Genomic DNA, 56630 nt, shown 5'->3' with positions numbered 1-56630 from the left:
CCGCGGCGCCGTGCGCGGTGAACGCCGCGGTGGCCGCCGCCAGCAGCCGTTCGCGATTGCGGCGCGCGTCCGACCTTCCCACCAAAGCGGAGGCTCCTCCGGTTCTGTTACGCTATGAATGCGGAGGCCCCTCCGCTTTCACCAGTGTGTCACCCGATCTCTTCAGGAGCACCATGACAGACCAACCCCGGCCCGGCGGCATCGGCACTCTGGGCGTGACCCCCGTCGCCCGCATGGGCTACGGCGCCATGCAACTGTTCGAGGCGACGACCGCCGACGACGCGGCCGCGGTGCTGCGTCGCGCGATCGAACTGGGCGTCAACCACATCGACACCGCGTCGTTCTACGGACCCGGCGAGGTGAACCGCCGGATCCACGCGGCACTGGCCCCCTACCCCGACGACCTCGTCATCGTCAGCAAGGTCGGACGCGCGCCGCAATCGCGAACGGCTGCTGGCGGCGGCCACCGCGGCGTTCACCGCGCACGGCGCGGCGGTCTCGCTCGAGTCGATCGCCCGCGACGCGGGGGTGGGGATCGGCACGTTGTACCGCCATTTCCCCAACCGGGAGGCGCTCGTCGAGGCCATTTACCGCGCCGAGCTCGCCGAGGTGGCCGCGGCCGCCGAGCACCTGCTCGAGCGCCATCCGCCCAAGACGGCGCTGCGCCGCTGGATGGACCGCTACGCGAGCTTCGTCGCCGCCAAGCGCGGCATGGCCGAGTCCCTGCAGGCGATCTTCGACTCGGGTGCGCTTGCGCCCAGCCAGACTCGCGACAGCATCGTGGGTGCCGTCGAGTCGCTGTTGCGGGCCGGCGCCGACGACGCGAGCCTGCGCGCCGACGTGCAGGCCGACGACGTGGTGTCCAGCCTGATCGGCATCTTCTTGGTCAGCGGTTCACCGGAGCAGACCGGGCGCATGCTCGACCTGCTGGTCGCGGGGGTGAGTCGCTGACTCGTTACGTTTGGACGCGAGCGTGAAGCTACTTGCACGTTCGGACGCGAGTGTGAAGTTAGTTTCACGCTCGCCGCTATCGCCTAGCCCACCGAGCGGGCCGCGCCCTCCCAGAACTGCGCGCGCACGGCCTTCTTGTCCGGCTTGCCCAGCCCGGTCAGCGGCAGCGAGTCGGCGAGCACCACCCGCTTGGGCGACTGCACCGAGCCCTTGCGGTCCTTGACCGCGGCCTGGATCTCGGCGGTCATCTTCTCGATCGACGCGTCGTCGCGGGGCGCGTCGGAACGCAACACCACCACCGCGGTGACGGCCTCGCCCCACTTCTCGTCGGGCGCGCCGACCACGCACACCTGGGCGATGGCCGGGTGCTCGGCGACGACATCCTCGACCTCGCGCGGGAACACGTTGAAGCCGCCGGTGACGATCATGTCCTTGACCCGGTCGACGATGAAGTAGAAGCCGTCCTCGTCCTCGCGGGCCATGTCGCCGGTGTGCAGCCAGCCGTCCTTGAACGTCTCGGCCGTCGCCTCGGGCAGATTCCAGTACCCGCCCGCCAAAAGCGGCCCGCTGACACAGATTTCGCCCGGCTCGCCTTGCGGGACCGGCTTGCCGTCCTCGCCCAGCAGCGCGACGCGGGCGAAAAGCGTTGGGCGCCCACAGGAGGTGAGCCGCTTCTCGTCGTGCTCGTTCTTGGCCAGGTAGGTGATGGCCATCGGCGCCTCGGACTGCCCGTAGTTCTGGGCGAAGATCTTGCCGAACCGGCGAATCGCCTCGGCCAGGCGCACCGGGTTGATCGCCGAGGCGCCATAGTAGACGGTCTGCAGCGACGACAGGTCGCGGGTGTGCGAGTCCGGGTGGTCCATCAGCGCATACAGCATCGACGGCACCAGGAAAGTGGCCGTAATGCGTTTCTCCTCAATGGTTTTCAGCACATCAGCCGGGTCGAACTTGGGCAGCACGTGCATCTCGCCGCCCTTGATCAGCGTGGGCAGGAAATACGCCGCGCCGGCGTGCGACAGCGGGGTGATCATCAGGAACCGCGGCTCCTCCGGCCACTCCCATTCCGAGAGCTGGATCTGGGTCATCGAGGAGATCGACTGCGCGGTGCCCATCACGCCCTTGGGTTTGCCGGTGGTGCCGCCGGTGTAGGTCAGGCCGATGACCTGATCCGGCGGCAGGTCCGCGGCCACCAGCGGCTGCGGGTCGTACTTGGCCGCCTCGGCCGCCAGGTCGACCGCCACCCCACTGAGCGCCTCGGGCACCGGCCCGATGGTCAGGATCTGCTTGAGCCCGGGCACCTTCTCCAGCAGGGCCAGCGCCCGCTCGACGAACATCGGGTTGGGGTCGATGATCAGCGAGCTGATGCCGGCGTCGTTCAGCACGTAGGCGTGGTCGTCCAGCGAGCCCAGCGGGTGCAGCGCGGTGCGCCGGTAGCCGCGGGTCTGGCCGGCGCCGATGATCAGCAGCACCTCGGGCCTGTTGAGCGAGAGCAGGCCGACGGCGACGCCGGTGCCCGCGCCCAACGCCTCGAACGCCTGGATGTACTGGCTGATCCGCTCGGCCATCTGACCACCGGTCAGCGTGGTGTCGCCGAGGAACAGCACCGGCTTGGTCTTGTGGCGCTTTAGCGCGCCCACGAGCAGGTGGCCGTTGTGGGTCGGGTTGCGCAACAGGTCGGCTGTCATGGCGCCGCTCCTCCTCATCACATCGCTGAAGCATCGTCGCCGACGCGACTCATGAGCAAGACTAGAACGTGTTGCAATTTGGGTCAGCCGCGCCCTGTTGGACGCCGGCAGCCACTACGATCCCTCCCCATGGGGCAGGCAGATCTCGTCGTCACCGGAACCATCCTGACCGTCGACGAGCAGCGGCGCCCCGCCGAGGCGCTCGCGATCGCCGACGGCAGGATCATCGCCGTCGGAACCCGGGCCGAGGTCGCCGACCTCGCCGGCCCCGGCACCCGGACCGTCGATTCCGGTGACGGCTGCGTCATGCCGGGTTTCGTTGAGGCGCACGGACATCCGTTGATGGAGGCGGTCGCGCTGTCGGACCGCATCGTCGACATCCGCCCGGTCACCATGCGCGACGCCGACGACGTCGTCGCGGCGATCCACTCCGAGGTCGCCCGCCGCGGGTCCGACGGCGCCTTCCTCAACGGCTGGGATCCGCTGCTGCAGAACGGCCTTCCGGAACCCACGCTCGGCTGGCTCGACGAGATCGCGCCCGACAGCCCGCTGGTGATCATGCACAACTCCGGGCACAAGGCCTTTTTCAACTCGCATGCCGCCAAGCTGCACGGGCTGACCCGCGACACCCCCGACCCCAAGGGCGCGAAATACGGCCGCGACGCCGACGGCGAGCTCGACGGCACCGCCGAAGAAACCGGCGCGGTGTTCCCGCTGCTGGGCGGGGCCATCGACTTCGCCGACTATCCGCGGATGCTGCTCGCCGAGTGCGCCCGGCTCAACCGCGCCGGCCTGACCACCTGTTCGGAGATGGCGTTCGACCCGAACTTCCGCCCGGTGCTCGACCAGCTGCGCGAGCGGCTGACGGTGCGGTTGCGCACCTACGAGATCTCCAACCCACAGATGTCGACGGCCGCCACCCCCGGGCAGGGCGACGACATGGCCCGCCAGGTCGGCATCAAGATCTGGGTCGACGGCTCGCCCTGGATCGGCAACATCGACCTGTCCTTTCCCTACCTGGACACCGAAGCCACCCGGATCATCGGCGTCGTGCCGGGGTCGTGCGGCTGCGCCAACTACACCAAAGAGCAGCTGCACGAGATCGTCGGCTCCTACTTCCCGCTCGGCTGGCCGATGGCCTGCCACGTGCAGGGCGACGCCGGTGTGGACACCATTCTCGACGTCTACGAGGAGGCCCTGAAACGCCACCCGCGCGACGACCACCGGCTGCGCCTCGAGCACGTCGGCGCCATCCGGCCCGAGCAGCTGCAGCGCGCCCACGACCTCGGCGTCACCTGCAGCATCTTCGTCGACCAGATCCACTACTGGGGCGACGTGATCGTCGACGGCCTGTTCGGCGAGGAGCGCGGAAGTCGTTGGATGCCCGCGGGATCCGCGGTCGCCACCGGGATGCGCATCTCGCTGCACAACGATCCGCCCGTCACGCCCGAGGAGCCGCTGCGCAACATCAGCGTCGCGGTGACCCGCACGGCGCCGAGCGGCCGGGTGCTCGGGCCCGAGGAACGCCTGACGGTCGAGCAGGCGATCCGCGCGCAGACCATCGACGCGGCCTGGCAGCTGTTCTCCGACGACGTGATCGGCTCGCTGGAGGTCGGCAAGTACGCCGACCTGGTGGTGCTCTCGGCCGATCCGCGCGCCGTCGCGCCCGAGCGGATCGCCGACCTCGAGGTGCGGGCGACATATCTGGCGGGCCGCCGGGTCTACAGCGCGTGACGCCGACGCTGGAGGACCTGCTGGACCGCCTGCACGTGGTGGCGCTTCGGATGCGGGTCCGGTTTCGCGGCATCACCACCCGCGAGGTCGCGCTGATCGACGGCCCGGCCGGGTGGGGCGAATTCGGGGCCTTCGTCGAATACGAGCCGCGCGAGGCCGCGCACTGGCTGGCCGCGGGTATCGAAGCCGCCTACCGAACGCCGCCGCCCACCCGCCGCGAGCGCGTGCCGATCAACGCGACCGTGCCGGCCGTGGCCGCCGCCGACGTGCCGGAGGTGCTGGCCCGCTTCCCCGGGGCCGGCACGGCCAAGGTCAAGGTCGCCGAGCCGGGACAGACCCTCGCCGACGATGTCGCCCGGGTCAACGCCGTGCGTGAACTGGTGCCGACGGTGCGGGTGGACGCCAACGGTGGCTGGAGCGTCGAGGAGGCGGTCGCCGCGGCCGCCGCGTTGACCGCCGACGGCCCGCTGGAATACCTCGAACAACCCTGCGCGACGGTCGCCGAACTCGCGGCGCTGCGCCGCCGCGTCGAGGTGCCGATCGCCGCCGACGAAAGCATCCGCAAGGCCGACGACCCGCTGGCCGTGGTCCGTGCCGCCGCCGCCGACATCGCGGTGCTCAAAGTTGCTCCGCTGGGCGGGATTTCGGCCATGCTGGCGATCGCCGCGCAGATCGACATCCCGGTGGTGGTCTCCAGCGCGCTGGATTCGGCGGTGGGCATCGCCGCGGGCCTGACCGCCGCCGCGGCCCTGCCGCAGCTTCGGCACGCCTGCGGGCTGGGCACCGGCGGGCTGTTTCTGCAGGACGTCGCCGACGCCCTCGAGCCCGTCGACGGGACCCTGCCGGTGGGGCCGGTCAGGCCCGATCCGGAGCGGCTGCGCGCGCTGCGGGCGGCGCCGGAGCGGCGGCAGTGGTGGATCGACCGGGTCAAGGCCTGCCATCAGTTGCTTGTACCGTCGTCCGGGTGATCAACCTGGCTTACGACGACCGCGGCTCCGGTGAGCCCGTGGTCTTTATCGCCGGCCACGGCGGCGCCGGACGCACCTGGCACCCCTATCAAGTCCCCGCGTTCCTGTCGGCCGGCTACCGCGTCATCACCTTCGACAATCGCGGGATCGGCGCCACCGAGAACGCGGAGGGCTTCTCGACGCAGACCATGGTCGATGACACCGCGGCGCTGATCGAAGGCCTGAACGCGGCCCCGGCCCGCGTCGTCGGGATGTCGATGGGCGCGTTCATCACCCAGGAGCTCATGCTGGCCCGGCCCGAGCTGGTCAGCTCGGCGGTGCTGATGGGCACCCGCGGCCGCATGGACCGGGCCCGGCAGTTCTTCCGCGACGCCGAGGCCGAGCTGTCCGACGCCGGCGTCGCGTTGCCGGCCGCATACGAGGCGAAAATCCGCCTGCTGGAAAACTTTTCCCGCAAGACGCTCAACGACGACACCGCCGTCGCCGACTGGATCGCGATGTTCTCCACCTGGCCCGTCAAGCCCACCCCGGGCATGCGCGCCCAGCTCGACGTCGCGCCGTACACCAGCCGGCTGACCGCCTACCGCAGCATCGCGACGCCGGTGCTGGTGATCGGCTTCTCCGATGACGTGCTCACGCCGCCGTACCTGGGCCGCGAGGTCGCCGACGCCCTGCCCAACGGCCGCTACGTGCAGATCCCCGACACCGGCCATCTGGGCTTCTTCGAGCGGCCCGACGCCGTCAACGCCGCCATGCTCAAGTTCTTCGCCGAGCACAAGTAGCCGCCTCGCGCTGGGCGCATGACACAGGGCCTATGTTGATCGCCCGCTTCCTCCTCCCGCCCCAGCGCGGCGGGCATCGTCAGCGGGCTATGACACCCTGTAGGAGTGAACCCCTCGACGACACAGGCTCGCGTCGTCGTTGACGAGCTGATTCGCGGCGGCGTCCGCGACGTGGTGCTCTGCCCCGGTTCGCGCAACGCCCCGCTGGCCTTCGCGCTGCAGGACGCCGACCGCGCCGGCCGGGTCCGCCTGCACGTCCGCATCGACGAGCGCACCGCCGGCTACCTGGCCATCGGCCTGGCCATCGCCGCCGGCGCGCCGGTGTGCGTCGCCATGACGTCCGGCACCGCCGTCGCCAACCTCGGCCCGGCGGTGATCGAGGCCAACTACGCCCGGGTGCCGCTGATCGTGCTGTCGGCCAACCGGCCCTACGAACTGCTGGGCACCGGGGCCAACCAGACCATGGAGCAGCTGGGCTACTTCGGCACCCAGGTGCGGGCCACCATCAGCCTGGGGCTGGCCGAGGACGCCCCCGAGCGGCTGGATGCGCTCAATGCCACCTGGCGATCGGCCACCTGCCGGGTGCTGACGGCCGCCACCGGATCCCGCACCGCCAACGCCGGGCCCGTGCAGTTCGACATCCCGCTGCGCGAACCTCTGGTCCCCGGTCCCGAGCCCCAGGCGGTGACCCCGCCGGGCCGCCCGGGCGGGCGGCCGTGGACCTACACCCCGCCGGTCACCTTCGACCAACCGCTGGACATCGACCTGACACCCGACACGGTCGTCATCGCCGGGCACGGCGCGGGCGCACAGCCCAACCTGGCCCAGCTGCCGACGGTCGCGGAGCCGACTTCATTTTCTGGCCAGCCCGTGCCTAACCCGCTGCACCCGCTCGCGCTGCCGTTGCTGCGGCCCAAGCAGGTGATCATGCTCGGCCGTCCCACCCTGCACCGGCCGGTGTCGGCGCTGCTGGCCGACCCGCAGGTACCGGTGTTCGCGCTGACCACCGGGCCGCGCTGGCCGGACGTCTCGGGCAACTCGCAGGCCACCGGGACGCGGGCGGTCACCACCGGCTCGCCCAACCCGGCCTGGTTGGACCGCTGCGCGCAGACCAACCGGCACGCCCTGGCCGCCGTCCGCGGCCAGCTCGCGGCGCACCCGCTGACCACCGGCCTGCACGTCGCGGCGGCGGTGGCCGACGCGCTGGTGCCCGGCGACCAACTGGTGCTCGGGGCGTCCAACCCGGTCCGCGACGCCGCGCTGGTCGGCCTGGACACCCACGGCATCCGGGTGCGGTCCAACCGCGGCGTCGCCGGCATCGACGGCACGGTATCGACCGCGATCGGCGCGGCCCTCGCCCACGAACGCCACGGCGGGCCGGACACCCCGGCACGCACGGTCGCGCTGATCGGCGACCTGACCTTCGTGCACGACAGCTCCGGGTTGCTGATCGGGCCCACCGAGCCCACGCCGCGCCGGCTGACGATCGTGGTCTCCAACGACAACGGCGGCGGCATCTTCGAACTGCTCGAGCAGGGCGACCCGCGGTTCTCCGACGTGTCGTCACGGGTTTTCGGCACCCCGCACGACGTCGACGTGGGCGCGCTGTGCCGCGCCTACCACGTCGAGAGCCGCCAGATCGAGGTCGGCGAACTGGCGGCGGCCCTCGACGAACCCGGGGCCGGGATGCGGGTGCTGGAGGTCAAGGCCGACCGGTCGTCGCTGCGCCAACTGCACGCCGCCATCAAGGCCGCGCTGTGAGGCGCGCCTAGATGGCAATATCGCCAAAGGTGCTGCTGCACATACTGATTCATGGTCGCAGTGACGCGCCGCCGAAAACTCGCGTTCGGATCGTGTTGCGGTGGGCCCGGATTGCGGTGCTGATCGTCATCGGCCTGGTCACCTTGCAGTCGCTGTTGCTGGTGGCCGGCGCCTGGCGCGACGACATCGCGATCACCCACAACATGGGCGTCGCGCAGGCCGAGGTGCTCAGCGCCGGGCCGCGCCGCTCCACCATCGAATTCGTCACCCCCGAACGGGTCACCTATCGTCCCGAGCTCGGTGTGCTCTATCCGTCCCATCTGGCCACTGGGATGCGGATTTACGTCGAGTACAACAAGAACGATCCGAACCTGGTTCGCGTGCAACACCGCAACGCCGGGTTGGCGATCATCCCGGCCGGCTCGATCGCGGTGGTGGGCTGGCTGGGCGCGGCGGCGATCCTGATCGTGCTGGCGCTGCTGGACAAGTGGCTGGACCGCCGCGACGCGCCCCGAGACGGACCGCCGAGCCCGGCCGCAGACGGTGCCGGACCTGCAAATTTCGCGTGACGTATGCCGGCAGGCAACCTTGTCGACAGTCGATGCTGACACGGTAGTGATGTGCGCGTTGCCATCGTCGCGGAATCCTTCCTCCCCGAAGTCAACGGTGTCAGCAACTCGGTGATCCGGGTGCTCGAGCATCTGCGCCGGACGGGTCACGAAGCCCTCGTCATCGCCCCCGACGCGCCCCCGGGCCAGCCCCGGGCGGACCGCATCTACGACGGCATCCGCGTGCACCGGGTGCCGTCGCGGATGTTCCCGAAGGTGACCAGCCTGCCGCTCGGGGTGCCCACCCCCCGGCTGGTGAAGGTGTTGCGTGGATTTGATCCCCATGTGGTGCACCTGGCCTCGCCGGCGCTGTTGGGCTACGGCGGGCTGCGCGCGGCGCGGTGGTTGGGGGTGCCGACGGTGGCGGTGTATCAGACCGACGTACCGGGCTTCGCGGCGAGCTACGGCATCCCGATGACGGCGCGGGCCGCCTGGGCCTGGTTCCGTCACCTGCACGGGCTCGCCGACCGTACCCTGGCACCGTCCAGCGTCACGATGGAAGCTCTTGTCGCGCACCGCTTTCCGCGCGTGCACCGGTGGGCGCGCGGTGTCGACGTGCTGCGGTTCGCGCCGTCGGCGCGCAGCGAGGCGCTCCGGCGGCAGTGGTCGCCGTTGGGCAAGCCCATCGTCGGATTTGTGGGCCGGCTTGCGCCCGAGAAGCACGTCGAGCGCCTGGCCGGCCTGGCCGCCAGCGACGCGGTTCAGCTCGTCATCGTGGGTGACGGCGTCGACCGCGCCAAGCTGCAATCAGCAATGCCGGCAGCGGTTTTCACGGGCGCGCTCTACGGCGACGAACTCGCCGCGGCGTACGCCAGCATGGACGTGTTCGTGCATCCCGGTGAGCACGAGACGTTTTGTCAGGTCGTGCAAGAAGCGCTGGCGTCGGGGCTGCCGGTGATCGCCCCCGACGCCGGCGGCCCACGTGACCTCGTCACCCCGTGGCGTACCGGTCTGTTGTTGGCCGTCAACGAGTTCGAGCCCCGGCTGCCCGACGCGGTCGCACACCTGATCGCCGAACGGCCGCGCTACGCGCTGGCCGCCCGGCGCAGCGTGGTCGGGCGCAGCTGGCCGGTCATCTGCGACGAGCTGCTCGGCCACTACGAGGCGGTGCTCTCGCCGTTTGCCCGGCGACAACTCAGCGCGACGCGTCACGCCCAAGGCGAATGAGCTAGGGCCCCGTTCACCCAACGGGGCCGAATTCGATTGGGAGCGTGAGTGGTCCGCTCAGTCCGGTGAGGGGCTTCCATGGGGCGGGGCCGGTGCGGTGAGCGTTGGGCATGCGTTGTGCCATCACCGTCAGGGCCTCGGCGAGCTCGAGCCGAGCCAGATTGGCACCCAGGCAGTAGTGCATGCCGGCGCCGAACGTCTGCATCGGCGCCGCCGCCACGCGGGTGATGTCCAGCCGGTCGGGGTCGTCGTAGGCGGCGGGGTCACGGTTGGCCGCAGCGGTGTTGGCGATCACCAGCGTGCCGGCCGGGACCGTGAACCCCGCGATCTCGACGTCCTCGAGGGCGGTGCGCAGGGTGGCGCCCGCGATCGGCGAATGCCGCATCGTCTCCTCGACCGCGTCGGCCGCCAGCTCGGGATGCTCGGCCAGCATCGTCCACTGGTCGGGGTGGTCGCACAGCACCTGCACCGAGGCGGCCAGCTGGTTGCGGGTGGTGTCGGTGCCGGCCACCAGCAGGCCCGCCGCCAGCATCCGCAGCTCGTCGATGCTGAGGCGGTCCCCGTCGTCCTCGGCCCGGATCAGTTCGGAGATCAGGTCGTCGGTCAGCCGGTCGCGGCGCTGAGCGACCATGTCGTCGATGTAGGCGTCGAGTTCGTCCCAGGCCGCCAAGATCGTCTCTTGGTGGCCGGCGACCTCCCAGCTGAAGGCCTTGAAGATGTCGTCGGTCCATTCCGAGAACAGCCTCCAATCCTCGGCCGGGGCGCCCAACAGCGCGCAGATGATCGGGATCGGATACTGGCGGGCGATGTCGGCGACCACCTCGCAGCGCCCGGTCGCGGTGTGGCGGTCAACGAGTTGGTTGATCACCTCGACGATGGTCGTGCCCAGCCGCGCGGTGGCTCGCGGCGTGAAGGCATGGGAGACCAGTCGGCGTAGCCGGTGGTGCTCGGGCCCGTCGAGACTGATCAGGTTCGTCGCGACGCGGTCCCACAGCGGTCCGCTGGTAATCCCTTGGGAGGCAAGGAACATACCTTGCGGTATACGGAACCGCGGGTCGCGCAGCACGGTCCGCACCAGTTCATAGGTCAGGAACTCCGGCCCGTGCGGGCCGATGGCGATCGGCGCCAGGCGGCGCGCCTCGCTGATGATCGCATGGGCCTCCTCGAGGCTTCCGCAGAGCTCATAATCGATCGCCGGCAGGCCGGCATCGAAGACATTGGGGCAAACCGGCGGGTCAATCGTGGTGGTCATGGTGAGGCCTCAGTCGTCGGCGATGTGCTTCCATACCGAGTCTCGGCCGCACCCCCGCGCGGCACATGCGTAGCCGACTACCTGTCTTGCCGGCCTGGAATCAACACTCCCGAGCGGGGTGTTCAGCGGCCTATCCTTTCGGAGAACCACTGCAGACGTGGGGGCCGGATCAGCGGAGGGGCGGATGACGGCCATAGCAGCGTGCCGGACATGTGGCACCGAAACTCTTGATAACGCCCGGTTTTGTCATCACTGCGGCGCACCGGTACGCGACGATGCTAGCCGCGCCGAGTACAAACAGGTCACGGTCCTGTTTGCCGACGTGGTCCGCTCGATGGACATCGCCGCAACCGTCGGGACGGAGCGGTTGCGCGAGATCATGGTCGACCTGGCCAACCGCTGCGCGGCCGTCGTCCGGCGGTACGGCGGCACGGTGGACAAGTTCACCGGCGACGGCATCATGGCGGTGTTCGGCGCGCCGGCGGCAATGGAGGACCACGCCCTGCGCGCATGCCTCGCGGCGCTGAGCATTCAGGAAGAAGCCAAGGCGCTGGGCAGCGAGGTGCAGGGCCGAGACGGTGCGACGTTGCTCGTGCGGGTGGGGCTGAACTCCGGTCAGGTGATCGCCGGTGAGCTCGGTTCTGGATCCTTCGGCTACACCGCGATGGGTGATCAGGTGGGCCTGGCCCAGCGGATGGAATCGGTCGCACCGCCGGGCGGGGTGATGCTCAGCGTCTCCACCGCGCGACTGGTTGACGAGGCGGCGGCGCTAAGCGAACCGGAGTTGGTCCGCATCAAGGGCGTCAACGAACCAGTCACCGCCCACCGGTTACTGGGCATCGGAGACCGGCACCGCGCCGCCGGTCGCGCCGACTCGAATCTGGTTGGTCGTCGGTGGGAGATGTCCGCCGTCGAGGGCTTGTTGGAGCGCGCCCTCGCCGGTCACGGCGCTGTAGTTGTGGTGGTGGGCGAACCCGGCATCGGCAAGAGCCGCCTGGCGCGCGAGGTGGCCGCGATGGCAGCGGTTCGGGGTGCGGAGGTGTTGACCGCCTGTTGTGAGTCACACACCAGCCAGGTCCCATTCCATGCCGTGGCGCGGCTGCTGCGGGCGGTCACGGGCATCGAAGGTCTTGGGGGACAGGCGGCCCGCGCGCGAGTACGGGACCGATTTCCGGACGCAGATCCCGAGGACGTGCTGCTGCTCGACGACATGCTGGGCATCGCCGACCCGACCACCGCCGTGCCCGCGGTTGATCCCAATGCGCGTCGCAGGCGGTTGACCGCGTTGGTGCACGCCGCCAGACTGGCCCGCCAGCGCCCGGCGGTCTTTGTCGTCGAGGACGCCCACTGGATCGACGAGATCAGCGAGTCGATGCTGACCGATTTCCTCGAGGTGGTCCCGCGAACGCCCACGCTGGTGTTGGTCACCCACCGGCCGGAGTACCGGGGTGCGTTGACCCGGGTGTCCGATGCGCGCGCCATAGCCCTTGCACCGCTGAGTAATTCAGAAACGGCAGCACTGGTCACACATCTGCTCGGGCCGGACCCGTCGGTCGGTGCCCTGGGTCGCAGAGTCGCCGAGCGCGCCGCCGGTAATCCATTCTTCGCCGAGGAGTTGGTGCGTGAACTGGCCGATCGCGGTGTGCTACGAGGCGAGCCCGGTGCTTACACGTCGGCAACGGAGGTCGGCGAAGTGAGCGTGCCGGCCACATTGCAGGCGACCATCGCCGCGCGCATCGACCGCCTCTATCCGAAAGCCAAGCGCACGCTAGGCGCGCCGGCGGTCATCGGCTCGCGGTTCGGGCTGGACCTACTCACCGTGTTGGATGTTGAGCCCGAGATCGACGAACTACTGGCGGCCCAGCTCATCGATGTCGTCGGCCTCACTCGGCGCCCGGAGTATGTGTTCCACCATCCGCTCATTCACTCGGTGGCCTATGGCGCACAACTCAGATCGGATCGCTCGGAGCTGCATCGGCGGGTGGCCGCCGCAATCGAAGCCCGCGATCCGCAATCGGGGGACGAAAACGCGGCGTTGATCGCCGAACATGTGCAGGCCGCCGGTGATCTGCCCGCCGCCTACGACTGGCACATGCGCGCCGCCACCTGGGCGACCAACCGGGACATCAGCGCCGCGCGAGCGAGCTGGGGGCGCGCGGCAGACATCGCCGACACCCTGCCCGCCGATCACCCGCGCCGGCCGGCCATGCGCATAGCGCCACGCACCATGTTGTGCGGGACGGGCTGGCGAGTCCACGCCAGCCTTGCCGGTGACCGCTTCGATGAATTGCGGGAGTTGTGCAGCGCCGCGGAAGATAAGGCGTCACTTGGGATCGCAACGGCGGGGATGGTGGTTGGCTACGCGCATCAGGATCGGGTGCGCGAGGCGTCGCAGCTGGCCTCGGCTGCCTGGGCCCTGGCTGAGTCGGTCGCAGACCCGAACCTGACGGTGGGTCTGTCCTTCCCGGTGATCTACGGCAAGATCGAAAACGCCGAATGGTGTGACGTGCTGCAATGGTCACAAGCCACTATCGACCTGGCCGACGGTGATCCATCCAAAGGCAACTTCCTAGTGGGATGCCCGTTGGCGCTCGCCTTTGTGTCGCGGGGTATGGCGCGATATTCGCTGGGTCGTCGCGGATGGTCAGCAGACCTGCGCCACGGCTTGGCTATGGCCCGCCGCGCTGACGCCGCGTCCTACGCCGGGGTGGTCGGCTACATCTATCTGCTGGGAATACCGTTCGGCGTGCGCAGGCCCGATGACGTTGCGCTGCACGAGATCAAGAACGCGCTACGAGTCGCCGAGCGATCCAGCGATGACGTGGTGGTGGGATTCATCAAGGCGACGCTGGGCGTTGCGCTGGTGCACCGCGACAGCCATGACGAGCGCAGTCGGGGCCGGCAGGTGTTGGTTGAGACCGGGGAAGTGTTCTCGGGCCAAGGACACAATCTGAGCGATTTGCCGATTGTCGAGGTCTACGCGGCCCGTGAGTCGGCGAGGCAGGGAGATCACGACGCTTGCCTACCGGCGATTCGCGCCGCCGTCGACCATCTATTTCGTTGCGAACGCCTTCTGCTATGGGGCATTCCGGCCACGGCGGTTCTGGTGGAGACGCTGCTGCCTCGCGCGACCGACCATGATGTGGCTGAAGCCGAGGTCGCGATCGACCGGTTGGCGACCGCTCCGGCCGATGAGGGTTTGGCGATGCGTGACATCTGGACGTCGCGGATGCGGGCGCTGCTGGCCCGCGCCCAGGGTGACGCCTTTGCTTACACGCGATTTCGGGATGAGTATCGCGATATGGCCAAAACAGTCGGCTACGAAGGGCATATCGGCTGGGCCGAGATGCTGCCATGACGGGGTACTACGTTGTCGCGCCGGACACGCGTTGCGGACTCAATGGGCCGCAACGGATTCCGAATCGCTCCCGGACCGTGTCGAGGACGCGGCGCTGGCGCTCCCGTTCGCGGCGGTGCGTGAGCATGAACCGCGCCACAGCCGGCAGGCGGCGCGCCAGCGGATACCACTTGTCGAAATCGAGGCCGTTCTCGGCGAACACGCGGCTGGGCACGTTGTCGTAGATGAGGCTGAGGTTGTGGCCGACGAGTGCGAAGAGCACGTACGGGAACGCCAGCGGCGCCTTTTGCCGCAGATGCATCCAGTCGATTTCGTAGAGCGGGATCTCTCCGAGCTTGCCCAAGAACATCAGGTGGCCCAGGAAATACCCCATGAACGCGGGCAAGTGCAGCGTGGCCGACCGCACGTTGATGGAAACCACTGCGCCACTGGGTGATACGTAGGGCTCGTATGGGTACTCGTCGGGGAATTTGACGTAGCCCGTGCAGTTGACGATCCAGCTGCCCGGTTCGATCGTCTTCGTCGATCCGCTCCGCAACACCAGATCGGTGCTGCCATTGCGGTCGACCGCATCCTCGAAATAGTCCATGACAAGATCGTTCAGGCCGGCGGAGATCGTGCGGTTCTCGGCCTGCGACAAGACGCCCAACACGAAGTTGTCCGACTGTGGGGTCAGGAACGTGCCATGGGTGGCGCGGTACCAGTCTTGGACTTCCGATTCGTTCGTGCCGTCGTACCGACGACTCAGCTGGGTCGCGACGGCGCTCGGCGGTGTGCCCGTCCACCAGCGGCGGGCGCCGCTCGGCAACAGGGTGTCGCGGCAGGAGAAGAACGTTCCGCGGCCGGCGACCATGTTGACCTGTCGACCGGGGTAGGTCGTGATCAGTGCGTGTGCGGTGTCCATCGCGGTTTTTCCGCCGCCGATGATCCACACAGGTGCATCGCTTTGCCGGATGTCGCCCGTCCGGACGTCGCAGTAGTCGGGCGACACCGAATGGACGCGCGCGCTGGAGATCTCGAGCGGTTCGTTCGGCGTGATCCCCAGGCCATACGCCTTGATCAACCGCTTGGCCTCGACCACGAGCCTGCGGCCGTCGGCGGCGCTACAGGTGGCCCGCACGATTCCGTTCTGCTCTACCTCGGACTCCAAATTCCAGCCGAAGTACTCGTCGACCTGCACTCGCTGCCGTATGACCTCGACGCAGTGTTCGAAATGGTCGAGCACCTCGCCTTTGGTCGCCAGGTAGCTGCGGTCCTTGCCGAGCGTCCACGCGATGTTGCCCGCCGTGAACATCGGGTGCGGTTGGTGCAGGCGGACGTAGGGGTAGACGTCGACCCACATGCCCCCGACGCGTGGCCGCCGGTCGATGAGGATCACCTTTTGCTCGCGGGACAGGTATCGGCTGGCCGCGAACAGGGCGTTCAACCCGGCGATGCCGGCTCCGACGATGCAAACGTCGCAGCTCTCCACTGGCGGGAACTGGGGTGCGGACATCGGACCGCCTTTCCTCGCAGACGTCCACAATTATCTGTCCGCTGCGTGGTGGCGGGGTGAGTAATCGACTACTCCATTGCTGCCGACTGTCGCGTCGCAGCGGTGGGCTCGTCGGCTAGACCTGTCGGCGCCGACGAGGCCGGAATGCGTCTTTGACCTTTTCACCGGCGTCCCTCAAATGGGCCGCCCGCTGGTCCGCTCTGCCCTCAGCTGCCAACGTCGGATCGTTGGTGGCGCGGCCGGTTGCCGCCTTGAGCTTGCCCGTGATCAGCCGCACCTTGTTTCGGGCCTTATCCGCGCCGCTCATAACGTGTCCCTCGATTCCGTTCCAGGTGGTACCACAGCGCTTACCCGTTTTCGGGTTCGCCGCAACTCTCTTTTCGCGTGCTATTTGTCCGCAATCGAGGACCAAATCGAGCAGGCGAGCCGACCTGGATAGGCCGTTACGACACGAATCGACGGCCGATCAGCCCTGCGCGAGCTCAGCGACGGGCTGCCATTCCTCCCAGTTGCGCAGCCGGCTCTCGTAGTCGGCCTTGGCGGTTTCCAGCGGGGAAGCGCCGAAAAACACTCGCAGCGGCGGCTTTTCGGCGTCGACTACCTTGAGCAGGGCGGCCGCGGACGCCGACGGGTCACCCGGGCTGGCCCACCGGCGGCTGCGCTCGGCCTGCACGGCGGCGCGAACGTCGTCGTAGGCCGGCAGCGGATCGGCGTGCTTGGCCGAGTCGCCGGCCCAGTCGGTGTCGAAACCGCCCGGCTCGATCAGCGTGACGTGCACCCCGAACGGAGCGACCTCCTGGGCCAGCGCCTGCGAGAAGCCCTCCAGCGCCCACTTCGACGCGTGGTAGATGCCGACCAACGGGAACGCGGTGATGCCCCCGATCGAGGACACCTGGATGATGTGGCCGCTGCCCTGCTCGCGCAGGTACGGCAGCGCGGCCTGGGTGATCCACAGTGCCCCAAAGACATTGGTCTCGATCTGATCGCGTGCGTCCCGCTCGGAGAGTTCCTCGACGAACCCGAATTGGCCGTAGCCGGCATTGTTCACCACGATGTCGAGCCGGCCGAAGTGGTCGTGCGCTTCCTTGACCGCCGCGAAGTCGGCCGCCCGGTCGGTCACGTCCAGTCGGATCGGCAGCAGCGCGTCGCCGTACTTGCCCACGAGGTCGTCCAGCGCGGCGGTGTTGCGCGCCGTGGCCGCGACCTTGTCGCCGCGCTCCAGCGCCGCGATCGTCCACGCCCGTCCAAAACCTCGCGATGTCCCGGTGATAAACCAAACTTTTTCCGTCACGCCCCCATACAACGCCGACCGCGCCACCTCATTCCCCGAACAGGTAGCGTTTGCCTGGTGAGTCGCGCGGAGCTGGACAAGGATCCCCGGGACGTCGCGTCGATGTTCGACGGCGTCGCCCGCCGGTACGACCTGACCAACACCGTGTTGTCGATGGGTCAGGACCGGTACTGGCGCAAGGCGACCCGGACGGCGCTGGCCATCGGTGCCGGTCAGAAGGTGCTGGACCTCGCCGCGGGCACCGCGGTGTCCACCGTGGAACTGAGGAAATCCGGGGCGTGGTGCGTGGCCGCCGATTTCTCGGTCGGCATGCTGGCGGCCGGTGCCGCGCGCAACGTTCCCAAGGTCGCCGGCGACGCCACCAGGCTGCCGTTCGGTGACGACGTATTCGACGCCGTGACAATCAGTTTCGGGCTGCGCAACGTCGTCGACACCCAGGCCGCGCTGAGCGAGATGGCCCGCGTCACGCGGCCGGGTGGCCGGCTGGTGGTGTGCGAGTTCTCCACGCCCACCAACACGCTGTTCGCCACCGTGTACAAGGAGTACTTGATGCGGGCGCTGCCGCGGGTCGCCCGGGCGGTGTCCAGCAACCCCGACGCGTACGTGTACCTCGCGGAATCGGTTCGGGCGTGGCCCGATCAGGCGGGGTTAGCGCAGCAGATCACCCGGACCGGTTGGTCGGGGGTGCGCTGGCGCAACCTGACCGGCGGCATCGTCGCCTTACACGCCGGGTACAAACCGTTGCGCTGAGAAAGCTTTAGTGATTGCCGGCGGCCTGCACGAAGCCGACCTTGTCGGGGCAGTAATGGTCCACCGCCGCGCCGAGGAACTGGAACGCCTGGCCCTGAGTGGTGCCGCGCGGCAGGTTGCGCTGGATGAAGGTGGCCGACTTGTACGCGTCGCCGTCCACGCCCCTACCGATCCGCTCGCAGGTGATCTTGCCCAGCCACGCCAGCTGGTCCTGCGGCTGGTAGATGCCGAAGCCGTTGACGGTGTTCTTGAATGGGGCGTCGTAGTCGCTCGGGGGCGACGGGGTGCGCGGCGTCGGGTATGGCGCCGTCGGTGGCGGGTCGGCCTGCGCGGGCGCGGAAAGCTGCGCCGGCCCGGCCAGCGCGATAGCAGCAGCAGCGGCGGCGGCAGCGGCTCCGATAGTAGCCAGCCTCGTTCCCTTCATTAGCTGGACTATACACGCCTCGCCGCGGGTGCGCGGACGAAAGTAGATCGACGATCGCCGGCCCCGTGGGACCGCGGCCGGCCCGCCGACCAGCGGTGATACGCACGCTCGGTCAGCTGAACGGCGTGCGGCGGTCGAGCAGCCGCGACAGCCGCCCGCCGCCGCGCCAGGCGCGGGCCACCCAGTCCGCGTCGTCGTCGGTGACCAGGTTGGCCATCACCCGCACGGCGATGGTCATCAGCGCCGTCGAGCGCATGGCGATCGGTCCGGTCGACGGCAAGAACCGCTGAAAAGTCAGCAGCAACGCCAGCCGCCGGGCGACCGAGAAGCCCCGACCGTAGTGCTCCTGCAACAGCGACGGCCACACCTGCGACAGGTCGGGGTGGTCCAGCAGCGCCGCCGCCAGCCGCCCGGTCTCGAGCCCGTAGTCGATGCCTTCGCCGTTGAGCGGGTTGACGCAGGCCGCGGCGTCACCGATGAGCATCCAGTTGGCACCGGCCACCCCCGACACCGCGCCGCCCATCGGCAGCAGCGCCGAGGCCACCGCGCGGGGCCGGCCGGAGAATCCCCACTCGTCGCGGCGCAGGTCGGTGTAGTAGTCGATCAACGGCCGCAGCGCCAAATCGGCGGGCCGCTTGGACGTCGACAACGCCCCGACGCCGATGTTCACCTCGCCGTTGCCGAGCGGGAAGATCCAGCCATACCCCGGCAACACGGCCCCCTCGGGTCCGCGCAGCTCCAGATGCGACGTCAGCCAGGGGTCGTCGGCGCGCGCGGTGGCCAGATAGCCGCGGGCGGCGACGCCGTACACCGTTTCCTGGTGCCAGCGCCGGCCCAGCTTGCGGCCCAGCGTCGACCGGGCCCCGTCGGCGACGATCAGCTGGGCGCAGCTCACCTCGGTGCCGTCGGCCAACGTCACCGACCTCACCCGGCCCGACGAATCATGTTGTGCGGCAACAGCCTTGGTCCCCAGCAACATCCGTGCCCCGGAATCTTCGGCGACCTTGCGAATCCGGTCGTCCAGCTCGAAGCGGGCCACCGCGCTGCCGGTGGACGGGAACGAGGGGCCCGGCCAGTCGACCTCCACCTCGCCGCCGAACCCGCTCATCCGCAGCCCCCGATGCCGGATGCGGGTGTCCAGCCAGTCCCGCAGCCCCAGGCGCTCCAGCTCGGCGACCGCGCGGGGAGTCAGCCCGTCGCCGCAGGCCTTGTCGCGGGGAAAGCTCGCCGAGTCGACGACCAGCACCTCATAGCCCGCGCGGGCGGCCCAGGCCGCCGCCGCCGAACCGGCGGGTCCGGCGCCCACGACCACCACTTGGGCCTCGAGGGCTCGGGTCGCTCCCGTCTTCATGCACACCAGTATGTTTGGTCCCGTGAGTACTCCGGCGACGGTGGTGGCGGGCGTTGACTTCGGCGACCCGGCTTTCGCGGCGACCGTACGCGACGGCGTCGGACGGATCGAGCAGCTCATGGACACCGAGCTGCGCAGCGCCGACGACATCATGACCGAGTCGCTGACCCACCTGTTCAAGGCCGGCGGCAAGCGGTTCCGGCCGCTGTTCACCGTGTTGTCGGCGCAGATCGGGCCCAACCCGGACAGCGCGGACGTGACCATCGCCGGCGCCGTCATCGAGCTGGTGCACCTGGCCACGCTGTACCACGACGACGTGATGGACGAGGCGGAAGTTCGCCGCGGCACCCCCACCGCCAACGTGCGCTGGGGCAACAACGTGGCGATCCTGGCCGGCGACTACCTGTTCGCGACGGCATCCCGGTTGGTGTCGCGGCTGGGCCCGGAGGCGGTGCGGCTGATCGCCGAGACGTTCGCCCAACTGGTGACGGGCCAGATGCGTGAGACCCGCGGGTTCGTCGAGGGATCCGACCCGATCGAGCACTACTTGAAGGTGGTGTACGAGAAGACCGCCTGCCTGATCGCCGCGGCGGGCCGGTTCGGGGCGATGTTCTCCGGCGCCGACCCCGATCAGGTGGAGCGGCTGAGCCGCCTCGGCGGCATCGTGGGCACCGCGTTCCAGATCTCCGACGACATCATCGACATCGACAGCGACTCCCACGAGTCCGGCAAGCTGCCCGGCACCGACGTGCGCGAGGGCGTGCACACCCTGCCGATGGTCTACGCGCTGCGCGAACCCGGGCCCGAAGCTGCGCGGCTGCGCGAGCTGCTGGTCGGGCCCATCGACGACGACGAGGCGGTGGCCGAGGCGCTGGGATTGTTGCGGGCATCGCCGGGCATGGCGAAGGCCAAGCAGTCGCTGCAGGAATACGCGGACCAGGCGCATCAGGAGCTGTCCCTGCTGCCCGACGTCCCGGGCCGGCATGCGCTGCAGACGCTGGTCGACTACACCATCAGCCGGCACGGCTAGCGGTGATCGCGAGCGCCTGTGGAACCAACGGGGCCGTCTCGGGCGTTCTATGAGCTGTAATCGGCAGTAACGCGCGACCCGAGTGTTCCGAGGAGACACCGATGACCTGGCATCCGCATCACAACACGTTCAAGACGTTCGCGTTGTTGGTTGGCATGTCCGCGTTGATCGTGTTCGTCGGCTCGCTCTTCGGCAAGACCGCGATGTTCCTCGCGGTGCTGTTCGCCATCGGGATGAACGTCTACACGTACTACAACAGCGACAAGCTGGCGCTGCGGGCGATGCACGCGCAGCCGGTGTCGGAGGTGCAGGCGCCGGCCATGTACCGGATCGTGCGTGAGCTGGCCACCGCCGCGCACCAGCCGATGCCCCGGCTGTACATCAGCGACACCAACGCGCCCAACGCATTCGCGACCGGGCGCAACCCCCGCAACGCGGCGGTGTGCTGCACCACCGGCATTCTGGGCATCCTCACCGAGCGCGAGCTGCGTGCCGTACTGGGACACGAGCTTTCGCACGTCTACAACCGCGACATCCTGATCTCGTGCATCGCCGGGGCGCTGGCGTCGGTGATCACCGCGCTGGCCAACATGGCCATGTTCGCCGGCATGTTCGGCGGTAACGACCGCGACGGCGAGAATCCCTTTGCGCTGCTGCTGGTTTCGTTGCTGGGCCCGATCGCGGCGACGGTGGTCCGGTTGGCGGTGTCGCGATCACGCGAATACCAGGCGGACGAATCGGGCGCGGTGCTGACCGGTGACCCGCTGGCCCTGGCGTCGGCCCTGCGCAAGATCTCCGGCGGGGTGCAGGCGGCCCCGTTGCCGCCCGAGCCCCAGCTGGCCAGCCAGGCGCACCTGATGATCGCCAATCCGTTCCGCGCGGGCGAGCGGATCGGGTCGCTGTTTTCGACGCACCCGCCGATCGAGGACCGCATCCGCCGGCTGGAACAAATGGCCGGGCGGTAGCCCCGACCCACGTACCATCGGAGTTGGACGGTGATTGGCGGTGACTGAACCCAACTCGATGGACATTCACGAAGCCGGGCTGGCATTGGATCTGCCCGACTTGATCTTCGAAACGCGCGCCGGTGCGGGGATGAACCAGGCCCAGCTGGCCGAGTCGCTGGGCACCACCCAGGCCGAGGTCGCCGCCTCGGAGGACGGGACCGAGGTGCCCCGGGTCGACGTGCTGCAACGGCTGGCGCAGGTGTGCGGCAAGCGGCTACACATCCGCATCGACGTGGACTGACCGGCCGGGCACCCACGGCGCCTCGTCCCCGAACCGGCTCAACACGAGGGCCAATTATGCTGCGGCACCCGGGCTTTGGGCCTCGACCAGCGGTTGGTGCACGTCGCGGCGGCCCGTGTCGGTCCCGCCCCGGATGTGCACCGTCCCGCCCGTCGCCTCGTGCTGTTGCTGCCAGTCGGTGATCGTTTGATGGGCGGCGTGATCGAGGTAGTGGACCGCAAGGGTCACCGTCGCCGTCGCGCCCTGCGGAATCGACGCCAGCAGCCGCGTCAGCCTCGGCAGCGCCAGGAAGGTGCATGCCGCGCCCTCGATGCTCACCCGCCACTCGTCGTCGCCCACCGGCGTTGCCTCGATCTTGGCCCGGATCACCCGCCATCCGGTCAGGGCGATGGCCAGCGCGAGCCCGATCATGACGCCGTGCAGCAGGTTGAGGAAGATGACGCTGACGGCGGTCACGACGTAAACCGCCAGATCGCCGTGCTTCATTGCGGTTTCGATGTGGGCCGGCTTGAGCAGCTGAATGCCGATGACGATGAGTAGTCCGGCCAACGCGGCGGTGGGGATCTCTTCGACCAGCCCGGCGAACGGGATGGTGAACAGCAGGATCCAGACGCCGTGCATGATCGCCGAGGCGCGAGACTTGGCGCCCGCGTTGACATTTGTCGAGCTACGGACGATGACCCCGGTCACCGGCAGCCCGCCGATGGTGCCCGACACGATGTTGGCGGCTCCCTGCCCCACCAACTCGCGGTTGAAATCGGTGCGCGGACCGTTGTGCATCCGATCGACCGACACCGCCGACAGCAGGCTCTCGACGCTGGCGATGAGCGCCACCGTGATCACCCCGATCGCGACCGCACCGAAGTTGCCGTGGGGAAGATCCGGCAATCGCAGCGCGTCCAGCGGGGAGCCCTCGAGGTTGATCCGTCGCACGTGGAACGGGAAGACCACCGAGATCACCGTCACCGCGACTATGGCAACCAGGGGACCCGGAATGCGGCGCAGTTTGGCGGGAACCCAGCGCCAGCCCACCAGGATGACGATCACCAGCACGCCCAGGATGACCCCCGGCCGGTGCGCGCCGATGATCTGGCCCGGAAGCCCGATGAGGTTGTGCCACGCCGTGCTCTTGGACTTCCCGCCGAGCAACACGTGCGCCTGCTGCAGGGCGATCGTGATGCCGATGCCGGCCAGCATCGCGTGTACGACGACCGGTGAGATCGCCAGGGCCGCACGGGCGACCCGGCTCAGGCCCAGCAGCACCTGCACCACTCCGGCGGCAACGGTGATCAAACACGTTATGCCCCAACCGAAATCGGAAACCAGGTCGGCGACCACGACTGTCAGCCCGGCCGCGGGACCGCTGACCTGCAGCGGCGATCCCCCCAGCGAGCCGACGATGATGCCGCCGACGATCGCGGCGATCAGGCCGGCGAGCACCGGGGCGCCCGAAGCGATCGCGATCCCCAGTGACAGCGGGAGCGCCACCAGGAACACCACCAGCGATGACGGTAGGTCGTGCCGGATGATGCCGCGCAACCGATTGATGCGCGGTTCGCTCAGCCGACGTGCACGGGTTTTTTGGCCCGACTGTTCAACGTTGTGCATCGGTCGCGTCCCTCGATAGGAGTTAGCGGGGGATGTTCCGATATCCGCCCATAGTGCGCTCATTACTTCTTCGTAACGCGCTGGCGTACAAACGATTACGCCGGGGTGACCCGCAGGATCGCGCCCGGATACCGCTGGCCGCCTGGATTGACGGTATTTTGCTGGCAAAGACCGGTCAAGCTGGCGGGCCGTGCCCATAGAGAACGCAAAGATTTGAATTTGGCCAGCTCGGAACGACCAGTTCAGAAGCCGGAACCGTGCACCTCGTGGCCGGGTACCTCGGCGATCAGGCCGCGGTAGGCCTGCTCGACGGACGAGCCGTGGTTGATCACGGCGTCGACCTCGCGGGCGATCGGCATGGTCAGCCCGAATTCGTTGGCAAACTCCATGATCACGCTGGCGGCCTTGACGCCCTCGGCGACCTGGTTCATCGAGGCGATGATCTCGTCGATCGGCTTGCCCGCCCCCAGTTGTTCACCGACATGGCGGTTGCGGCTGCGCTGGCTGGTACAGGTGACGATGAGGTCACCCAGGCCGGCCAGGCCCGGGAAGGTATCGGGATTGCCGCCGAGGGCGACGCCCAACTTGGTCATCTCCCGCAGCGCGCGGGCGATCACCAGCGCGCGGGTGTTCTCGCCGATGCCCAGCGAGTAGCCCATCCCGACCGAGATGGCATAGACGTTCTTCAGCGCCCCGGCCATCTCCACCCCGACGACGTCGTCGGTGGTGTACACGCGGAAGCGCCGGGTGCGGAACAGGCCCGACAGCCGGGTCGCCAGGTGCTGGTCGGGCATCGCCAGCACCGCCGCGGCGGCGTAGCCCTCGCCGACCTCGCGCGCGATGTTCGGCCCGGCCAGAATGCCGGCGGGGTGGCCGGGCAGCGTCTCCTCGATGATCTGCGACATCCGCATGTTGGTGCCCTGCTCGAGCCCCTTGACCAGCGACACCACCGGCACCCACGGCCGCAGCTCCTTGGCGAGCTCGCTCAGCACCCCCCGAAAGCCGTGCGAGGGAACGCCCATCACGACGACGTCGGCGGAGTTGGCCGCCTCGGCGAAGTCGGTCGTGGCGCGCAGGGTGTCACTGAGCACGACGTCGTTGCCGAGGTAGCGGCTGTTGCGGTGGTTGTCGTTGATGTCGCTGGCGGTCGCCTCGGAGCGCACCCACTGCAGCGTCGGACCGCGACGCGCGCAGATTGATGCCACGGTGGTGCCCCAGGAACCGCCACCGAGCACAACGACTTTGGGTTCGCGCTTCTCAGATGCCATGGCGATCAGCGTATTGCGGACACCTGCGATTTAGTAGCAGTTCACGAACACTCAGACCGGGCTAGCCGGCCAGCGGCGCGCGGTCATCGACCCGGCCGAACACCATCGCCTCCTCGATCCGGTCGAAGCGGTAGTCCAGCGCGTCGGCCAGGTAGTTCTGCCGCACGTTCCACGGCCGCTTGGTGCCCGACTTCGGCAGCATGTGCACCGAGCGCAACACGTAGCCGGCGTTGATGTCCCACGACGGCTTCTCGGTCATCGGCTCGTTGCCGCGATGCGGGGCGGCGCGGGTATAGCCGTGAGAGGCCATGTGCTCCATGAGCTTTGCGGTCGCCCGGGCGGTGATGTCGGCCCGCAGCGTCCACGACGCGTTGGTGTAGCCCACACACCAGAACAGGTTGGGCACGTCTTCGAGCATGTGCGCCTTGTAGACGAAGCGGTCGCTGGTCTTGATCTCGGTGCCGTCCAGGCTGATCGTGGCCCCACCGAGCGCCTGCAGCTGCAGGCCGGTGGCGGTGACGATGATGTCGGCGTCGAGATGGCCGCCGGACTTCAGCGCGATGCCGGTCGCGTCGAAGTGGTCGATGTGGTCGGTGACCACCTCGGCCGAGCCCGCGGTGATCGCGTTGTACAGATCGGCGTCAGGGATCAGGCACATCCGCTGATCCCACGGGTTGTAGCGCGGCTTGAAGTGGGTGTCGACGTCGTAGCCGGCGGGCAGGCTGTTGATCGCCTTGCGCCGCAACAGCCAGCGCACGAACCCCGGCGCCTTGCGCGACAACGCGAAGAACACCGCCTCGGTCAGAGCGCTGTACATGCGAACAACGAGATGGGCGGGCTTGCGGGGCAACAGCTTTCGGGAGACGGCGGCGACAGTGCCGTACTTGGACGCCGAGATGAGATAGGTCGGCGAGCGCTGCAGCATGGTGACCTTGGCGGCCCGGTCCGACAACGACGGCAGCAGCGTGACCGCGGTCGCCCCGCTGCCGATCACCACCACCTTCTTGCCCGTGTAGTCGAGGTCTTCTGGCCAGTGCTGGGGGTGCACCACGGTGCCCTGGAACTCTTCGATGCCCGGGAAGTCGGGCGTGTAGCCCTCGTCGTAGTTGTAGTAGCCGCTGCCGAAGAACAGGAAGCGCCCGCGGTAGAGCTTGCGCGCCCCGTCCTGTTCGACGGTGACCGTCCAGGTGTCGGTCGCCGAGTCCCAGTCGGCCGACCGCACATAGCTGTTGAACCGGATGTGCCGATCGATGCCGTACTTGCGCGCGGTGGCGGCCAGGTACTCGCGGATGTGCACGCCGTCGGCCACGCCCTCTTTGCGGATCCACGGCTCGAACGGGAAGGACAGCGTGAAGATGCTGCTGTCCGAGCGCACCCCGGGGTAGCGGAACAGGTCCCACGTCCCGCCGATCTGCGCTCGCCGCTCCAGGACGGTGTAGGTCAGGTGCGGATTGCGCTCGGTGATCCGATAGGCCGCGTCGATGCCGGAGATGCCGGCACCGACGATGATCACGTCGGTGTACCCGGCCTCGGTCGCACCACCGTCGGCGGCTTGCTGGGGAGTCACGGTCATCGCGAACCTCGCTCAAATTGTGGGACTCGTCACTAGCCTAGAGACCCACCGGTTGGTCGGGCTAGGAACCGGGAAAACGCGCCGGGCCGGTCAGCGGTAGTTGACGAACTGCAGCGCCACGTCCAGGTCGGCCTGCTTGAGCAGCGCCTGGACGGCCTGCAGGTCGTCACGCTTTTTGCTGGTGACCCGGATTTCCTCGCCCTGGATCTGCGTCTTGACGGACTTGGGGCCGTCGTCACGGATCAGCTTGGTGATCTTCTTGGCGTTCTCGCTGCTGATGCCCTGCTTGAGGGAGCCGTTGATCTTGTAGGTCTTGCCCGAGGCCTGCGGTTCGCCGGCGTCGAAGGCCTTCATCGAGATGTCCCGGCGGATCAGCTTCTCCTTGAAGACGTCCACGGCCGCCTTGACGCGTTCCTCGGTGGACGAGGTCAGCTCAATAGCCTCGTCGCCCTTCCAGGCGATTGTGGTGTCGGTGCCGCGGAAGTCGAAGCGGGTGGCCAGCTCCTTGGCGGCCTGGTTGAGCGCGTTGTCGACCTCCTGGCGATCCACTTTGCTGACGATGTCGAACGATGAGTCCGCCATGCATTCCGTCCCTTCATCCGGTGATAGGCGTTTGTGCTTTGTCTACTCGCTCGTTGTAACCTGTCTGGCGGCAGGTTGCCCGAGCGGCCAATGGGAGCGGACTGTAAATCCGTCGCGAAAGCTTCACAGGTTCGAATCCTGTACCTGCCACCAAGCCTGTTTTCGGCCGGCGCCGTGCGTAGTCCACGCTCGCCGCCGGCGCCCGCTGTGCGACACGTGCGCAATTAATACAAGACAAGTTGTAACAATTCGGTCAAGCCGGTGTCGCCGGGCGTGCTGGGGGGAATTCATCCAGCACAGCATCACCCAGGGGGCGATCATGGCTGGTTCTCCCGACGCTCTCGGCGCGTTACGCCAATGCCGTACCGCCATCCTCGCCGCCCGTGAGTCGGCCGTGTCCGCGCACGATCGCCTGGCCGGGGTCCGGCAGGCTCGCGCCGCGGAGCTGATCGAAAAGCTGGCCGACGATCTCGCCTTCGTCGATCGGCTCTTATTCGTCGTGGAGGGCGACTCACGCGCCAGGTGACCACCGTCGACAAAAGCCAGGCACCCTCCCGGTACTTCCTCCAACTCCAAGTCCACCGGGAGGGTGTCCTGCTGCTGTGCTCCTGACCTGGATTGCCTTGTCGCGCTCGCGTTTTCGAGTCCTTTTGATCGTCGGGTTCACGAATCGTCTCATGGCGAAATCCCTTGGCATCCAAAGTGACGCTCGCAGCCGAAGGTGAATTGATCGACAACCTGGCGGCGGTAATCTTTCTCCCGTGCGCGGTACGGACATGCGATGCAGTTGAAGCATCTCACCATCGCGGAGCTGATCGCGGGGGCCGGCGGCGACCCGTGGGCGATCAACCGAACCCTGCAGGCCGGTAACCCGGCCCAGATCGCGCGTCTGGCGGAAGCCTTCCATGGGGCGGGCCGCCACACGGCCGAGGCCGACCACGCATTCGCGCAGGCGCAGCAACGCTTCAACGCCGCCTGGAACCATCAGGACGGCGGCAGCCCGATCAACGACTCCGCTGAAGTGCAGCGCACCGTCAAATCGCTTGGCGCGCAATCCGAACAGTTGCCCAAAATCGGCGCAGACCTGGAGAACATCGCCGCCTCGTTGGCCGGCGCGCAACAGGCGGGAGCCCGCGAGATCGCCCAATTGGAAGGGCAATTGGAGCAGCTCGACCATCTGATCGATCTGGCGGAGCAGGATCTGCGGGACCACCCTGACGCGCAGACCCAGCGGGAACTGCACGCCATCATCGATGCCATCAAAACGTCCGCCGTCAACGACACCAAAGTCGCTCTCAACCAGCTGAACTCGATACGCAACGACTATTCGGCCACGCTGCAGAACTCGCTGGGAAATCTGCGTGCTGACGGGTATGACCCCAAGCCGCTTGCGCCGGCGGACGCCCAGGACAAACCCGAACAGATTCACATCCCGCCACCGAACACCAAACCCGAAGACGTCAAGCGGTGGTGGAATTCCCTCAGTCAGGAACAGCGCGATCAGTTGCTCGCGCAGCATCCGCCGGAGTTGGGCAACCTCAACGGCATTGAGACCGTGAGCCGGGACACGGTCAACCAGGCGGTGATGAACGACGACATCGCCCGCGTGCAAAGCGCCGCTGACCGAGCCCATGTCGGTGTTGACCAGGTGACCCAGCATCCGGAGCTGTACGGCCTGTCGCCGTCGGCCATCACCCGTTACAACAACGCGCTCAAGACACGCGACGGCCTCAACACGAACGGGACGAACCCCGATGGCAGCAAGAACCCGGTGTTCCTGCAGACCTACGATCCCGAAGCGTTCGACGGTCGGGGCAGGGAAGCCATCGCCATCGGCAACCCCGACAAGGCCGACAACACCACCGTGCTCGTACCGGGAACGGGCAGCAGCGTGCGCGACGGCTATCTGAGTCACACGGACGGACGAAACATCTACAACGAAGCGCAACGGGCCGATCCGAACAAATCGAATTCGGTTCTGGTGTGGATGGGGTATCACGCCCCAGACAGCGCATTAGATCCCCAGATCGGGCAGACGACGCTCGCCAGAAACGGAGGAGGCCTACTGGCCGGGGATGTCAACGCGCTCGGCGTGACTCACCAACCGGGCAACTCACACGTGACCGTGGTGGGTCATTCCTACGGCTCCACTACGGTGGCCGACGCCGCGGCGGGATCCGGGATGCACGCCAATGACGTTGTCCTGGTGGGCTGTCCAGGAACCGACCTTGCCCATAACGCCGGCGACTTCCACCTTCCCGAAGGCGGACACGTCTATGTCGGCGCCGCATCCACCGACCCGATCACCCACCTCGGCGGCATCCAGGGACACCTGCCCGGAACCGGAGTCACGGTCGGGCTCGGTAGCGACCCGGCCGTCGAAGGCTGGGGTTCGACACGGTTCAAGGCCGAAGCGCCGGGGCTGACCTTCCCGCTGAAGGACCACAGCTCCTACTTCACGCCCGGGAACGAATCGTTGTTCAGCATCGCCGACATCGCATCCGGTCACGGTGACGCACTAGAACACGACAATATGACCGCACAGCACCGCGGCAGTTACTGGCTCCCCGATGAATTCGACCCGGAGGCACTTCGACGCCCGACAGGAGGCCACTACCATTGAGAACAGCCATGAACACCTTAAGGGGAATCAGCAGCGCCACCTGGCGGTGGTTGCTTGCCCTCGCCGCGGCGGGGGTGCTGACCCTCGCGCTTCAATCCTGCAGCAGCGTAAGGAATCTGAGCGAAGGGGTGCCCAACCCGATGACTCCCGAACAATCCAGGGCCCAAGTGGTCAATGCGGCGCGAGAGATCGCCACCACGCTGGGACTCAAAGGCGTGTCGGCGCATTTCAGCCGCGACTCCTGTAACGACCAGGCTGTGGCGCCCTTCCGGGGAATCGTCGGCATCGCCTACGACCACGCGCCCACCCTGGAAGCATCCCGAGCCGAGATCGAGCAGATGGTTGCGACCCTGAAACAACACGGCTGGGGCGGGCCGGGAGACTTCCGCACGCACGGCTCCGCGGTCAGCAAACAAGGGGTTACGGCGGTCTTCGATCCTTACTCGCCGGTGCAGAATTCCGGCGGGTCGATCACCATCTACGGCGAATGCAAAGACATGACCACCAAAGCGAACACGCTGCCCGAACCGATACCCCAGGATCAGTTGGCGTAACGCCCGCCGCGCGGGCTTACCCCGACCGCCGTCAGCGCGGCCTCGTCACGCTCCGGCGCTGCGGTGGGCGCCTCGCCCGCGACGCCGCCGTTTTCGATGGCCTGGCTGCGGCCGAGCGCGACGGTGGCCGCCCCCATGGCCACCACCGCGAGGACGAGGACGAGCGCGCTAGCGCCGCCCACCGCCAAGTGCTCGCCGAGCACCACCACGCCGAGCAGGACGGCGACCACCGGTTCGCCCACCAGCATGATCGGCACCGACGCCTGCAGCGCGCCGGCGTGAAACGCGGAGTTCTGCACTACCGTGACCGTCACCGCGAGTCCGACCAGCACGTACGGGGCCGGGACGGTCAAGAGCGCATGCCAGCCGCCCATCGCGAAGCGGTGGGTGCAGACCTTGGTCACCACGGCGATCATGCCGAGCAGGACCGCCACGGCGACACCCAGCAGTGACGCTCGCATCCGGCCCGCGGCGCGGTGCGCGGCGACGACGCAGGCGATCACCGCGGGGACCGTGATCAGCAGCGCCAGCGTCCACGCCGGTATCGGGGGGCGGCTATGCCCTTCCCGGGGCTCGCCCACCAGCAGGAAAACCGCCAGCGCCGCCGTCAGCAGCATCGCCCACCCCCACTGGGGCCCGCTGATGCGCTGGTGGCACAGCGCCGCGCTCAGCGGCAGCGCGAACAGCAGCGACGACACCAACAACGGCTGGACCAACAGCAGCGAGCCGTGGGCCAGCGCCACGGCCTGGAACGCGTAGCCGGCAACCGCGGCAAACGTCCCGGCCCACCACAGCGGTTGGCGAACCAGCGTCGTCGCCATCGTGGCGGACATGGCCTCATCACCGGGAACCCGGTGGGTCGCGCGCTGCCGAACGACGATTCCCACCGCAGCCCAGAACGCCGAAAGCAAAGCCGAGAAGATCGCGACCGCGTGCTCGGTTACCCACCCCATGCCCGGTGGGGTACCCCTGACCTCGGGGGTTAACTCGCCCTTTGCGTGACGGGCCATCCCGCCTACCCTGAGTGGCCGGCGCGAAATTCGTCCCGGCCGGCCGATCGAAAGGAAACATGCTGCGTACCAAGGTGATCACCGTGGTGGCCGTCGCGGCGGCCATCGCATCAGCCGCATTGACACTGCTGCCCTGGGTCGACGTCAGCCGGCTGGGATTGCCCATTCGGTGGAATGGCCTGGGCGTCTACGTCGGCGAGGACAGGCAGGAATACGGCCATCTGCTCGCCGGCATGGTGGACAGCGTGCCGGGATGGGTCGTGTTGATCGCCTCCCTCGCGGCCGGCGCCGCGGTCCTGGGCGCGGCCCGAGTGCGCGTGCTCGGGCTCGTCGCATGTGGATGCGCGGTCGTCGCGTTCGTCACCGCCGTCGTGTGCCTGGTCTATCCGGCGGTACTAGCCGGCGACGCCAAGAACGAGATGGGCATTTCCCTGGTGCCGGACCGGCAAGTGCTGAACTCCGGCTCGTTGATCGCCGAAGCCGCGGCCACCGGCGTGCTGGTGATCTGCACCGCGCTCGTCGCCTTCGGAGCGAAAAGGGTTGTCCGCGAGCAGGGCTGAAGGTGCAGCCGTGCTTCATTCGACGGCGCGCCGCGCCGGGGCGGCTCACCGCCCAGTGCGGAAGGGGCGGGAGTTGATCAGCCTTCCTTGGGCCACCAGCGATCCGTGCTGCTTGAGGCGTTGAGTGCGGATGTTGACCTCGTAACTGAGAATTTCCGCGATCTGTCCGAGTTGCTCACTGAGGTACCGGTACAGATCATCGATGTCCCGGCAGATCGCAATCGCCACAAGGTTTTTGGTCCCACTAATGGCGCCGGCGAAGGCGATGTGGTGGTGCGCAGCGATGCGCTCGCCCACGGATTGGATGTCGCGGGGCGCTACTGTCAGCCACAGCATCGCGCTGAGCTGGTGGCCGAGTCGTTCCGGTAACACGTCGACGTCGAAGAGCAGGGCGCCGCCGGCTTCCAGCGCCCCGAGTCGCCGGCCCACTCTGGCCACCGACCAGCCGGCGCGTGCGGCGAGTTTCGGTTGCGACGTCCGGCCGTCCTCGGCGAGCGCCTCGAAGATCGGGCGGTCCGCGGCAGTGGGCGAGCACCGCTGAGCGCCGGGCATCCGACCGGTTCGCTCCGCCAGGATCGCTGCGGCCTGCCGGTCGGTGAGGGTGCGGCCGTAACCGGTCCACGGTGCACTGTGAGGCTGCCCGAACGAATGCAGCAGCAGGTCGATGGTGATGTCGGTGACCGAGGCTGTTCGCGGGAGTAGCTTCAGGAGATCCTCCCGGGTGTCACCCACCGGCGCACGGATGACGCAAACCAGGTCGGTCCATCCCGCCAGCACGTTGGCATGAGACACGTCTGGCCGGCGCACCAAGGCGTCGGCCAGCTGCTGGATGCGTTCGGGTGCGGCGCGCATCCGGCACACCCAACTCCCCTCCCCATCGATCCACCGGTTCTCCAGCCCGACAACGCGCACCACGCCGTCGCGGCGCAGCCGATGGTAGCGACGCGCGACCGTTTGCTCAGTGGCTTCGACGACGGTGGCGATCCGGCGAAACGACACCCGAGGAGCCAGCTGCAGGGCATGCAGAATCTGCGCGTCTAAGTCGTCAAGCACAACGAAAAGTATGCGTCGATCGCGGTCTGGGTGAGGACTTCTGCACAATTTCGCCGCAACGATCGCAAGTTCACCGCCGTCGCTGCGAGCCTGAAGTCCATGAAGCCGACAGGAAACACCATTTTGGTCACCGGTGGCGGCACCGGAATCGGTCGCGGCCTGGCCGAAACCCTGCACCGAGCCGGCAACCAGGTCGTGATCGCCGGACGCCGTCGCGGCGTGCTGCAGGCCGTCGCCGATGCCAACCCGGGCATCGAATACCGCCACTTGGACCTGGCGGAGCCGGACAGCATCAACCGGTTGGCCGCTGAGCTGACCGGCAGCCACCCCGGTCTGAACATCCTGATCAACAACGCGGGGGTGATGCGCTCCGAGGACCTGCTAACCACCTCGGCGGACATCGCCGAGCAGACGGTCGCGGTCAACCTGCTGGGCCCGATACGGCTCACGGCGGCACTGCTACGCACGCTGCTCTCCCAGCAGCACGCCGCAATCGCCAACATCACCTCCGCTTTAGCGTTCGTCCCCAGAGCGGACGCGCCGAGCTACTCAGCGACCAAAGCGGGCTTGCACGCCTACACCCAGTCGTTGCGCCACCAATTGCGTCACACCCGGGTCCAGGTCATTGAGATCATCCCGCCGCGGGTCCAGACCGACATGCTTGCCGAACGGGGCGATGGCGCGGCCACGATGTCGGTCAACGCCTTTGTCGCCGAGGCATTTTCGCTGTTGCACGGCCGGCCTGACGCCGCAGAGATCGTGGTCGATGCCGCCAAACACGTGCGATTCGCCGCCCGCGACGGCAACTACGACGACGTCTTTGCGGCAATCAACTCATAAGGAGCGATATCGCCATGCACATTGGAATCGGACTGCCCAGCCATATCGCACACGTGCCCGGGCCGTTGACCGCCGAGTGGGCGCGTCGAGCCGAACGGCGCGGTTTCGCGGCACTAGCCGCCATAGACCGGCTGGTCTACGAAAGCCTCGACTCGCTGGTCGCGATGTCTGTAGCCGCGGGCGCGACCACAAACATCGGCCTGACGACCAACGTGCTGCTGGCTCCGCTGTACCCCGCGGTGCCGCTGGCCAAGCAAGTCGCCACCCTTGCCGCCGCATCCGGTGGGCGGCTCACCCTCGGCCTGGGCATCGGCAGCCGACCCGATGACTACACCGCTGTCGGCGTGGACTATCGCCGGCGCGGGCGCATCCTCGACGAGACCGTGGCCGTGGTGCGCGCAACGTGTGACGCCCACACCGTGACGGGCGATAAGCCGCTGACCCCTGCGCCCGTGCGGATTCCGATCCTGTTCGGCGGGCGAGCGGACGCGACGATCAGCCGCGCGGCCGCGATCGGTGACGGCTGGACCGCAGGGGCGTTGCGTGACTACGCCAACCAGTCTGCGCTGGCCGATCGGGTGCGGGTGGCATGGGCGGAGGCGGGCCGCGCGGGACGCCCGTGGCTTGCGGCCAGCGTCAACTTCGCTTTCGGCGATGCCGACACCATCGCTATGGGTCGCTCCCATCTGCAGCGCTACTACGGCTTCAAGCCTGACTTCGCCGCCCTCAACGTCGCCGACATGCTCAGCTCGGCGGACGAGGCGATCGAGACCGTGCGCGCCTACCGCGACCTAGGTTTCGACGGAGTCATCTTCCATCCGTGTGTCGCCGAGATCGACCAGGTCGACCGCCTAGCCGATGCGGTCTTCTGATGACGTTCACCGAGAGCCGTTGCGGCCACGTTGTCGGTACGGCCGGGCGACACTGACATCTCACCGCGCAGCATCGACATGATCGCGGCCCACGACACCCTGTCACGACTGGGCACATCGGACAGCCGACGCGGTGATCTGTGGTGCAGATGACTTCCTCGTCTGCCGATTCATCGAGCGGTGCAAGACCTGACCGGAGCCAGTTCAAGCGCCCGCGGAAGACGCTGCAGCGCGAATTCGGTCCGCGACCTTCGCCGCCCCGAAGCAGCGGAATTTGGTCACCCGGTCACCGGTGTGTATGGCGATGATTTTGGTGAGAACGCCTGGCAATAGTTCGACGGATTCGACCGAGCGGAGGCCGACGATGATGTCCAGTTGTCCCGACTGGATCGAGCGGTTGAGGGCGTTGGCGTGGAACTGAACATCGGTCTCGGTAACGGTGAGCCGGCCGCCGACCCACAGACCACCGTGGCGGCGGCGGTAACGGTCCAGGACCCGTCTATTGATCGACGTCGTCGGTACCGTGACGTCGACATCGGCGATCAGCGCGTTGGCCACGCGGGAAATGATCACCGTCACCGATTGCCCGCCCATCTAATCGACTGAACCCTCGATGCTTGATTATCCGCAAGCTGTTGCGTCACAAACTGTCTGCCTGCGCCGACTGCCCGACGTCACCAAGCAGAGCCAGGGATCTGTCCGCCTAGGCGGGGTGCAGGCTCACGGGAATGCCGGAGTAGCGCACCATGCCGGTCACCACATCGATATCGTCCTTGTTGGTCAGGCGGTTGACGTTGGCGACGTGGTGGCCGTGCGGGATCGACACCGCTCCGCGCCGGATGGAGTCGTCGACCTTTGCGATGCCGGTCAGTTCTCCGCTCGTGCTGCGGACGGTCACCCTCTGGCCGGTTATGACCCCGGCCGCTGCGCCGTCGTCGGGATGGATGAGGATCTCGGGCGCCTCACCGAGAAAGTCCAGCTGCCCGTTGAGCTTTCGGCGCTGCCGGCGCGGCACCATCACCAGGGGTGCGGGCGGTTCCAGCGCGGCGAGCTGGTCGACCAGCAGCGGCGGCGCCAGCCGCCAGCCCCCCATCCGCGCGACATGTTCGTCGACCCAGGCCGCCGGTAACTCGCGCGGAGCCTCGGCCCAACCCGCCGCCGCTACCTCCTCGAAACCCGTTCGCGCGCCTGCCAATAGGACGGCCAGCACGTCGTCGTCGGTGCTGGTGTCGGGGTTCCCGAGATTGCCGAGGTCATAGCCGAGCCGCCGGCCGAGCTCGGCGAACACCCACCACATCGAGCGCCGCTCGCCGACCGGGGCCACGACGGCCGGGCTGTACTGCACCGACACATGCGAACTCAGGATGTCGTGGATGGTGATGTCGGGCCGCTCCAGCGGATCCTTGGTGGGCAGGACGTGGGTGGCCAGTTCGGTGGTCTCGTTGTTGATGATCTCGGTGGTGGCGAACACCTCGAGGTTCTGCAGGGCCGGAATCAGCTTGCCCGTCTCGGGGAACGAGGTGACCAGACTGCCGCCGACGTTGATCAGCGCGCGGATGTTGCCGGCGGCGATTTCGTCGGGCAACACCGCGCACGGCCACTCGTTGATGAAGGCCTGCGCCTCGGGGCGGCTGCGCGGACCGGGACCGAAGACACCCTCGATCGGCGTGACGGGCAGGAACTCGCCGAAAGTCTCCAGCTGGTAAGCGAATCCGGGATGAAACCACGTCCCGCCGGGCCGGTTCATCGCGCCGGTGAGGATCATCAGCACCCACGCGAGCCACTGCGTGACGTTGGCGCGTTCGGCCGTCATGGTGACACCGGTGCCGGTTTCCACCGCGACGCACTCGGCGGCGCGCACCGCCTCGCACAGCCGGAGCAGGTCGGCTTCCGCGACATCGGCCAGCGCTGCGGTGTGCTCGAGGGTGAACGGCGCCACCGCGGCGGACAGCGCGTCGATGCCCTGCACCGGTACATCGGATTTCATTCCGTCGCACAGGATTTCGCGTACCAGATAGGCCAGCACCGCGTGGTCGGTGCTGGGCCGCGGCGCCAGATGGGCGGTGGCCAGCCGGGCGGTCTCGGTGCGGCGCGGGTCGATCACCCACACCTGACCGCGCCGGGCGATTTCGCGCACCGTGCCGGTCGGGTTGGGCATCGAGATCGCATGGCCATGCGACACAACGGGATTGACGCCAACCAGCAAAAGGAAGTCGGCGTTGTCCAGGTCGGTGCGGCCGGACAGCCCCATGAACCCGCCGACTAGATCCGAGACCAGCGGCTTGGCGGTGCCGTCGATGGTCAGCGGGCTGAACTTGGCCGGCGTGCCGATCGCGGCGTGCAGGGCCTCGGCCATCCGGAAGCCGGCGCTTTCCATGGTGGAGAAGTAGAACGCGACCGACGCCGGTCCGTGCCGATCGATGATCTCCTTCAGCCGGGTGCCCAGGTCGTCCAGGCAGGCGTCCCAGGTGGCGTCCTGCAACCGCCCGTCCACCCGCATCCGCGGACGCTCGAGCCGATCGGGGTGGTGGTGCAGCTGCGGCAGCGCGCGGCCCTTGGGGCAGGTGTAGCCGTGCGAGAAGGGATGGTCCTGATCGCCGCGGACGCGGACCACCTCGTCGCCGTCGACGTCGACGAGGATGCCGCAGACCGAGGTGCAGACGCGGCAGAAGCTACGCACCGTTTGCATACCTGGGTAACGTACTCTCGCTTTTCGAGAAGGCCTATCGCATTTTCGAGAATGGTTGTGCGTTTTCGGTCAATGGCGCTCTCCGGGATAACGCCCGCGGTTAGGCGACCCTTAGTTATCATCGCCGGGTGACCGAGACAACCACGCAACCGGTGGCCGACGGATTCGGCGACCGGCCGCCGGTATCGCTGCGAACCCGTGGCCGGTGGCTACGGTGGGGACTGCTCTCGGTGTGGGGGCCCGGCCTGGTGGTGATGCTCGCCGACACCGACGCGGGCTCGCTCATCACCGCGTCGCAGTCCGGGGCCCAGTGGGGCTACCGGATGGTGCTGCCGCAGCTGATCCTGATGCCGGTCCTCTACGTCGTGCAGGAGATGACCGTGCGGCTCGGCATCGTCACCGGACGCGGCCACGGCTCGCTGATCCGGGAGCGGTTCGGCCGCGGCTGGGCGTGGCTGTCGGCCTTCACGCTGTTCGCCTCCGCGATCGGGGCGCTGCTGACCGAGTTCGCCGGCGTCGCCGGGGTCGGCGAACTGTTCGGCGTCTCGCGCTGGGTGAGCATTCCGGTCGCCACCGCCGCCCTGCTGGGGCTGGCGCTGACCGGCAGCTACCGGCGCGTCGAACGCATCGGCCTCGTCGTCGGCGCGGCCGAGCTGGCGTTCCTGGTGGCCATGGTGATGGCCCGGCCCGATCCGAGGGCGCTGGTGGACGGTCTGTCGTCGATGCCGCTGGGCAACTCGTCGTACCTGCTGTTGGTCGCGGCCAACGTCGGCGCGGTCATCATGCCGTGGATGATCTTCTACCAGCAGGGCGCGGTCGTCGATAAGCGCTTGTCGGAGAGCACGATTCGACAGGCTCGCTACGACACCGCGTTCGGCGCGGTGCTGACCCAGCTGATCATGATCGCGGTGGTGATCACGATGGCTTCCACTATTGGGACCATCGGAAAACACGGCGGCGGGGCGGAGCTGGAAACCGTCGGCCAGATCGCCCAATCGCTGACGCCCTATCTGGGCCACGTCGGCGGGACGGTGCTGTTCGGCCTGGGCATGCTGGGCGCGGCGCTGGTGGCCGCCATCGTGGCCTCGCTGGCCGGGGCCTGGGGGCTCGCGGAGGTGTTCGGCTGGAAGCACACGCTCAACGAGCGGCCCAACCGTGCGACCGCCAAGTTCTACGTCACCTACGCGCTCGCCCACATCGTGGGCGCGGTGCTGGTGTTGGCCAGTGTCGACCTGGTCAACCTGGCGGTCGACGTCGAGGTCATGAACGCGCTGTTGCTGCCGATCGTGCTGGGCCTGCTGCTGGCGCTGGAGGCCAGGGCGTTGCCCGAGCGGTGGCGCATGCGGGGGCTGCACAAATACGTCACCCGCGCACTGTGTTTCGTGACCATCGGCTTCGGTCTGTACATGGTGCCGCAGGCCCTCGGCCTGTTCTAGTGCGCGACCGAACGTCAGAACCAGGGCCCGGGGTAGTGGCCGTCCTGGTCTTGCACCATGACGATTTCCTTGCACTCGCCGTTGGCGCCCGGCGCCGTCTCACCGCGACACACCAGCGTCCATCCGGAGATCCGCTCGAACGGGCGTAGCGCCCAGTTGGGTGCGACGGGATCGGTTGCGGGCAAGGCGATCACGGAATTCGTCCCGCCGGTGCCGGTGATGTAGAGGTGGTCTTCGAAGAACGCCAGCTTGGAGACCGACAGCTTCTTGGCGTCGTCGCGGCTCTTTTGGAAGTCCCATTGTTGGGTGCGCAGATTCCAGACGCCGAAGCCGAATTGCGAAGTGTCCGAACCGTGGCCGTCGACGAACAGCTTCCCGTCGGACAGCGCCGCGCTCAGCCCACCGCCGGAAATCCGGTCCGAATCACCGATCTTGATGATGGACTTGGCGTTGAGGTCGTAGAACATCGTCGACAGCGCCGGGGGGTTATACGAATCCCAGTGCGTGAGCTTCACCAGTTTGTTCGGCCCGTCGGTCAATTCGGCGTCGACGGACTGCACGTCGTTGTCCTGAAAGATCGCCTCCCCGCTGGGCCGGCGCAACTCGGCGCCGGATGTCTTGCCGGGTTCGGTGTTGCGCTGGAACGCGAGCACGTCCTGCCAGACCCGGCCGGGCTGCGGATCGGTCCAGATCGTCGACAGGTCACCGCCGGACAGCACGACGGTGCGCGGCGGCGACGCGGCGCCGTGGCCGTCGGTGAAGGCGTTCAGCCACGCCACGCCGGAGGCGGTCGATCCCAGTCCCCAGTCCTTGGGTGCGGTCGGCTTCAGGTCGAGCGACGGCGGCTGCAGCTCCTTGGTGGCGACCTGCTGGCCCGATTTGGAGTCGTAGACGTACGCGGTGGTTTTGGTGGCTGCGGGCGCGGGTGGCTGCGCCGGCCCGGTGGTGGCGACGAGATAGACGACCTTCATGTCGTCGGCCGTGCCGGTCAGCGCGCACATGCCGCCGATGAGGCTCTCCCCGGCCGGCACGGTGGGGATGGCGGGCGCGACGTATTGCCCGGTCTTCGGGTCGAAGATTTTCGGCCGGATGTCCTCGAGCGCCGATTTGCCGGCCGAGAATTTCTCCGGGCAGCCGAAATAGGCCGTGCCGCCGTAACTTTTCCAGTCCTTTTCCAGCGGCCCGGTGATCGGTGCGGGCGGGGCCGCCGCGCGGGTGCTGGTCTTGGAGACGGATGTGGAGGTGGTGGCGGTGAGCGGGGGCGGCGCCGCGGTTTCCGAACAGGAGGCCAACGCCAGGCAGGCCGCCGACGCGACCGCGGCGCGCCGGTAGCGCGACCGGCGCCGCCACCGGGCACGCGCCCAGGCTGCACGCATCGAAAACCCCCATTACGTTCGTGTAACCAAGCAGCGTAAAGCCGCCCCGATGCGGCCGCGACTCGGGCGTATGGCGCGCTTTGTCACAACCTGCGCCCGGCGGAAGGGGCCGATGGTTACCGGTCGAACTCGATGGGCAGGCTCTTGGGACCGCTCAGGCTCACCATCGGCTTCCACGGTGCCGGTCCGGCGATGCGCGGGTGGCGCAGCCCGTTCGCCAGGACGTTCAGCGCTTCGGCGATCTCGCGCCTGGCCAGGTTCGCGCCCAGGCAGTAGTGCACCCCGCCGCCGAACGTCAGGATGGGCGGCGGCGCCGCGCGGGTGATGTCGACCCGGTCGGGGTCGTCGTACACCACCGGATCACGGTTGGCGGCAAAGGTATTCACCAGTACGGCGGTGCCGGCGGGAAACGAGTAGCCGTCGAGCTCGGCGTCCTCGACCACCAGCCGCAGCGTGCCGCAGGCGATCGGCGAGTGCCGCATGGTCTCCTCGACGGCACGCATCGCCAGCTCGGGACGCTGCTGCAGCAGCTCCCACTGGTCAGGATGTTCACACAGGACCTGCACCGAGGCAGCCACCTGGTTGCGGGTGGTGTCCGTCCCCGCCAGCAGCAGTCCGCCCGCCAACATGCGCAGCTCGGCGGCGTCGAGGCGGTCGCCCTCGTCCTCGGCGCGGATCAGGTCGGAGAGCAGGTCATCGGTCAAGCTGTGCCGCCGCCGGGCGACCATCTCGTCGACGTAGTCGTCGAGCTGGCGCCACGCGCGCATCACGACCGGCTCGACCGCGCGCAGGTCGACGGTGAAGCTGAAGGCCTTGAACACGTCGTCGGCCCACAACGAAAACTGTTCCCAGTCCTCGCGGGGCGCGCCGAGCAGCGCGCAGATGATCGGAACGGGGTACGGGCGGGCGATATCGGTGACGACGTCGCAGCGGCCCGCGGCCGCCACCCGGGCGACCAGCTCGTTGAGCACCCCGACCATGGTGTCGTGCAGGCGCGCGACCGTGCGCGGGGTGAAGGCCTTGGAGCACAGGCTGCGCAGCCGATGGTGCGCGTCACCCTCGAGGCACAGCAGGCTGTTGGCCACCTTGTCCCACAGCGGCCCCGAGTCGATGCCCTGGGCGAGCAGGTTGATGCCGGGCGGGATCTGGAATCGGGGATCGCGAAGCACGGAACGGACCAGGTGATAGGAGAGCACCTCGGGCCCGTGCGGTCCCAGCGCGACGGGGGCCCGCCGCTGCGCCTCGCGCAGTCGCGGGTAGACCTGGGCGGGCGTTTCCTCGGGGTCGTAGGACAGCGTCGGCAGGTCGGCCTCGAAAACGCTTGGGGGAGCGGCACCGACGGTCATGACGGTCTCCTTGGTTCCGCACAACGTGCGGACGACTTTCGAATAATGTATGGCCGGTGCCCAGGGGTGTCAACGATATCGGCGCACTGATGGACGAAGCGCCATACATCCAACGGGAAATGCATGGCGGCATCGCGCGGGTCGCGATCCTCAATCCTGCGCGCGCAGCCGCACCGTCCGCGTCGTCGAGGTCTCGTCCAGCTCGACGACGTCGGACCGCGACCGCAGGAAATCGCTGAACGAGCGGAATCCCAGGGATCTTTCGCTGAACGACGGGTCCATCCGCTTCATCTGGGCCTTCACCGCGGAGTTGTGCAGCCACTCGACGTCGTCTTTCTCCAGGCCGATCCGCAGCGCGCGGGTGAGCAGCGCGGTCGCGGCGGCCTGCGGGTCGGGCTGCTCCTCGGGCTCGTCGGCTTCCTCGGGCTGGGCCGACTTGCCGCGGCCGGCCGCTTTCTTCGGCTTGGCCGATCCCGCGTCGGCGGGCACCGGAACGCCGGGCAGCGCGTCGTAGATGACGAACTCGTCGCAGGCCGCCGCCAGCGCCCGGCTCGACGCGCCGGCCACCCCGATGCCCACCACGTACCGGCCCAGCCTCTTGCAGCGCTGGGCCAACGGAATGTAGTCGGAGTCACCGGCCACGATCACCACGTGGGTCAGGTCGGGCAGCCGGAACATGTCCTCGACTGCGTCGACCGCCAACCGGATGTCGGCGCCGTTCTTGCCGTACGCCGCCGCCGGGAACAGCTGCACCAGGTCGACCGCGCGGCCCACCAACTGTCCGCGGTACCCGGCGTTGATATCCGCCGACCAGTCCGCGTAGGCCCGGGTGAGCACCAGGGTCCCGAAGGACGACGCGAAGTCGAGGATCGCGCCGACGTCCACGGTCGCCCGGTCCAGCCGCTCAGATTGCTGCTCGAGGCCCTTGGCCTTGTCCCGCTGAAACGAGTTCCGACCGTGAATCTGGTCATATCGGGAGATCACGATGTTGTCGAAGTCGAGGTAGACGGCCACGCGGGTCGCAACCGGTTCGGTCATGCACTAGATCATCGCTGTAGGCAGCCCAAAGCGGGTACCCAGGGCGGATGAGTGAGGTGAAGGTTCTCGACCTGCACGGCGATCGCATCGCGTACCGCGACGAGGGTGACGGCGAGGTGTTGCTGCTCATCCACGGCATGGCGGGCAGCGCGGAGACTTGGCGGTCGGTGATACCGCCGTTGTCGAAGAAGTTCCGGGTCATCGCCCCGGACCTGCTCGGCCACGGCGAGTCGGCGAAGCCCCGCACGGACTATTCGCTGGGCGCATTCGCGGTCTGGCTGCGGGATTTCCTGGACGAGCTCGGCGTCAGCCAGGCGACCCTCGTCGGTCACTCCCTCGGTGGCGGGGTGGCGATGCAGTTCGTCTATCAGCACCCCGACTACGCCAAGGGGTTGATCCTGATCAGCAGCGGCGGCCTGGGCCCGGACGTGGGATGGGTGCTGCGGCTGCTCTCTGCACCCGGGGCGGAGCTGGTCTTGCCGATCATCGCGCCGCCACCCGTCCTGTCCGTCGGCAACAAGCTGCGGTCCTGGCTGCGCAGCGCCGGCATCCAGTCGCCGCGCGGTGCCGAGCTGTGGAGCGCCTACTCGTCGCTGTCGGATGGCGAGACGCGACAATCGTTCCTCAAGACGCTGCGATCGGTCGTCGACTACCGCGGACAGGCCGTCAGCGCGCTCAACCGGCTGCGGCTGCGCGAGGAGTTACCGGTCATGGCCATCTGGGGGGAGCGCGACGGCATCATTCCCGTCGCGCATGCCTACGCCGCGCACGAAGCGCGCACCGACGCGCGGCTCGAGGTGCTGCCCGACGTGGGCCACTTCGCGCAGGTGGAGGTGCCCAATCGGGTGGTCGAGCTGATCGAGGACTTCATCGCCGCGGGGGAGCGCCGGGAAACCGAGCGAGAGCAGCCTTTCCAGCCCAGCTAGCGCCCCGCCGGGCAGGTCCCGCGGTAGTCGACCTGCCAGTGCTTGATCCCGTTGATGAAGGACGACCGCAACCGTTCGGGATCGCCGGCCGGCCTCAGATCGGGCATCTGGTCGGCGATCGCGTTGAACATCAGATCGATCGTCATGCGCGCCAGGTTGGCGCCGATGCAGTAATGCGCTCCGGTGCCGCCGAATCCGACGTGCGGGTTGGGGCTGCGCATGATGTCGAAGGTGAACGGCTCGTCGAAGACCTCGTCGTCGAAGTTCGCCGACCGGTAGAACAGCACCACCCGCTGGCCCTGCTTGATGGCCACGCCGCCGAGTTCGGTGTCCGTCATCGCGGTGCGCTGGAACGCTGTGATCGGGGTGGCCCAGCGGATGATCTCGTCGGCCGCCGTCTGCGGCCGCTGTGCCTTGAACAACTCCCACTGGTCCGGGTGGTCGGTGAAGGCCATCATCCCCTGGGTGATCGAGTTGCGGGTCGTCTCGTTGCCGGCCACGGCCAGGGTGACCACGAACATGCCGAACTCGGCCTCGGAGAGTCGCTGCTCCTCGGAATCGGCCTCGATCAGCGTGGTGACGATGTCGCGATCCTTCGGGCCGGGTTCCTCGGCCTTGCGCGCCGCCAATTGCATGGCGTACCACATCAATTCACCCGCCGACGTCAGCGCGTCATTGCCGGCGAACTCCGGGTCGTCGCTGCCGATCATGTTGTTGGTCCAGTCGAACAGCTTGTCGTAGTCCTCCGTCGGCACACCGAGCAGTCCCGAAATGGCCTGCAGCGGCAGCTCGCACGCCACCTGCCGGACGAAATCGCCCGAGCCGTGCGCGGCGGCGTCGGCGGTGATGCGTCGCGCGCGTTCGGTGAGTTCGGCGCGCAGCCGCTCGACCGCCCGAGGCGTGAAGCCCCGCGAGACGATCTTGCGCAACCGGCTGTGCTCGGGGTCGTCCATCATGATCATCGACGCCCGCCCCGCCTCGATCTGCCCCTGCGCCAAGTCTTCCCGGTAGCGCGGCACGATCGACTTGGTGGCCGACGAGAAGACATCGCTGCGCAGCGACACCTCGCGCACGTCGCGGTGCTTGGTCACCACCCAGTAACCGCCGTCGCCGAAGCCCCCTTGATCCAGCGGCTGCTCGTTCCACCAGATGGGTTGCGTGGCACGCAGTTCGGCGAACTCCTGCACCGGAAGCCGACGGGCGTAGATGTCGGGGTCGGTGAAATCGAAGCCCGGCGGAAGGTTCGGTGTCGCCATCGGATTTCTCCTCGACTGCTGCCCTGGCGGTGGCGGTTAGCACGATGCTAGCCGCGTGCGTGCGGATCGCCTAGCAAATCTGCGAGGCACCGGATCAGCGCGACGCGGGACTGGCGGTCTTGACGCTCTCGCGCCCACCGAGATTGGTGGCCGCGGTGATGATGGCGCGCTCGATCTGGCGCAGGGCGTGCACGGCGGTGAGGAACCGCCGGGTGTCGGGGCTCATGGCATCGCGGCCGTCGCCGTCCTGTTGCCGGGCCACCGTCTCGGCGGCGTCGAGTTCGTCGGCCGCCGAGGTCAGCGTCGGTGCGTGGCCCCCTTCGATGGCTTCCTGCAACGCTTCGATGTTGCGCCGCGTCTGGTCCGCGGCCGCCGAAAACGCTTGCGCCAGTTCCGAGGCCAGCGAGGGTGACCCGACCGGATCGCGATACTGCTCGGCGCTGCGCGCCAGGCTTCGACCGTACCGGTCGCAGGCGGTGAAGATGCGCAGCGCGCGGCGGATGCTGCGCCGGCCGGCCAGCCCGGCGACCCCGGCCAGCAACGGCTTGGCGGTGACCCGGAACTGCTGTAGATCGCGACCGACCTGACGCGCCTGCTCCGAGGGGCTGGCGCTGTCCGCCTCGCCGAACATCGTCGCGGCCGACACCTCGATCAGGGCGGACAGGCTCGTCAAGAAGGCCCGGGTGTCGATGCGGATCGCGGTTCTGGTGTTGGTCGGCAGCACCAGGACCGCCACCGTCGCCCCGATGACGGCACCGATCGCCGTCTCTTCGATGCGCAGCATCAGCACGCCGAACGAGAACTGGCCGAGCAGGCCGTACAGCAGCGCCAGCATCGTGGTGATCCAGAACGTCATCAAGCTGTAGGTGACCGTCATGAAGTAGAAGGCGCAGAACAGGCACACGAAGATGCCGGCCAGCGCGGCGGTCTTGTGGCCGGTCAGCAACGTGGCCACCAGCACGCCGCAGGGCACGCCGAGCAGCGTGCCGAGCAGCCGTTGCCAGCCCTTGGTCAAGGTTTCGCCCCAGGAGTTGGTGCCGGCGAAGATGACGAACGCGGCGATCACCGCCCAATACCAGCGCGCGGGCGACACCAGCTCGCCGACGACGATGGCCAACGATGCGGCGACCGACACCTGGATGGCCTGCCGGGTGGTCGGCGGCAGCCCGGTGGACGGCTCTTCCTCGGTGGCCTCGTCGGGTTCGTCACCCTCGGGCGCCGCCGGGGAGGTGGCGGCGTCGTCGAGGGGGCGGCCGGTGGTGGCCCGGTCGACGATCGCCCGCACATCGGAAGTCGCTGTGGCGGCGTTGATTATCGCCAGGGCCAGGCGCCGCACGGCGGTGGCGCCCGAGTCATCGCCGGCCGGGTCCGAGGCGGGGCCGCGCTGCTCGTCCAGCAGTCGCTGCGCGCGGTCGGCGGCCCGGCGCAGCCCGTCGGGTTCGGGGAGCCGGATCGCTCGCGCCAGCTCGGTCAGCGCGTCGACGAGCGCGGCCCGGGTGGGTGCGGGGATGGCGTCCGGGGCCTCGCAGGCAAGGACGGCGGCCCGTCGACCGGCGGTGGCCACCCATTCGATGGCCAGCTCGGCATCCAGCAGCCAGGGGGCCAGTTGCTCGGTGGTGACGCCGGGCCACAGGGTGGCGGGGTCGGCCTTGTCTTCGATCTGGCTCTGCACCAACAGGGCGGTCTCGTTGAGCCGGATGGTGCGGGCCCGCATGCGGCGGCGCCGCCGCTCATCGAGGCGGCCCGTCCGCACCGCTTCGGCGGTGGTGTCGATGACGATCGCCATCCGGGCGCGCAGGGCCCGAACGGTGTCGCGCAACACCCGCTCCGGTCGATCGGGCATCACGTAGGTGCTCATCACGAACGTGCACACGGTGCCCACCGCGACCGCCCCGATCATCCAGGGCAGCTCCGCGAGGCGGGCGTGCAGATACAGCGTGAAGAAGTAGGACATGAACGCGACCATGCCCAGCGCCCTGCCCCGCGCCCCGAAGCGGCGGATGTACGCCGCGGTGAAGACCACGGCCACGAACACGACGTCACTGGCCACCAGGTGCGGGGCCAGCACCGCGGCGGCGGTGATGGACACCGCGGCCGGCAACGGCAACAGCGCCATGGTGATTCGCTGCTGGCGCGGGTCGGGTTCGTTGACGGAGCGTGACGCGACCATGGTGATGACGACGCCCAGCAGGGCGACGGTCAGGGGTTGTCCCGTCGCCTTGGTCAGGATGAAGAGCGCCAGCAGGGAGAGGCCGAGCGCGGCCGTCGTCCGGGTCGCCATGCGCAACCGAAGCAAGCCAGGATCGGAGCCGATCACCCAATTGCGGGCGCGTTCGTAAAGAACAGTTATTCCGATGACCCCTCTCGTGCGCTTACCCCCCATGGTTACCCGAACCGCGCCACGGCGACCAAAGTAGTCTTCGACATCGTGACCGAGCCGACGCGCGCGCAGCTGGCTGACGGTCGTGAGCTGCTGTTCTTCGCGCTGCCGGGGCATCACCCGGCGCCGGTCGAAGATCGCCGGCCGCTGCCGTCGCGTGCCGCTGAGCCCTCCGCGCAGTCGCAGCTGCGGTTCGACCGGTCCACCGGGCAGTGGGTGATCATCGCGGCGCTGCGCCAGGACCGCACCTACAAGCCGCCACCCGAGGCGTGCCCGCTGTGCCCGGGCCCGACCGGGCTGACCAGTGAGGTGCCCGCGCCCGATTACGACGTCGTCGTCTTCGAGAACCGCTTCCCCAGCCTGTCCGGCGCGCTGCCGTCGTCGCCGGTCTCGCCGCCCGTGCCCGCCGACGACGGCTTTGCGGCCGCGCCCGGGCACGGCCGCTGCGAAGTGATCTGCTTTTCGGCCGACCACACCGGATCCGTCGCCCAGCTCGAGCCGGCGCACGCACGGCTGGTCGTCGAGGCGTGGCGGCATCGCACCGCCGACCTGATGGCCAGGCCGGGCATCGAGCAGGTGTTCTGCTTCGAGAACCGCGGCGAGGAAATCGGGGTGACGTTGACCCACCCGCACGGTCAGATCTACGGCTACCCCTATCTGACGCCGCGCACCGCCGCCATGCTGGAGCAGGCCCGTCTGCATCGAGAACGCCACGGCGGCAACCTGTTCGCCGACCTGCTGGCCCGCGAGGTCGAGGCCGGCAGCCGCGTCATCGCGCGCAACGAGTTGTTCACCGCGTTCGTGCCGTTCGCGGCGCGCTGGCCGGTGGAGGTGCACATCTACCCGAACCGGTTCGTGCGCAACCTGACCGAACTCGGCGAGGACGAATCCTGCGCATTCGTCGACGTGTACCTCGACGTGCTCAGGCGCTTCGACCGGCTGTATTCCGCGCCGCTGCCCTACATTTCGGCGCTGCATCAGTACGCCGACACCGCCGCCCAGGCCGAGGGTTACTTCCACGTCGAATTGATGTCCATCCGGCGCAGCGCCACCAAGCTCAAGTACCTGGCGGCCTCCGAATCGGCGATGGATGCCTTCATCGGTGACGTCACGCCGGAAAGCGTGGCCCAGCTGTTGCGGGGCCTCGCGCAATGACCACGCCGATCCGCTACGCCGCCCCGGGGCGGATCAACCTGATCGGCGAACACACCGACTACAACCTGGGTTTCGCGCTGCCCATCGCGCTACCGCAGCGCACCGTGGCGACGTTCACGCCCACCGACGACGACGCGATCACCGTCGTCAGCGACCGCGCCGATGCCCCGGTGCGCGTTCGGATCGGCACCGTTCCCGGCGAGGTGGCCGGCTGGGCGGCCTACGTGGCCGGGGTGATCTGGGCGCTGCGCCAGGGCGGCCACCCGGTGCCGGGCGGCGCCATGTCGATCACCAGCGACCTGCACATGGGCTCGGGTCTGTCGTCGTCGGCGGCGCTGGAATGCGCGGCGCTGGGCGCGATCACCACGGCCGCGGGTGTCCGCATCGACCCCAAGGAACAGGCCCGGCTGGCCCAGCGCGCCGAAAACGAATACGTCGGGGCGCCAACGGGTTTGCTCGATCAGCTGGCCGCGCTCTGCGGCCGCGACGCGACGGCGGTGCTGATCGACTTCGCCGACCTCACCGTCACGCCGGTGGTTTTCGACCCGGCCGCCGCGGGTGTCACGCTGTTGCTGATCGACTCGCGGCAGCGCCACAGCCACGCCGGCGGCGACTACGCGGCGCGGCGCGCGTCGTGCGAGCGGGCGGCGGCCGAACTGTCGGCGTCCTCGCTGCGTGAGGCCGCCGATCGTGGGCCCGTCGACCTGACGGCCGTGCGCGATCCCGCCGACGCCCGGCGCGCCCGACACGTGCTGACCGAAAACCAGAGGGTCATCGATTGCGTTGCGGCGCTGCGTAATTCGGACTATTCCGAAGCCGGGAGGATCTTCACCGCCTCGCACGCCTCCATGCGTGACGACTTCGGCATCACCACCGAACGCATCGACCTGATCGCTGAGACCGCGGTGCGCGCGGGCGCGCTGGGCGCGCGGATGACCGGCGGCGGCTTCGGCGGCTGTGTGATCGCGCTGGTGCCGCACGAGCGCGCGAATGCGGTCGGCGAGGCGGTGCAACGGGCCGTGGCCGACGCCGGGTTCGAGCAGCCCGTCGTCACCCGAACCCGCGCGGCCGCGGGCGCGGGACCGGCGTGAGCGAGCCGACCGGCTACATCGAAGTTCGGGCATACGCCGAACTCAATGACTTCGTCGCGGCGCCGTTGCGCGGGCACACCGTGCGCCGGCCCTTCAAACCCCACCAGAGCGTCAAAGATGTGTTGGAGGCGATGGGAATTCCGCACACCGAGGTCGACCTCATCCTGGTGAACGATGCGGCCCGGGGGTTCGATTACCGCCCGGTCTCCGGGGACCGCGTCGCCGCCTATCCGGTGTTCGAGGCGCTCGACATCGGCCCGACCGGCAGGCTTCGGCCCGTGCCGTTGCGCGACCCGCGCTTCGTCGTCGACGTCAACCTCGGCCGGCTCGCGTGGTTGCTGCGGCTGTTCGGGTTCGACGTGTGGTGGTCGAACGACGCCGATGACCAGACCCTGGCCGAGGTCAGCGGCGCGCAGCGGCGCATCCTGCTGACCCGCGACCGCGGCCTGTTGAAGCGCCGCGCCGTCACCCATGGCCTGTTTGTTCGCTCGGACGATCCGGAGGAGCAGGCGGTCGCCGTGCTCCGCCGGCTCGATTTGGAGCGACGGCTGGCGCCGCTGAGCCGGTGTGTGCGCTGCAACGGCATGTTGGCTCCGGTCGCCAAGGAGGACGTGATCGATGAGCTGGAGCCGCTGACCCGCGAGCACTACGACGACTTCAGCCGGTGCACGCAATGCGGCCGCATCTATTGGGCCGGGTCGCACCACGCGAAGCTGGTCGCCCTCGTCGAACGCCTGCGGCGCCGGATCTGAACGCCAAACTTACTCGCCCGGCAATTTTGAGATTCCGGGCATGACCAGTGGTCAGAAAATGTAACCTAACCCCCATGGGGGTATCCCACTCCTGCATGTGCAGTACCGGTTTTCCCGCCCGGGCGGTAGCGATCCAGCTGCGATCGCTACCAAATTCTGCCGCCCACTACGCGAAACGTCAGCCGTGGCTTGGAATCTAGACAGCCAAGCCGCAGCGATCGAGCGGGGGCTGGCCGGCGCCACCCCACAATCCGTGGGCTGGTTCCGCTTCTACTTCGAAGGCCACCGCTGGGTATGGTCCGACCAGGTCCAGCGCATGCACGGGTACCAACCCGGCACGGTGACACCCACCACGGAACTGGTGCTGTCGCACAAGCATCCGGCCGATCGTCCTCAGGTGACCGACGGCATCAACGACATGATCAGGCGTCGTCAGGCATTCAGCACACGGCATCGCATCGTGGACACCGGCGGCATGATCCATCACGTCCTGGTGGTGGGCGACCAATTCTGCGATGACGACGGCAACGTCGTCGGGACGCACGGCTTCTACATCGAAGTCACGCCGACGCCCGCGCGCAGCCGCGAGGAATCCATCAGCGCGAAGGTCGCCGAAATCGCCGGGCGCCGCGGCGTGATCGAGCGGACCAAGGGCATGCTGATGCTGATCTACGGCATCGACGAAGACGCCGCGTTCAACATGCTCAAAACGCTGTCCCAGTCGGGAAACACCAAGCTCGGACTGCTCGCCCAACGGATCGCCGAGGACTTCTCGGCGCTGGGCAAAGAGGTCATCACCGCGCGCTCGCGATTCGACCAGCGCCTGCGGGGCGCCCACCTGCGCGCGCCCGAGAGCGGCGACACCACCTGAGCGGGTGCGGTGCTAGGGCGCCGGACTCAGCCGCACCGCACCCAGATGCAGCCGGTGACCGCCTCGGCGAACTCGTCGCGGGTCGGGATGCGCTGGTCGCGAAACTTCAACCCGATCATGCGCTGCGCGCGCTGGACCCCGTAGGACTCGGCGCAGCGCACCAGCAGGTCGGAGACGACGGCCCGGTCGCGGATGAGCTCGCCGCGCATCGCCGTCGTCTTGCCGTCGTAAACGACCTGGACCGGTCCGCCGTCGCGGAAGTTCTGCTTCCACGGATTTCCGGTCAGCGCGTACAGCTCGCCGTCAATCACATGGGCGCTCAACGGAATTGAATAAGCGCGTCCCGTCTTTCGCCCGGTGAAACTCAGCACCATGAACTGCTTGCGGGCCAGCCCGGCCAGCGGGCTGCGCAGCAAGAACCCCATCACCGGATTGACCAGACGCATCAGCGCCGACGGTGGATGACCGGCGTCCACCGCATACGACTGCTCTGTCATGCGTTCACCGTAGAGGCAACCGCGCCCCGCGGCCCGCCATTCAGCCCGTGATGGTGGTCTGGTCGTCGATGATGTTGGTGGCGTCCATCAGCGGGCCCTGGTCGCTTTCCAGCCCGTCGGCGTTGAGCTGCAGCACGTAGACCGCGCCCTGGCTGGGGATCACCACGGTTTTCTGCGCGATGACCCGGGTCTGGCCGCCCCGCTGGTACGTGCCGCCCACCTGCCAGGCCTGGAAGCCGCCGAGCGTGGACGCCGAGCCGTTGCCGGTGCCCTGGTATCCGGGCAGATTCTGCACCTCGCCCGGAGCGAATTGGATGAGCTTCGCGGGATCGACATTGCCGCTCAGCTTGGAGTACAGCGCCGAGACGGTCGGCGGATCGGCGGGATTGGCGGGCTGGCTCTGCACGATGCCGCCATACGAGGTGCCGGAGTTCTGGTTGAGCTGCCAGCCCGCGGGCACCGGCAGGTCGACGTTCGGGCCGGGGTCGCCGTGGTGCACGGGTGTCTCGGCGATGTTGTTGTCCTTGACGTAGTCGGCGATGGTGTACTTGGCCTTCGCCGCGGGTGGCGCGCCGGTCTGCGACGACGTCGACGTGGCAGACGACGTCGTCGTCGAAGTGGAAGTCGACGCTTTATCGCCGGATTTGTGGTCGTGGCCGCAACCGACGAGCGCCAGACTGAGCGCCACGGAAATGGTTGCTAGCGTCAAATGTTTCATCGATCCAATCTCCCGAAAATTGGGCCGGTACCAGCGCCAGCCGTGCTGGGCATGACAGTAACGGAAAAACCTCGACGGTTTGCCGGTATCTTGTGGAGTTTTTGCCCGCGACTCGGTGCGGCCCCAATAGTTGTCCAATTCGCCGGCCGAAACGCCCCACGAATACGGCGTTTTCGGTTCGTTAGCGGAGTATTAGACAGGTATGCGGTCGCGGCGGGCCCTCATTGCGGTCATCGCGGCGTCGGCTGTCTTCATGGTCTTCATCGCGGCGGCCCCACCCAGGGGATACGACGGTCCGCCGGTGTTCGTGGCGAATCCGGTCGACCACGTCGCCACGCTCATCGGCACCGGGACGGGCGGCGAGACGGTCGGGGAGATCAACAATTTCCCCGGTGCCACGGTGCCCTTCGGGATGGTGCAGTACTCGCCGGACACCGTCGGCAACTACGCTGGCTACAACTACGACAACCCGCGCGCCACTGGCTTCAGCATGACCCACGCGTCGGTGGGATGCGCTGCGTTCGGCGACATCTCGATGCTGCCGGTCACCGGCGGGATCGGTCGGCAACCCTGGAATGCCACCGAAGGCATCGCCCACGACGACAGCGAGCAAGGCGTCCCCGGTTATTACGCGGTGCGGTTCCCCGGCACCGGCGTGAAGGCGGAACTCACCGCCACCGCGCACACGGGCGTCGGCCGTTTCAGTTATCCGCGCAACGGCCGGCCCGCGCTGCTGCAGGTGCGCTCGGGCTCGTCGTTGGCGGGCAACTCGCGCGCGACCATCCAGATCGGGGAGGACAACACCACGATCACCGGTTGGGCCACCAGCGGGGGATTCTGCGACAAACCGAACGCCTACACGGTGTACTTCGCGATGAAGTTCAGCCAGCCCTTCACCGGCTACGGGTCCTGGGACGGCACCGCCGTCTACCCCGGCGCCCGCGGCGCCAACGCGCCGTATGCCGGCGGATACGTCGAATTCCCGGCCGGCTCGACGCTCGAGGTGCGCACCGCGGTCTCCTACGTCGGGATCGAGGGGGCCCGGGCGAACCTGGCGGCCGAGGGCTCGGCCGGCTTCGACGACGTTCGCGGCGCCGCGTCCCGCGACTGGAACGCCGCGCTGTCCCGCGTCTCGGTGGCCGGCCGCAACGTCGACGACCTGAGCACCTTCTACACCTCCCTGTATCGATCCCTGTTGCACCCCAACATGTTCAACGACGCCGACGGACGCTACGTCGGGTTCGACGGCTCCATCCACACGGTCGCCGCCGGGCACACGCAGTACGCCAACTTCTCCGACTGGGACACCTACCGGTGCCTGGCGGCGCTGCAGGCGTTGCTGTTTCCGGAGCGGGCCAGCGACATGGCCCAATCGTTGGTGAACGACGCCGAGCAGAGTGGAGCGCTGCCGCGCTGGGCGTTCGCCAACGCCGCGACCGGGGAGATGAGCGGGGACAGCGTGACCCCGCTGATCGTGAATTGGAATGCGTTCGGCGCCAATGACTTCGACACGCAAAAGGCGTTGCGCTACATGGTGGACGGGGCGACCAAAGGCGGCGTGGGCCTGGCCGGTTACGTCGAGCGTCGCGGCATCGGCACCTACCTGCGGTTCGGCTATGCGCCGTTCACGTTGGAGTTCGGCCGCAACGGCTGGATCGCCGACGCGTCGATCACCCTCGAGTGGTCGATCGACGACTTCGCGATCTCCCGATTCGCCGACTCGCTGGGTGACGCCGCGACCGCCACCGAATTCGCGAACCGGGCGCAGTATTGGCAGAACCTGTTCAACCCCACCACGCGATACGTCTTGCCGCGCAGCTGGACCGGCTTCTTCCGCCCCGGTCCCGGGTTCGTGGTGGCCCCGGAGAACTTCGGCCAGGTCGGCTACGACGAGGGCAATGCCGAACAGTACGTCTGGTCGGTCCCCCACAACGTGGCGGGACTGGTGACCGCGCTCGGCGGCCGCGCCGCCGTGGCCGACCGGCTCGACCGCTTCACCGACAAGCTCAATGTCGGTCCCAACCAGCCCTACCTGTGGGCCGGCAACGAACCGAGTTTCGGTGTGCCGTGGCTGTACAACTACATCGGTCAACCATGGAAGACCCAGCACGCCGTGGACCGGGTGCGCGGGCTGTTCGCCCCGACCGCCGACGGTGAGCCGGGCAACGACGACCTGGGCGCGTTGGCCAGCTGGTACGTGTGGGCGGCGCTGGGGCTGTACCCGGCCACCCCGGGAACGCCGATCCTCACCGTCGGCGCGCCGTTGTTCGACCGTGTCGAAATCGCGCTGCCGGCAAACAAATTCATCCGGATCTTCGCGCCGGGCGCCTCGGGACCGCACCACCTCAAATACATCAGCGGCCTGAGGGTCGACGGGCAGGCCACCGACCACACGTCGCTGCCCGAGTCGATCATCCGCACCGGCGGCACACTGGCGTACTCGCTGGCCGCCTATCCCGACAAGCATTGGGGCACAGCGCAATCCGATGCGCCGCCGTCGTTCGGGGCCGGCAGCTCGGCGGTGGCCGTCAACGTTGCTCAACCCGTCGTCACGATCGCGCCCGGGAGCACGGGCACCGTCACCCTTGATGCGCAACGCATGACCGACACCGCCGACGGTTACACCGTCGCGGGCACCTCCTCCGATGTCGGGATCGGCGTGCGGCCGGCATCGGGTCAATTCCGCGCCGACGGGTCGGCCAGCGTCACCGTTTCCATCTCGGTCGCACCGTCGGTGCCCGAGGACTTCTACCTGGCGTATTTGACCACCACCGTCGGCCGAAGCGTGCGCACCTCAACGGTTCTCGTGGTCGCACAGGCCGAATCCGAGAACTAGGTCCTCAGACCATCTCGTTTTTGGTCAGCCACCGCATCACTGGCCAGCCGACGAAGACCGGCAGCCAGCAGGTCAGCACCCGGTACAGCAGGACCGAGGGCACGCCGACCGCCGCCGGCACCCCGAACGCGGCCAGGCCACCGATCAGCGCCGCCTCGACGGCCCCGACACCGCCGGGCGTGGGAGCGGCGGAGGCCAACGTGCCGCCGACCATGGTGACCACCGTGACGGCGACGAAAGTCGTTCCGCCACCGAAGGCTTCGATGCTGGCCCACAGCGCCAGCGCCGCGCCGAGGGTGGTGCCCGCACAACCCAGCAGGATCAGGGCCAGCCGCCGCGGTTCGCGGGCCAGCTTGACCAGATCGGTCACCACCTCGTTCAGCTTCGGTCGCACCTCGGTCGCCAGCCACTTGCGCAGCGTGGGCACGAACAGGAACGCACCGACGATGCCCAGCGCGATCCCGGCGATCAGGTACAGCAGTGTCGCGCTCGGCACGAAATGCCGCAGGTTCATCGAGGCGCCGGCGGCGGCGCTGAACAGCACCAGCAGCGCCAGGTGGGCGATCACCTGTACCGACTGCTGCAGCGCCACCGCCGCGGTGGCCCGCATCGCCGACAAGCCGCTCTTTTGCAGGAACCGCGTGCTCAGCGCCAGACCGCCGACGCCCGCCGGGGTGGTGGTGGCGGCAAAGGTGTTGGCCACCTGCGCGATTGACAGCGTCCAGAAGTTCACCATGCCGTCGGCGCAGGCCCATAACGCGGCTGCCGCACCGGCATACGTGAGCGCCGACACCAGCAGCCCCAGCAGCGCCCACGACCAGTTCGCCGTCCGCAGTTGGGAGAAGAACGTCGGTGCCGTGCTGATGAACGGGTAGGCGACGTAGACCAGCGCGCCGAAGAGCACCAGCTGCACGATCTGGCTGCGGGTGAACCTGGTGATGGTCGCAGGCTTGATCTGGTCGGCGCCGGTTTGGCGCTTGACCTCGGCCCGTGCGCCGGAGATGACGGTTCCAGAGTTCGGTATGGACCGCCGAATAAACCGTGGCACAGCGACTTTCGTGAGCCGGCGCGAAGCGGACAGGATGGTGTCCTTGCCGAACACCTCGATCGCCGCGCGCACCGCGGACTTCGGCTCGTACAGCGCGGACGTCGTCACCAATAGCTGCGCGATGTCGGATTGCAGTTGGGCCTCGGTGGCCCCGTATTCGGCACTTCCGAACCCACCGAACATCACGGTGTCGTCCTCCACGGTGATGTGGTGGCTGCGCAGGTCACCGTGGGCGATCTGGCGGTCGTTGAGGACTTTCAGCGATTCCCACAGCCGGGCAACGGGAGTCGTCGTCGCGCATTCGTCAATGGGGGTGCCGAGCGGGCGCCGGTGCGAGTACAGCATCCAGCCGCGGTCCAGCGGCGCGACCGCGACCGTCGCCGTGTTGGCCAGGCCCGCGTTGCCGATGGCGATCGCCATCAGCGCGCGGTGTTCGACGGCGCGGCGCATGGAGGTCACTAGGGGCGCGGTTTCGGCGTCGCGCAGCTTCAGCTTTCCCCAGAGCTGGCGCAGCGCTCCGCCGCTGCGTTGATGCGGGCCGTACAACTCGATCAGCGCCGTGTCACCGAGATGTTCGCCCTCCGCCGAAAGGATCAGCGGGCCACGGCCGGCCGGCCGGACCACGGTGAGCCGCGTGACGGTGAAGCCCGCCTTGGCCAGGGCGCGCACCGCCGCGTCCAACGGCACCTCGAGCGCGGGCGTGCCGACGACGAGCACCACCAGCGCGCCCACCACCCACCCGACCGCCAGATCGCCCACGGTGACCTGCGCAGCCACCACATCACCGTGGAGGACGACACCGTGATGTTCGGTGGGT

At 68.2% G+C, this 56630-nt stretch carries 47 protein-coding genes, 1 tRNA gene and 3 pseudogenes; 27 read left to right on the top strand and 24 right to left on the bottom strand.

Annotated elements, in window-relative coordinates; translation table 11 throughout:
- Positions 1–85 (bottom strand): annotated as a pseudogene (locus A5624_RS28195) (TetR/AcrR family transcriptional regulator); the annotation flags it as partial.
- An 88-nt stretch (positions 86–173) separates the two neighbouring features.
- On the opposite strand from A5624_RS28195, the pseudogene A5624_RS27380 reads away from it, so the two are divergent.
- A pseudogene (locus tag A5624_RS27380) lies at positions 174–428 on the top strand (aldo/keto reductase); the annotation flags it as partial.
- 22 nt (positions 429–450) lie between these two features.
- Entirely contained in the window at positions 451–951 is a 501-nt protein-coding gene (locus A5624_RS12245) for a TetR/AcrR family transcriptional regulator (protein ID WP_066866438.1), read from the top strand.
- A gap of 83 nt (positions 952–1034) precedes the next feature.
- Here the strand turns inward: A5624_RS12245 and fadD8 are convergent, their stop codons facing one another.
- Positions 1035–2654 carry a fatty-acid--CoA ligase FadD8 gene (fadD8, locus tag A5624_RS12240; RefSeq protein WP_369806917.1) on the bottom strand — a complete coding sequence of 540 codons (1620 nt, stop codon included), beginning with the start codon at positions 2652–2654 and terminating at the stop codon, positions 1035–1037.
- Positions 2655–2765: 111 nt separating this feature from the next.
- Here fadD8 and A5624_RS12235 point away from each other — a divergent pair, with 111 nt between their 5' ends.
- From A5624_RS12235 to A5624_RS12210, 6 genes are all read left to right on the top strand, one after another.
- Positions 2766–4370, top strand: a complete 1605-nt coding sequence (locus A5624_RS12235; protein ID WP_066866436.1) for an amidohydrolase — start codon at positions 2766–2768, stop codon at positions 4368–4370.
- 50 nt (positions 4371–4420) lie between these two features.
- Positions 4421–5338 (top strand): o-succinylbenzoate synthase, encoded by a 918-nt coding sequence (locus tag A5624_RS12230; protein WP_232002252.1) that lies wholly within the window; start codon positions 4421–4423, stop codon positions 5336–5338.
- Positions 5335–6120, top strand: a complete 786-nt coding sequence (locus A5624_RS12225) for an alpha/beta fold hydrolase (protein WP_066866434.1) — start codon at positions 5335–5337, stop codon at positions 6118–6120. Before A5624_RS12230 ends, A5624_RS12225 begins: the two co-directional genes overlap by 4 nt.
- 105 nt (positions 6121–6225) lie before the next feature.
- Positions 6226–7881 (top strand): 2-succinyl-5-enolpyruvyl-6-hydroxy-3-cyclohexene-1-carboxylic-acid synthase, encoded by a 1656-nt coding sequence (gene menD / locus A5624_RS12220; RefSeq protein ID WP_066866432.1) that lies wholly within the window; start codon positions 6226–6228, stop codon positions 7879–7881.
- 11 nt (positions 7882–7892) lie between these two features.
- A complete protein-coding gene (locus tag A5624_RS12215; RefSeq protein ID WP_232002251.1) occupies positions 7893–8450 on the top strand; it encodes a DUF3592 domain-containing protein in 558 nt (185 codons plus the stop codon).
- A 51-nt stretch (positions 8451–8501) separates the two neighbouring features.
- Entirely contained in the window at positions 8502–9656 is a 1155-nt protein-coding gene (locus A5624_RS12210) for a glycosyltransferase family 1 protein (protein WP_066866430.1), read from the top strand.
- Between the two features lie 13 nt (positions 9657–9669).
- Here A5624_RS12210 and A5624_RS12205 read toward each other — a convergent pair whose 3' ends face one another.
- Complete coding sequence (locus A5624_RS12205; RefSeq protein ID WP_066866428.1) at positions 9670–10908, bottom strand: cytochrome P450; 1239 nt, start codon at positions 10906–10908, stop codon at positions 9670–9672.
- A gap of 184 nt (positions 10909–11092) precedes the next feature.
- Between A5624_RS12205 and A5624_RS12200 the strand changes: the two genes are divergently transcribed.
- Positions 11093–14266 (top strand): adenylate/guanylate cyclase domain-containing protein, encoded by a 3174-nt coding sequence (locus tag A5624_RS12200; RefSeq protein ID WP_066866426.1) that lies wholly within the window; start codon positions 11093–11095, stop codon positions 14264–14266.
- 7 nt (positions 14267–14273) lie between these two features.
- Here A5624_RS12200 and A5624_RS12195 read toward each other — a convergent pair whose 3' ends face one another.
- The 3 genes from A5624_RS12195 to A5624_RS12185 all read right to left on the bottom strand — a co-directional run bounded on the left by A5624_RS12195 (position 14274) and on the right by A5624_RS12185 (position 17052).
- Positions 14274–15761, bottom strand: a complete 1488-nt coding sequence (locus A5624_RS12195; RefSeq protein ID WP_066866425.1) for an FAD-dependent oxidoreductase — start codon at positions 15759–15761, stop codon at positions 14274–14276.
- 115 nt (positions 15762–15876) lie between these two features.
- Complete coding sequence (locus tag A5624_RS12190) at positions 15877–16068, bottom strand: CsbD family protein (protein ID WP_066866423.1); 192 nt, start codon at positions 16066–16068, stop codon at positions 15877–15879.
- A gap of 159 nt (positions 16069–16227) precedes the next feature.
- Complete coding sequence (locus A5624_RS12185; RefSeq protein ID WP_066866421.1) at positions 16228–17052, bottom strand: SDR family oxidoreductase; 825 nt, start codon at positions 17050–17052, stop codon at positions 16228–16230.
- Between the two features lie 57 nt (positions 17053–17109).
- Here A5624_RS12185 and A5624_RS12180 point away from each other — a divergent pair, with 57 nt between their 5' ends.
- Complete coding sequence (locus A5624_RS12180) at positions 17110–17802, top strand: demethylmenaquinone methyltransferase (protein WP_066866419.1); 693 nt, start codon at positions 17110–17112, stop codon at positions 17800–17802.
- A 7-nt stretch (positions 17803–17809) separates the two neighbouring features.
- On the opposite strand, the gene A5624_RS12175 is transcribed toward A5624_RS12180, so the two are convergent.
- Together A5624_RS12175 and menJ are read right to left on the bottom strand one after the other, a co-directional pair.
- Positions 17810–18226 (bottom strand): DUF732 domain-containing protein, encoded by a 417-nt coding sequence (locus tag A5624_RS12175; protein WP_066866417.1) that lies wholly within the window; start codon positions 18224–18226, stop codon positions 17810–17812.
- 112 nt (positions 18227–18338) lie between these two features.
- Positions 18339–19577, bottom strand: coding sequence for a menaquinone reductase (gene menJ / locus A5624_RS12170; RefSeq protein ID WP_066866415.1), 1239 nt, complete (start codon positions 19575–19577; stop codon positions 18339–18341).
- A 22-nt stretch (positions 19578–19599) separates the two neighbouring features.
- Between menJ and grcC1 the strand changes: the two genes are divergently transcribed.
- The 3 genes from grcC1 (at position 19600) to A5624_RS12155 (ending at position 21855) form a co-directional block, all read left to right on the top strand.
- On the top strand, positions 19600–20607 hold the full coding sequence (gene grcC1 / locus A5624_RS12165; RefSeq protein WP_066866413.1) for a nonaprenyl/(2E,6E)-farnesyl/geranylgeranyl diphosphat synthase: 1008 nt from the start codon (positions 19600–19602) through the stop codon (positions 20605–20607).
- A 101-nt stretch (positions 20608–20708) separates the two neighbouring features.
- Positions 20709–21572, top strand: a complete 864-nt coding sequence (htpX, locus tag A5624_RS12160; RefSeq protein ID WP_066866411.1) for a zinc metalloprotease HtpX — start codon at positions 20709–20711, stop codon at positions 21570–21572.
- A gap of 58 nt (positions 21573–21630) precedes the next feature.
- Positions 21631–21855 (top strand): helix-turn-helix transcriptional regulator, encoded by a 225-nt coding sequence (locus A5624_RS12155; RefSeq protein WP_066866409.1) that lies wholly within the window; start codon positions 21631–21633, stop codon positions 21853–21855.
- Between the two features lie 54 nt (positions 21856–21909).
- On the opposite strand, the gene A5624_RS12150 is transcribed toward A5624_RS12155, so the two are convergent.
- From A5624_RS12150 to A5624_RS12135, 4 genes are all read right to left on the bottom strand, one after another.
- Entirely contained in the window at positions 21910–23463 is a 1554-nt protein-coding gene (locus A5624_RS12150) for a SulP family inorganic anion transporter (RefSeq protein WP_231997769.1), read from the bottom strand.
- Positions 23464–23705: 242 nt separating this feature from the next.
- Positions 23706–24731, bottom strand: a complete 1026-nt coding sequence (locus A5624_RS12145; RefSeq protein WP_066866407.1) for an NAD(P)H-dependent glycerol-3-phosphate dehydrogenase — start codon at positions 24729–24731, stop codon at positions 23706–23708.
- 61 nt (positions 24732–24792) lie between these two features.
- Entirely contained in the window at positions 24793–26304 is a 1512-nt protein-coding gene (locus A5624_RS12140) for an NAD(P)/FAD-dependent oxidoreductase (RefSeq protein ID WP_066866405.1), read from the bottom strand.
- A 90-nt stretch (positions 26305–26394) separates the two neighbouring features.
- Positions 26395–26886, bottom strand: a complete 492-nt coding sequence (locus tag A5624_RS12135) for a YajQ family cyclic di-GMP-binding protein (RefSeq protein WP_066866403.1) — start codon at positions 26884–26886, stop codon at positions 26395–26397.
- Positions 26887–26955: 69 nt separating this feature from the next.
- On the opposite strand from A5624_RS12135, the gene A5624_RS12130 reads away from it, so the two are divergent.
- From A5624_RS12130 to A5624_RS12115, 4 genes are all read left to right on the top strand, one after another.
- Positions 26956–27039: transfer RNA gene (locus tag A5624_RS12130), tRNA-Tyr, on the top strand.
- A gap of 166 nt (positions 27040–27205) precedes the next feature.
- On the top strand, positions 27206–27412 hold the full coding sequence (locus A5624_RS12125; protein ID WP_066866401.1) for a hypothetical protein: 207 nt from the start codon (positions 27206–27208) through the stop codon (positions 27410–27412).
- Positions 27413–27667: 255 nt separating this feature from the next.
- The gene (locus tag A5624_RS12120; RefSeq protein ID WP_066866398.1) at positions 27668–29509 is read left to right on the top strand and encodes an alpha/beta hydrolase; all 1842 of its coding nucleotides are present in this window, start codon (positions 27668–27670) and stop codon (positions 29507–29509) included.
- A gap of 8 nt (positions 29510–29517) precedes the next feature.
- Entirely contained in the window at positions 29518–30063 is a 546-nt protein-coding gene (locus A5624_RS12115; protein WP_231997768.1) for a hypothetical protein, read from the top strand.
- Here the strand turns inward: A5624_RS12115 and A5624_RS12110 are convergent.
- On the bottom strand, positions 30051–31016 hold the full coding sequence (locus A5624_RS12110) for a DMT family transporter (protein WP_066866396.1): 966 nt from the start codon (positions 31014–31016) through the stop codon (positions 30051–30053). The genes A5624_RS12115 and A5624_RS12110 overlap by 13 nt on opposite strands.
- A gap of 116 nt (positions 31017–31132) precedes the next feature.
- On the opposite strand from A5624_RS12110, the gene A5624_RS12105 reads away from it, so the two are divergent.
- On the top strand, positions 31133–31633 hold the full coding sequence (locus A5624_RS12105) for a hypothetical protein (protein WP_231997767.1): 501 nt from the start codon (positions 31133–31135) through the stop codon (positions 31631–31633).
- 45 nt (positions 31634–31678) lie between these two features.
- Here the strand turns inward: A5624_RS12105 and A5624_RS12100 are convergent, their stop codons facing one another.
- Positions 31679–32686, bottom strand: coding sequence for an Lrp/AsnC family transcriptional regulator (locus tag A5624_RS12100; RefSeq protein WP_066866394.1), 1008 nt, complete (start codon positions 32684–32686; stop codon positions 31679–31681).
- A 99-nt stretch (positions 32687–32785) separates the two neighbouring features.
- Between A5624_RS12100 and A5624_RS12095 the strand changes: the two genes are divergently transcribed.
- Together A5624_RS12095 and A5624_RS12090 are read left to right on the top strand one after the other, a co-directional pair.
- On the top strand, positions 32786–33526 hold the full coding sequence (locus A5624_RS12095; RefSeq protein WP_066866441.1) for an SDR family oxidoreductase: 741 nt from the start codon (positions 32786–32788) through the stop codon (positions 33524–33526).
- A 14-nt stretch (positions 33527–33540) separates the two neighbouring features.
- A complete protein-coding gene (locus A5624_RS12090; RefSeq protein ID WP_066866392.1) occupies positions 33541–34398 on the top strand; it encodes an LLM class flavin-dependent oxidoreductase in 858 nt (285 codons plus the stop codon).
- A gap of 204 nt (positions 34399–34602) precedes the next feature.
- Here A5624_RS12090 and A5624_RS12085 read toward each other — a convergent pair whose 3' ends face one another.
- The gene (locus A5624_RS12085) at positions 34603–34956 is read right to left on the bottom strand and encodes a hypothetical protein (protein WP_156748903.1); all 354 of its coding nucleotides are present in this window, start codon (positions 34954–34956) and stop codon (positions 34603–34605) included.
- A gap of 145 nt (positions 34957–35101) precedes the next feature.
- The gene (locus A5624_RS12080) at positions 35102–37087 is read right to left on the bottom strand and encodes a molybdopterin-dependent oxidoreductase (protein WP_066866388.1); all 1986 of its coding nucleotides are present in this window, start codon (positions 37085–37087) and stop codon (positions 35102–35104) included.
- Positions 37088–37215: 128 nt separating this feature from the next.
- Between A5624_RS12080 and A5624_RS12075 the strand changes: the two genes are divergently transcribed.
- Positions 37216–38523: an NRAMP family divalent metal transporter gene (locus A5624_RS12075; RefSeq protein ID WP_066866386.1), complete on the top strand. Its 1308-nt coding sequence runs from the start codon at positions 37216–37218 to the stop codon at positions 38521–38523.
- A 14-nt stretch (positions 38524–38537) separates the two neighbouring features.
- Here the strand turns inward: A5624_RS12075 and A5624_RS12070 are convergent, their stop codons facing one another.
- The 3 genes from A5624_RS12070 to A5624_RS12060 form a co-directional block, all read right to left on the bottom strand.
- Positions 38538–39899: a hypothetical protein gene (locus A5624_RS12070; RefSeq protein WP_066866384.1), complete on the bottom strand. Its 1362-nt coding sequence runs from the start codon at positions 39897–39899 to the stop codon at positions 38538–38540.
- Between the two features lie 116 nt (positions 39900–40015).
- On the bottom strand, positions 40016–41245 hold the full coding sequence (locus A5624_RS12065) for a cytochrome P450 (RefSeq protein WP_066866440.1): 1230 nt from the start codon (positions 41243–41245) through the stop codon (positions 40016–40018).
- Positions 41246–41395: 150 nt separating this feature from the next.
- Positions 41396–42283 carry an NYN domain-containing protein gene (locus tag A5624_RS12060; RefSeq protein WP_066866382.1) on the bottom strand — a complete coding sequence of 296 codons (888 nt, stop codon included), beginning with the start codon at positions 42281–42283 and terminating at the stop codon, positions 41396–41398.
- Between the two features lie 47 nt (positions 42284–42330).
- Between A5624_RS12060 and A5624_RS12055 the strand changes: the two genes are divergently transcribed.
- Positions 42331–43209: an alpha/beta fold hydrolase gene (locus A5624_RS12055; protein ID WP_066866379.1), complete on the top strand. Its 879-nt coding sequence runs from the start codon at positions 42331–42333 to the stop codon at positions 43207–43209.
- On the opposite strand, the gene A5624_RS12050 is transcribed toward A5624_RS12055, so the two are convergent.
- On the bottom strand, positions 43206–44465 hold the full coding sequence (locus A5624_RS12050; RefSeq protein WP_066866377.1) for a cytochrome P450: 1260 nt from the start codon (positions 44463–44465) through the stop codon (positions 43206–43208). The two genes, A5624_RS12055 and A5624_RS12050, sit on opposite strands and share 4 nt — an antisense overlap.
- Positions 44466–44559: 94 nt before the next feature.
- Positions 44560–46782, bottom strand: coding sequence for an FUSC family protein (locus A5624_RS12045; RefSeq protein WP_066866375.1), 2223 nt, complete (start codon positions 46780–46782; stop codon positions 44560–44562).
- A gap of 111 nt (positions 46783–46893) precedes the next feature.
- Here A5624_RS12045 and galT point away from each other — a divergent pair, with 111 nt between their 5' ends.
- The 4 genes from galT to A5624_RS12025 all read left to right on the top strand — a co-directional run bounded on the left by galT (position 46894) and on the right by A5624_RS12025 (position 50714).
- The gene (gene galT, locus A5624_RS12040) at positions 46894–48000 is read left to right on the top strand and encodes a galactose-1-phosphate uridylyltransferase (protein WP_066866373.1); all 1107 of its coding nucleotides are present in this window, start codon (positions 46894–46896) and stop codon (positions 47998–48000) included.
- The gene (locus A5624_RS12035; RefSeq protein ID WP_066866371.1) at positions 47997–49091 is read left to right on the top strand and encodes a galactokinase; all 1095 of its coding nucleotides are present in this window, start codon (positions 47997–47999) and stop codon (positions 49089–49091) included. The genes galT and A5624_RS12035 overlap by 4 nt, the downstream gene beginning before the upstream one ends.
- Positions 49088–49843 carry a Mut7-C RNAse domain-containing protein gene (locus A5624_RS12030; protein ID WP_066866369.1) on the top strand — a complete coding sequence of 252 codons (756 nt, stop codon included), beginning with the start codon at positions 49088–49090 and terminating at the stop codon, positions 49841–49843. Before A5624_RS12035 ends, A5624_RS12030 begins: the two co-directional genes overlap by 4 nt.
- Positions 49844–50027: 184 nt before the next feature.
- Complete coding sequence (locus A5624_RS12025) at positions 50028–50714, top strand: PAS and ANTAR domain-containing protein (RefSeq protein ID WP_066866367.1); 687 nt, start codon at positions 50028–50030, stop codon at positions 50712–50714.
- Between the two features lie 12 nt (positions 50715–50726).
- Here A5624_RS12025 and A5624_RS12020 read toward each other — a convergent pair.
- Positions 50727–51211: pseudogene (locus A5624_RS12020) on the bottom strand (hypothetical protein).
- Between the two features lie 40 nt (positions 51212–51251).
- Positions 51252–51929: an LpqN/LpqT family lipoprotein gene (locus tag A5624_RS12015; protein ID WP_066866365.1), complete on the bottom strand. Its 678-nt coding sequence runs from the start codon at positions 51927–51929 to the stop codon at positions 51252–51254.
- Positions 51930–52131: 202 nt separating this feature from the next.
- Between A5624_RS12015 and A5624_RS12010 the strand changes: the two genes are divergently transcribed.
- Complete coding sequence (locus A5624_RS12010) at positions 52132–54765, top strand: GH92 family glycosyl hydrolase (protein ID WP_066866363.1); 2634 nt, start codon at positions 52132–52134, stop codon at positions 54763–54765.
- A gap of 4 nt (positions 54766–54769) precedes the next feature.
- Here the strand turns inward: A5624_RS12010 and A5624_RS12005 are convergent.
- Positions 54770–56630 (bottom strand): lysylphosphatidylglycerol synthase transmembrane domain-containing protein (locus tag A5624_RS12005; RefSeq protein ID WP_066866361.1); only part of this gene is annotated, 1861 nt, incomplete at its 5' end.

This window comes from Mycobacterium sp. 1482292.6 (assembly GCF_001672995.1).
GTDB lineage: Bacteria > Actinomycetota > Actinomycetes > Mycobacteriales > Mycobacteriaceae > Mycobacterium > Mycobacterium europaeum_A.
The sequence above is the reverse complement of the archived record's forward strand: the minus strand, read 5'-3'. Positions and strand labels throughout refer to the sequence as shown.

Bases quoted from the DNA above. Each gene is read 5' to 3' on its own strand.
- fadD8 (WP_369806917.1), bottom strand. From the start codon at position 2,654: ATGAGGAGGAGCGGCGCCATGACAGCCGACCTGTTGCGCAACCCGACC.
- A5624_RS12235 (WP_066866436.1), top strand. From the start codon at position 2,766: ATGGGGCAGGCAGATCTCGTCGTCACCGGAACCATCCTGACCGTCGAC.
- A5624_RS12230 (WP_232002252.1), top strand. From the start codon at position 4,421: ATGCGGGTCCGGTTTCGCGGCATCACCACCCGCGAGGTCGCGCTGATC.
- A5624_RS12215 (WP_232002251.1), top strand. From the start codon at position 7,893: ATGGCAATATCGCCAAAGGTGCTGCTGCACATACTGATTCATGGTCGC.
- A5624_RS12205 (WP_066866428.1), bottom strand. From the start codon at position 10,908: ATGACCACCACGATTGACCCGCCGGTTTGCCCCAATGTCTTCGATGCC.
- A5624_RS12200 (WP_066866426.1), top strand. From the start codon at position 11,093: ATGACGGCCATAGCAGCGTGCCGGACATGTGGCACCGAAACTCTTGAT.
- A5624_RS12195 (WP_066866425.1), bottom strand. From the start codon at position 15,761: ATGTCCGCACCCCAGTTCCCGCCAGTGGAGAGCTGCGACGTTTGCATC.
- A5624_RS12190 (WP_066866423.1), bottom strand. From the start codon at position 16,068: ATGAGCGGCGCGGATAAGGCCCGAAACAAGGTGCGGCTGATCACGGGC.
- A5624_RS12175 (WP_066866417.1), bottom strand. From the start codon at position 18,226: ATGAAGGGAACGAGGCTGGCTACTATCGGAGCCGCTGCCGCCGCCGCT.
- menJ (WP_066866415.1), bottom strand. From the start codon at position 19,577: ATGAAGACGGGAGCGACCCGAGCCCTCGAGGCCCAAGTGGTGGTCGTG.
- htpX (WP_066866411.1), top strand. From the start codon at position 20,709: ATGACCTGGCATCCGCATCACAACACGTTCAAGACGTTCGCGTTGTTG.
- A5624_RS12155 (WP_066866409.1), top strand. From the start codon at position 21,631: ATGGACATTCACGAAGCCGGGCTGGCATTGGATCTGCCCGACTTGATC.
- A5624_RS12150 (WP_231997769.1), bottom strand. From the start codon at position 23,463: ATGCACAACGTTGAACAGTCGGGCCAAAAAACCCGTGCACGTCGGCTG.
- A5624_RS12145 (WP_066866407.1), bottom strand. From the start codon at position 24,731: ATGGCATCTGAGAAGCGCGAACCCAAAGTCGTTGTGCTCGGTGGCGGT.
- A5624_RS12140 (WP_066866405.1), bottom strand. From the start codon at position 26,304: ATGACCGTGACTCCCCAGCAAGCCGCCGACGGTGGTGCGACCGAGGCC.
- A5624_RS12135 (WP_066866403.1), bottom strand. From the start codon at position 26,886: ATGGCGGACTCATCGTTCGACATCGTCAGCAAAGTGGATCGCCAGGAG.
- A5624_RS12125 (WP_066866401.1), top strand. From the start codon at position 27,206: ATGGCTGGTTCTCCCGACGCTCTCGGCGCGTTACGCCAATGCCGTACC.
- A5624_RS12120 (WP_066866398.1), top strand. From the start codon at position 27,668: ATGCAGTTGAAGCATCTCACCATCGCGGAGCTGATCGCGGGGGCCGGC.
- A5624_RS12115 (WP_231997768.1), top strand. From the start codon at position 29,518: ATGAACACCTTAAGGGGAATCAGCAGCGCCACCTGGCGGTGGTTGCTT.
- A5624_RS12110 (WP_066866396.1), bottom strand. From the start codon at position 31,016: ATGGGGTGGGTAACCGAGCACGCGGTCGCGATCTTCTCGGCTTTGCTT.
- A5624_RS12105 (WP_231997767.1), top strand. From the start codon at position 31,133: ATGCTGCGTACCAAGGTGATCACCGTGGTGGCCGTCGCGGCGGCCATC.
- A5624_RS12095 (WP_066866441.1), top strand. From the start codon at position 32,786: ATGAAGCCGACAGGAAACACCATTTTGGTCACCGGTGGCGGCACCGGA.
- A5624_RS12090 (WP_066866392.1), top strand. From the start codon at position 33,541: ATGCACATTGGAATCGGACTGCCCAGCCATATCGCACACGTGCCCGGG.
- A5624_RS12080 (WP_066866388.1), bottom strand. From the start codon at position 37,087: ATGCAAACGGTGCGTAGCTTCTGCCGCGTCTGCACCTCGGTCTGCGGC.
- A5624_RS12070 (WP_066866384.1), bottom strand. From the start codon at position 39,899: ATGCGTGCAGCCTGGGCGCGTGCCCGGTGGCGGCGCCGGTCGCGCTAC.
- A5624_RS12065 (WP_066866440.1), bottom strand. From the start codon at position 41,245: ATGACCGTCGGTGCCGCTCCCCCAAGCGTTTTCGAGGCCGACCTGCCG.
- A5624_RS12060 (WP_066866382.1), bottom strand. From the start codon at position 42,283: ATGACCGAACCGGTTGCGACCCGCGTGGCCGTCTACCTCGACTTCGAC.
- A5624_RS12055 (WP_066866379.1), top strand. From the start codon at position 42,331: ATGAGTGAGGTGAAGGTTCTCGACCTGCACGGCGATCGCATCGCGTAC.
- A5624_RS12050 (WP_066866377.1), bottom strand. From the start codon at position 44,465: ATGGCGACACCGAACCTTCCGCCGGGCTTCGATTTCACCGACCCCGAC.
- A5624_RS12035 (WP_066866371.1), top strand. From the start codon at position 47,997: ATGACCACGCCGATCCGCTACGCCGCCCCGGGGCGGATCAACCTGATC.
- A5624_RS12015 (WP_066866365.1), bottom strand. From the start codon at position 51,929: ATGAAACATTTGACGCTAGCAACCATTTCCGTGGCGCTCAGTCTGGCG.
- A5624_RS12010 (WP_066866363.1), top strand. From the start codon at position 52,132: ATGCGGTCGCGGCGGGCCCTCATTGCGGTCATCGCGGCGTCGGCTGTC.